The 57,671-nt window shown below is 69.2% G+C and carries 33 protein-coding genes (2 of these 33 only partly in view); 25 read left to right on the top strand and 8 right to left on the bottom strand.

Annotated features, from left to right (window positions below):
- The 14 genes from IEX88_RS11485 to IEX88_RS11420 all read left to right on the top strand — a co-directional run.
- Window positions 1-1,395, top strand: partial view of a GMC family oxidoreductase gene (locus IEX88_RS11485; RefSeq protein WP_188850735.1) — the 3' portion only. It extends 159 nt beyond the left edge of the window; the window shows 1,395 of its 1,554 coding nt (coding positions 160-1,554); its start codon lies beyond the left edge, outside the window; it ends in the stop codon at window positions 1,393-1,395.
- Window positions 1,396-1,751: 356 nt separating this feature from the next.
- The gene (locus IEX88_RS11480; RefSeq protein WP_188850734.1) at window positions 1,752-2,501 is read left to right on the top strand and encodes an SDR family NAD(P)-dependent oxidoreductase; all 750 of its coding nucleotides are present in this window, start codon (window positions 1,752-1,754) and stop codon (window positions 2,499-2,501) included.
- A 114-nt stretch (window positions 2,502-2,615) separates the two neighbouring features.
- Entirely contained in the window at window positions 2,616-3,464 is an 849-nt protein-coding gene (locus tag IEX88_RS11475; RefSeq protein ID WP_188850733.1) for a transketolase, read from the top strand.
- Complete coding sequence (locus IEX88_RS11470) at window positions 3,461-4,480, top strand: transketolase family protein (RefSeq protein ID WP_188850732.1); 1,020 nt, start codon at window positions 3,461-3,463, stop codon at window positions 4,478-4,480. The genes IEX88_RS11475 and IEX88_RS11470 overlap by 4 nt, the downstream gene beginning before the upstream one ends.
- 205 nt (window positions 4,481-4,685) lie before the next feature.
- A complete protein-coding gene (locus IEX88_RS11465; RefSeq protein WP_188850731.1) occupies window positions 4,686-5,657 on the top strand; it encodes a TRAP transporter substrate-binding protein in 972 nt (323 codons plus the stop codon).
- Window positions 5,654-6,220, top strand: a complete 567-nt coding sequence (locus IEX88_RS11460; RefSeq protein ID WP_244640057.1) for a TRAP transporter small permease — start codon at window positions 5,654-5,656, stop codon at window positions 6,218-6,220. The genes IEX88_RS11465 and IEX88_RS11460 overlap by 4 nt, the downstream gene beginning before the upstream one ends.
- On the top strand, window positions 6,217-7,479 hold the full coding sequence (locus IEX88_RS11455) for a TRAP transporter large permease (protein WP_188850730.1): 1,263 nt from the start codon (window positions 6,217-6,219) through the stop codon (window positions 7,477-7,479). Before IEX88_RS11460 ends, IEX88_RS11455 begins: the two co-directional genes overlap by 4 nt.
- Window positions 7,480-7,499: 20 nt before the next feature.
- Window positions 7,500-8,378 carry an NAD(P)-dependent oxidoreductase gene (locus IEX88_RS11450; RefSeq protein WP_188850729.1) on the top strand — a complete coding sequence of 293 codons (879 nt, stop codon included), beginning with the start codon at window positions 7,500-7,502 and terminating at the stop codon, window positions 8,376-8,378.
- Window positions 8,379-8,559: 181 nt separating this feature from the next.
- Window positions 8,560-9,216: a GntR family transcriptional regulator gene (locus tag IEX88_RS11445; RefSeq protein ID WP_244640086.1), complete on the top strand. Its 657-nt coding sequence runs from the start codon at window positions 8,560-8,562 to the stop codon at window positions 9,214-9,216.
- Window positions 9,213-10,412, top strand: a complete 1,200-nt coding sequence (locus tag IEX88_RS11440) for a CaiB/BaiF CoA transferase family protein (RefSeq protein ID WP_188850727.1) — start codon at window positions 9,213-9,215, stop codon at window positions 10,410-10,412. The genes IEX88_RS11445 and IEX88_RS11440 overlap by 4 nt, the downstream gene beginning before the upstream one ends.
- Before the next feature lie 37 nt (window positions 10,413-10,449).
- Window positions 10,450-11,613 carry an iron-containing alcohol dehydrogenase gene (locus IEX88_RS11435; RefSeq protein WP_244640056.1) on the top strand — a complete coding sequence of 388 codons (1,164 nt, stop codon included), beginning with the start codon at window positions 10,450-10,452 and terminating at the stop codon, window positions 11,611-11,613.
- The gene (locus tag IEX88_RS11430; RefSeq protein ID WP_188850726.1) at window positions 11,610-12,557 is read left to right on the top strand and encodes a hydroxymethylglutaryl-CoA lyase; all 948 of its coding nucleotides are present in this window, start codon (window positions 11,610-11,612) and stop codon (window positions 12,555-12,557) included. Before IEX88_RS11435 ends, IEX88_RS11430 begins: the two co-directional genes overlap by 4 nt.
- A complete protein-coding gene (locus IEX88_RS11425; protein WP_188850725.1) occupies window positions 12,557-14,038 on the top strand; it encodes an aldehyde dehydrogenase in 1,482 nt (493 codons plus the stop codon). Before IEX88_RS11430 ends, IEX88_RS11425 begins: the two co-directional genes overlap by 1 nt.
- A 123-nt stretch (window positions 14,039-14,161) precedes the next feature.
- On the top strand, window positions 14,162-15,025 hold the full coding sequence (locus IEX88_RS11420; protein ID WP_188850724.1) for a sugar phosphate isomerase/epimerase family protein: 864 nt from the start codon (window positions 14,162-14,164) through the stop codon (window positions 15,023-15,025).
- A gap of 82 nt (window positions 15,026-15,107) precedes the next feature.
- Here the strand turns inward: IEX88_RS11420 and gcvA are convergent, their stop codons facing one another.
- A complete protein-coding gene (gene gcvA, locus IEX88_RS11415; protein WP_188850723.1) occupies window positions 15,108-15,995 on the bottom strand; it encodes a transcriptional regulator GcvA in 888 nt (295 codons plus the stop codon).
- A gap of 223 nt (window positions 15,996-16,218) precedes the next feature.
- On the bottom strand, window positions 16,219-16,941 hold the full coding sequence (locus IEX88_RS11410) for a GntR family transcriptional regulator (RefSeq protein ID WP_188850722.1): 723 nt from the start codon (window positions 16,939-16,941) through the stop codon (window positions 16,219-16,221).
- Window positions 16,942-17,040: 99 nt separating this feature from the next.
- Here IEX88_RS11410 and IEX88_RS11405 point away from each other — a divergent pair, with 99 nt between their 5' ends.
- From IEX88_RS11405 to IEX88_RS11355, 11 genes are all read left to right on the top strand, one after another.
- Window positions 17,041-19,095 carry a hydantoinase/oxoprolinase family protein gene (locus tag IEX88_RS11405; protein WP_188850721.1) on the top strand — a complete coding sequence of 685 codons (2,055 nt, stop codon included), beginning with the start codon at window positions 17,041-17,043 and terminating at the stop codon, window positions 19,093-19,095.
- A complete protein-coding gene (locus IEX88_RS11400) occupies window positions 19,092-20,774 on the top strand; it encodes a hydantoinase B/oxoprolinase family protein (protein ID WP_188850720.1) in 1,683 nt (560 codons plus the stop codon). Before IEX88_RS11405 ends, IEX88_RS11400 begins: the two co-directional genes overlap by 4 nt.
- A 64-nt stretch (window positions 20,775-20,838) precedes the next feature.
- Entirely contained in the window at window positions 20,839-21,825 is a 987-nt protein-coding gene (locus tag IEX88_RS11395; protein WP_188850719.1) for a TRAP transporter substrate-binding protein, read from the top strand.
- 66 nt (window positions 21,826-21,891) lie between these two features.
- Complete coding sequence (locus IEX88_RS11390) at window positions 21,892-22,413, top strand: TRAP transporter small permease subunit (protein ID WP_188850718.1); 522 nt, start codon at window positions 21,892-21,894, stop codon at window positions 22,411-22,413.
- A 60-nt stretch (window positions 22,414-22,473) separates the two neighbouring features.
- Window positions 22,474-23,784: a TRAP transporter large permease gene (locus tag IEX88_RS11385; RefSeq protein WP_188850717.1), complete on the top strand. Its 1,311-nt coding sequence runs from the start codon at window positions 22,474-22,476 to the stop codon at window positions 23,782-23,784.
- A gap of 7 nt (window positions 23,785-23,791) precedes the next feature.
- The gene (locus IEX88_RS11380; protein WP_188850716.1) at window positions 23,792-24,313 is read left to right on the top strand and encodes a GAF domain-containing protein; all 522 of its coding nucleotides are present in this window, start codon (window positions 23,792-23,794) and stop codon (window positions 24,311-24,313) included.
- Window positions 24,314-24,364: 51 nt separating this feature from the next.
- Window positions 24,365-25,084, top strand: coding sequence for a haloacid dehalogenase type II (locus IEX88_RS11375; RefSeq protein WP_188850715.1), 720 nt, complete (start codon window positions 24,365-24,367; stop codon window positions 25,082-25,084).
- Window positions 25,085-25,315: 231 nt separating this feature from the next.
- The gene (locus IEX88_RS11370) at window positions 25,316-26,353 is read left to right on the top strand and encodes a DUF3089 domain-containing protein (RefSeq protein WP_188850714.1); all 1,038 of its coding nucleotides are present in this window, start codon (window positions 25,316-25,318) and stop codon (window positions 26,351-26,353) included.
- Window positions 26,354-26,652: 299 nt separating this feature from the next.
- A complete protein-coding gene (locus IEX88_RS11365; protein WP_188850713.1) occupies window positions 26,653-27,294 on the top strand; it encodes an AAA family ATPase in 642 nt (213 codons plus the stop codon).
- A gap of 32 nt (window positions 27,295-27,326) precedes the next feature.
- A complete protein-coding gene (locus IEX88_RS11360) occupies window positions 27,327-28,031 on the top strand; it encodes a YcjF family protein (RefSeq protein WP_188850712.1) in 705 nt (234 codons plus the stop codon).
- Window positions 28,032-28,211: 180 nt separating this feature from the next.
- Window positions 28,212-28,814, top strand: coding sequence for a YcjF family protein (locus tag IEX88_RS11355; RefSeq protein WP_188850711.1), 603 nt, complete (start codon window positions 28,212-28,214; stop codon window positions 28,812-28,814).
- A 246-nt stretch (window positions 28,815-29,060) separates the two neighbouring features.
- Here IEX88_RS11355 and IEX88_RS11350 read toward each other — a convergent pair whose 3' ends face one another.
- The 6 genes from IEX88_RS11350 to IEX88_RS11325 form a co-directional block, all read right to left on the bottom strand.
- On the bottom strand, window positions 29,061-29,267 hold the full coding sequence (locus tag IEX88_RS11350) for a hypothetical protein (RefSeq protein ID WP_210319263.1): 207 nt from the start codon (window positions 29,265-29,267) through the stop codon (window positions 29,061-29,063).
- On the bottom strand, window positions 29,264-30,706 hold the full coding sequence (locus IEX88_RS11345) for an ABC transporter substrate-binding protein (protein ID WP_188850710.1): 1,443 nt from the start codon (window positions 30,704-30,706) through the stop codon (window positions 29,264-29,266). The genes IEX88_RS11350 and IEX88_RS11345 overlap by 4 nt, the downstream gene beginning before the upstream one ends.
- A 47-nt stretch (window positions 30,707-30,753) precedes the next feature.
- A complete protein-coding gene (locus tag IEX88_RS11340) occupies window positions 30,754-31,620 on the bottom strand; it encodes a prohibitin family protein (RefSeq protein WP_188850709.1) in 867 nt (288 codons plus the stop codon).
- A gap of 144 nt (window positions 31,621-31,764) precedes the next feature.
- Complete coding sequence (locus tag IEX88_RS11335; RefSeq protein WP_188850708.1) at window positions 31,765-52,509, bottom strand: non-ribosomal peptide synthetase; 20,745 nt, start codon at window positions 52,507-52,509, stop codon at window positions 31,765-31,767.
- Window positions 52,506-53,837 carry a flavin-containing monooxygenase gene (locus IEX88_RS11330; RefSeq protein WP_188850707.1) on the bottom strand — a complete coding sequence of 444 codons (1,332 nt, stop codon included), beginning with the start codon at window positions 53,835-53,837 and terminating at the stop codon, window positions 52,506-52,508. Before IEX88_RS11330 ends, IEX88_RS11335 begins: the two co-directional genes overlap by 4 nt.
- Window positions 53,834-57,671: the end of an SDR family NAD(P)-dependent oxidoreductase gene (locus IEX88_RS11325; protein WP_188850706.1), read on the bottom strand. Its footprint extends 17,306 nt past the window's final position; 3,838 of the gene's 21,144 nt are visible here — the last part of the coding sequence; its start codon lies off the right edge, out of view; it ends in the stop codon at window positions 53,834-53,836. Before IEX88_RS11325 ends, IEX88_RS11330 begins: the two co-directional genes overlap by 4 nt.

Below are 57,671 nucleotides of genomic sequence, written 5' to 3'. Positions count from 1 at the left end.
TGGGTGCCCGCCGCCTGGCCGGCGCTCCAGGGTCGCAGCTACGACCGCGACTATCGCACCGAGCCGCAGCAAGGGACCGCGGGACGCATCCACCATTGGGCACGGGGAAAGGTCGTCGGCGGATCGAGCTGCCTGCATGCGATGGGCTACATGCGCGGCCATCCCGCGGATTACCAGGCCTGGGTGGACGCATCCGGCGATGCCCGATGGGGTTGGGATGCCCTTCTGCCTGCCTTCGAGGCCATCGAGGAGCCTCCGTCCGGCAGCGATGGCGGGCACGGCAAGGGCGGCCCGATGCCCGTCCATCTGCCGTCGGACGAAGTCAGTCCGGTCGCGCGGGCCTTCATCGAGGCCGGCGCCGCTCTGGGCCTGCCGCGCCTCGAGGGGCACAATGGCGGCCAGATGATCGGCGTCACACCCAATTCGCTGAACATCCGCAACGGGCGGCGGGTGACGGCGGCGGATGCCTGGCTGACGCCCGCCGTCCGCGCCCGCGACAACCTGACGATCCTGACCGGGTCGCAGGCGCGGCGGGTGATCCTCGATGGCCGCCAGGCTCGCAGCATCGAGGTGATCGGGCACAAGAGCGCCGTCGAGGTCTTTGCGGACCAGGTCATTCTCTGTGCGGGGGCGCTGGAAAGTCCGGCCCTGCTGATGCGCTCGGGCATCGGCCCGCGCGATGTGCTGGATGCCGCCGGCGTCGGCTGTCTGATCGAGATGCCGCAGATCGGTCGCAACCTTCAGGACCACTTGCTGGGTGCCGGCAATCTCTATGCCGCCCGCCGGCCGGTACCCCCGTCTCGCCTTCAGCATTCCGAGTCGATGGCCTATCTGCGCGCGGGCGACTTTACGGCGACCGGGCAGCCCGACATCGTCGTCGGCTGCGGCGTCGCTCCGATCGTGTCCGAGCGCTTCCAGGCGCCGGCCGCCGGCACCGCCTATTCGCTGCTGTTCGGGATCACGCATCCCACGAGCCGCGGCAGCCTGCGCATCAGCGGCCCCGAGCTCGGCGATCGCCTGATCATCGACCCCGCCTATCTGCAAACCGATCGCGACCGCGCGCTGTTTCGCCGGGCCCTTGAGGCGGCACGAACGATCGGCCATCACGACGGCCTCGCCGACTGGCGCGGCCACGAACTCCTGCCGGCCAAGCTGAACAGCACAGCTAAGATCGACAGCTTCATCGCTGAGGCGGTCATCACGCACCATCATCCCTGCGGCACCTGCCGAATGGGCAAGGACGCGGACGCCGTCGTCGACGGCGATCTGCGGCTGAAAGCGCTCGACAATCTTTTCGTCGTGGACGCATCGATCATGCCCAGTCTCACCGCGGGGCCGATCCACGCCGCCGTCCTCGTGATTGCAGAGACCTTCGCACGGACGATGAAGGCCTGATCGGATTTTGCCGAGGGCCGACCCGGGATCGGCAGATAGGCAGCGCGCCAGGGAGGGCGATTTCCGTCGGCCGGTGAACCGCCCCGGCGCCCATCCGGCTGCGCTCCTCTGCGGCTGCAGGCAATCCCCGGTTTTCGGGATTCCGGCCAAGGGCGAACGCTCTTTCCCAGGCCGTCCGGACCATCAGGCGACTGCGCCCGGCGCTTGACTATGATCTTGGAAGCCCCCGCCGGACCCCCTGATAGATGAGGTCAGCTCACCCATCGCCGCTTGGATTGCGTTTGTGCGTCGCGCGTCATCTTCGCTACGACTACCCCCAAGAACGATCCGGTAACATCCGGTATGGGAGGGACGACATGCTTCTTCAGGGCAAATTCGCCGTGATTTCAGGCGCCGCCAGTGCGCGGGGCATCGGGCTGGCCACTGCCCGGCGCTTTGCTGCCGAGGGCGCGCGCGTTGCCATTCTCGATATCGATGCGGCGGCGGCCGAGACGGCGGCGGCCTCGCTCGGCGAAGGCCATATCGGCCTCGGCTGCGACGTCACCGATTCCGGCGCCTGCCGCGACGCCGTCGCGGCCGTCCTTTCCGCCTTCGGCCGCATCGACATCCTCATCAACAATGCCGGCATCACCCAGAAGATCAAACTGCTCGACATCGGCATCGCCGACTGGTCGCGCATCATGGACGTCAACCTCACCGGCGTGCTGCTGCTCAGCCAGGCCGTGATCCCCGCGATGCAGGCGCAAGGCGGCGGCTCAATCGCCTGCATGTCCTCGGTCTCGGCGCAGCGCGGCGGCGGCATTTTCGGTGGCCCGCATTATTCCGCCGCCAAGGCCGGCGTGCTCGGCCTTGCCAAGGCGATGGCACGCGAGTTCGGCCCGGACAAGATCCGCGTCAACTGCGTCACCCCCGGTCTGATCGAGACCGACATCACCGGCGGCATGCTGACCGACGAGATGCGTCTCGACATCCGCAAGAACATTCCGCTCGACCGGCTGGGCAGCGCCGACGATGTGGCGGGGATCTATCTTTTCCTCGCCTCGGACCTGTCGGCCTACGTCACCGGCGCGACGATCGACGTCAATGGCGGCATGCTGATCCATTGAGCCGCGTCAGCCGGCGACGCCGGCTGGCCTCGCCCTGATCACGCCCGATCCCGGCGCGCCGGATCGCGGCGCACAGGGCGGTCGTCCCCATCGCCCCGTCTGGAGGAGAAGCCCATGGCACCGCCCTCGCCGCCCCTGACCAATGTCAGCCTGGCCGAACGCGCCTACCGCATCCGCCGCAACGCGGTGAGGATGGGCGAGGTCCAGGGCCAGGGCTATGTCGGCCAGGCGCTCGGCATCGCCGACGTTCTGGCCGTGGCCTATTTCCACGCCATGACCTTCCGCCCGGAAGACCCGGAATGGGAAGGGCGCGACCGCTTCCTGCTGTCCATCGGCCACTATGCCATCGCCCTCTATGCCGTTCTGATCGAGGCCGGCATCCTGCCCGAGGAGGAGCTCGAGTCCTACGGCAGCGACGACTCGCGGCTGCCGATGTCGGGCATGGCGGCCTATACGCCAGGCATGGAGATCACCGGCGGCTCGCTCGGCCAGGGCCTCGGCATCGCCGTCGGCATGTGCCTCGGGCTGAAGCGCAAGGGCTCCAAGGCCTTCGTCTACAACCTCCTGTCGGACGGCGAGCTCGACGAGGGCTCGACCTGGGAGGCGGCGCTGTCGGCGCCCCACCACGGCCTCGACAACCTCATCGCCATCGTCGACGTCAACAACCAGCAGGCCGACGGTCCGTCGACCAAGATGCTCGGCTTCGAGCCGCTCGCGGCCAAGTTCGAGGCTTTCGGCTGGTTCGTCCGGCGCGTCGACGGCAACGACCTCGAGGGCGTCGCCCGCGCCTTCGACGAGGCACGCGCGGCCCCCGGGCGCCAGCCACGCATCGTCATCTGCGACACCAAGATGGGCAAGGGCGTGCCCTTCCTCGAGGCGCGCGAAAGCGCGCATTTCATCCGCGTCGACGCCGACGAGTGGACGCTGGCGCTGGATGCGCTCGACGCCGGGAGGCAGAAATGACCGCAGGCACGAACGCTCCCGTGGCCGCCGCGCCGAAGAAGCGGCTGACGACCTCGGCGATGATCGCCTCGCTCGCCGCCGATGGCCAGCGCACCGTCTCCGCCCCCTTCGGCCACGCGCTGGTGAAGCTCGCGGAGGAGCGGCCCGACCTCGTCGGCCTCACCGCCGATCTCGCCAAATACACCGACCTGCACATCTTCGCGCAGGCTCATCCCGACCGCTTCTACCAGATGGGCATGGCCGAGCAGCTGCTGATGAGCGCTGCCGCAGGGCTGGCGCGCGAGGGCTTCATGCCCTTCGCCACCACCTATGCCGTCTTCGCCTCGCGCCGCGCCTACGACTTCATCTGCATGGCGATCGCCGAGGAGAAGCTGAACGTCAAGATTTGCTGCGCCCTGCCCGGCCTCACCACGGGCTATGGCCCGAGCCACCAGGCGACAGACGATCTGGCGATCTTCCGCGCGCTCCCGAACATGGCGATCATCGACCCCTGCGACGCCCGCGACGTCGAGACCGCGGTGCCGGTGATCGCCGCCCATCAGGGTCCGGTCTACATGCGCCTCCTGCGCGGCCACGTGCCGATGGTGCTCGACGAATACGGCTACAGCTTCGAGTTCGGCAAGGCCAAGATGCTGCGCGACGGGCGTGACGTCCTGTTCATCTCCACCGGCATCATGACCATGCGGGCGCTGGAAGCCGCCGCGGCGCTCGCCGCCGACAGCATCGACGCCGCCGTGCTGCACGTCGCCACGATCAAGCCGCTCGACGTCGAGACGATTAAGCGCGAGGCGGCCAGGACCGGCCGCATGGTGGTGGTGGCCGAAAACCATTCGATCGTCGGCGGCCTCGGCGAGGCGGTGGCGGGAACCTTGATGCGCGCCGGCATCACCCCGCCCGCCTTCCACCAGATCGCTTTGCCCGACGCCTTTCTCGACGCCGGCGCGCTGCCGACCCTGCACGACCGCTACAAGATCTCAACGTCGGAGATCGTGGCATCGGTCAAGGCCTGGAGTTGATTTGGCATCCCAGTTGGGATACCAATGTTGGGCTGAACACAACCCGTCCCGAAATCTGCCTTTCGGGGCATCCGCCGCATCGTCGGCGCGTCGAAACCAGGGTCTGTTCGCCAAAAAGAAGCACGGGGCCAAAGGCTCCGCCCCGAGCCGCCCCAAGAGCGGCCGTCCAATAATCTGCTGTCACCACACCCCCCGGGAGGAATGCATGAAGAAGTCCCTGCTCGCCATCGCTGCCGCGATCGCGCTCTACTCGACATCGGCGATGGCCCAGTACCAGCTCTCGCACAACGCGGCGCCCGGCAATCCGAAGTCGGACGCCTCGCTGCGCTTCTCCGAGCTCGTCGCCGAAAAGACCGCCGGCCGCGTGAAGATCGACGTCGGCGGCAGCGCGCAGTTCGGCGAGGACGCCGAGGCGCTGACCAACATGCGCCTGGGAACGCTGGCCTTCAGCGCCAACTCGCAGGGCACCACCTCGGCCGTCGTGCCCGAGATCGCCGTGCTCGGCCTGCCCTTCCTGTTCGAGAACCTGCCGCAGGCCTGGGAGGTCATGGACGGCCCGGTCGGCGAGAAGCTCGCCGCCGCTGCCGAAGCGCAGGGCCTCGTCATCCTCGCCTTCTGGGACAACGGCATCCGCCAGACCAGCAACAGCACGCGGCCGATCACCAAGCCCGCGGACCTCGCCGGCCTGAAGATCCGCACACCGCCCGATCCGATCACCATCGACATCTTCAACGCGCTCGGAGCCAACCCGACGCCGCTCGCCTTCTCCGAGCTCTACATCGCTCTGCAGCAGGGCGTCGTCGACGGCCAGGAAAACCCGCTGATCAACATCTACTCCTCCAAGCTGTACGAGGTGCAGAAGTACATTTCGCTGACCAACCACAAGTACGAAGCGACCCTGCTCGTCGCCAGCAAGATCATCTTCGATACCTTCACCCCCGAGGACCAGGCGGCGATCCGCGAGGCGGCGCTGGAAGCGGGCAAGTTCAACCGCGAACGCTCGCAGAGCGACGAAGCGAAGCTCCGCGCAACGCTGGAAGAGGCCGGCGTCGTCTTCAATGAGGTGGAATCGCAGGCCTTCGTCGATGCGACCAAGTCCGTCTACGACAAGTGGCGCGAGACCTATCCCGAGCTCGTCGACGAGATGGTCGCTGCGGCGGCTGCGGCGAAGAAATGAACCGCGCGGGGCAGATGCCCGGCGACGGCAGGGCGGCGCCAGTCGCCCTGCGCGTTGCCAACTTCATCGACCAGGGCATCGGCCTCGTCGCCTCGACGATCGGCGTGCTCTCGATCGTGGCGATCTTCCTCGCCCTGATGGCGGACGTCATCGTCCGCTATCTCACCACACGCGGCCTCGGCTGGCCGGCCGAGGTCCCGAACCTCCTGTTTCCCTGGCTCGTCATGGGCGGCATCGTCCTAGCGGCGCATCGTGGCGCCCACATTTCGGTCTCGCTCCTCCTCGACGCCCTGGGCCGCGCCGCCGCCCGCGTCCTCCTGGTGGCGATGCAGGTGCTCATCCTCGTCACCTTCGCCTATCTCGCCTTCGTCGCCATCGACGTGATCAAGGTGACCGGCCACCAGCTGTTTCCGCTGACCGGCATTCCGCAGTTCTACGCCTATTCGGCGATGATCTTCGGCTTCGTCGGCATCGTCCTGACCTGTGCGGTGTACCTCGTCCGGGTGCTCTATGCCGAGGATCCGCGCATCATCTTCGCCGAGGAACCGGAGCACACGCTATGACGGTCATGATGGTCTCGGTCTTCGCGCTGCTGCTCGTCTGCGCCTTTCCGGTCGGCTATGCCCTGGTCATCGCGGCGGGCTCCGCGGTGCTGTTCCTCGGTGGCGTTCCCGCCGTTATCGCCGTGGTCAAGCTGTTCCAGCCGACCCAGAGCTTTCCGCTCCTGGCCATTCCCTTTTTCATCCTCTCGGGCTCGCTGATGATGTCGGGCACGCTCGGCAAGCAGCTCGTCGCCTTCGCCGCGGCGCTGGTCGGCCGCTTCCACGGCGGCCTCGGGCAGGTCAGCGTCGTCGGCTCGACCGTCTTCGGCGGCGTCTCCGGCTCGGCCGTGGCGGAAGCCTCGGCGCTCGGCTCGATGCTGATCCCCTGGCAAAAGCGCGAGGGATACCCCGCCGCCTTCGCCGCCGCCGTCACCTCCTCCTCCTCGGTGATCGCCGGCCTCATACCCCCCTCAATTCCGCTGATCATCTACGCGACGGTCTCCAACGCCTCGATCGCCTCGCTGTTCATCGCCGCGGTGCTTCCCGGCCTGCTGCTCGCCGCCGGCATGATGGTCGTCTGCTATGTCAGCGGCCGCATGCGCAGCTTTCCGCGGCTCGAGGGCGGCGGCGGCGGCCTCAGGGCGCTCGGCGCGTCCCTCGTGACCGCGGCGCCGGCCTTGCTGATGCCGGTCTTCATCATCGCGCTCCTGCGGCTTGGCATCGCCACGCCCACCGAGGTCAGCGTCATCGCCGTGGCCTATGCCATCGTCGTCAGCACGCTTCTCTACCGGGATCTCACGCTTGCGCGACTACGCGACGCGCTGGTGACGACAGCGGTGACCACCGGTGTGGTCATGCTGGTGATCACCGCCTCCAGTCTCGTCGGCCATGTCCTCATCACCGAGCGGGTGCCGGCGATCGTCGCCAACTGGGCGATGACGGTACTGCAGGAGCCCTGGCTGATCATCCTAGCGATGAACCTGATCATGCTCTTCGTCGGCATGTTCCTCGACCTGCCCGCCGCCATCCTGCTGCTCGGCCCGACCTTCGTCGCTATCGGCCAGGCGATCGGCATCGACCCGATCCAGCTCGGCATCATGGTGGCGATCAACCTGTCGATCGGCCTGTTTACCCCGCCGATCGGCACCACGCTGTTCATCGGCGCGGCGATCGCCCGGGTGCCGATCCTCGCCGTTGTGCGCGAACTCTGGCCCTTCTATCTCGTGGCGCTGACGGTGCTCGGCCTGATCTCCTACGTCCCCGCGCTGACGCTCTATTGACCTCCTGCAAGGATACGCGCGTGACACAGATCGGCTTCGTCGGCCTCGGCTCCATGGGCCTGCCGATGGCGAAAAACCTCGTTGCGGCGGGCTTCGCCGTCACCGGCACTGACATCCGTACGGACGCCGGCGCGGCCCTCGAGGCCGCCGGCGGAAAGGCCGCGGCGACGGTCGCGGCGGCGGCGTCCGGCGCCGAGGTGCTGGTGCTGATGGTCGTCAACATCGACCAGGCCCGCAGCGTCCTCTTCGACGACGGGGCGCTGGCAGCGATGACACCGGGCGGCACGGTCTGCCTGATGTCCACCTGCCCGCCCGGCGCGGTCGAGGCGCTCGCCGCCAAGGTCGAGGCCGAAGGCCGGTCCTTCGTCGACTGCCCGGTCTCGGGCGGCGTCGCCGGGGCGATCGCGGCCAGCCTCAGCATCATGGCCGCCTGCCCGGCGCCCGTCCTAGAAAAGGTACGGCCGGTGCTCGCCGCCATGGGCGACAAGCTCTTCCATGTCGGCGAGACGCCGGGCCAGGGGGCCGTCGTCAAGTCGATCAACCAGCTGCTCTGCGGCGTGCATTTGGCCGCCGCGGCCGAGGCGCTGTCGCTCGGCATGAAGGTCGGCGTCGACATGGACGTCCTCCTGCAGATCGTCGGCGGTTCGGCGGCATCGAGCTGGATGCTGCGCGACCGCGGGCCGCGCATGCTGGAGGAGGCGCCCGGCATCACCAGCACGGTCGACATCTTCGTCAAGGATCTCGGCATCGTCATGGAGGCCGGCCGCGACGCCAAGGCCGCCCTGCCCTTGGCCGCCATGGCGCACCAGCTCTTCCTCTCGGCTTCGGGCGCGGGCGACGGCGCCGCCGACGACAGCCAGGTGATCTCAGCCTATCGGCGCATCAACGCCATCGGCTAGCGGCCTCCCGTCACCGCGGCGCCGGGCGAGACGCCGAGGAGACCCGTGAACGACGGGGTCTCAGCAACAGAGACCAGATCGGAAAATTGCGCGGCCACGTCGCGCCAGAGGCTTTTCTTCCGCCGATCATTTCGGTATACCGAGCGGGATACCACGCTTTCGGAGTGCTTTCTTGTCCCAGATGCACCGCCTCTACGAGACGATCCGCGGGGACATCCTGTCCCTTACCCTCAGCCCCGGCCACGCTTTCAGCGAGCGCCAGTTCGAGGCCCTCTATGGCGGCTCGCGCACCCCGATCCGCGCCGCCCTGTCGCGGCTCGAGGTCGACGGCCTCGTCCAGCGCGACGACCGCGGCTGGTCGGTGACGCCTTTGTCCTTCCAGGAGATCGAGGCGGCGTCGGAGTTTCGCGCCGCCGTGGAACGCGAAGCGGTGACGCTGGCCTGCCAGCGGGCGAGACCCGAGGAGATCGACGGCATCGCCGAGATGGTAGTGTCGGTGACCATGGACATGTCCCTCGACGAATGGCACCGCGCCGGCCGCGACTTTCACGTCGAGCTGGCGCGGCTGTCGGGCAACCTGTTTTTCGTGCGCGCCGTCGAGGACGTGATGACCCGCCTCGCCCGCGCCCGCTGGCTGGAAATTCGCAGCCTGGAAGGGCGCCAGCGCACCGTCACCGAGCACATGAACATCCTCGACATCGTCCGCCGCCGCGACGTGGCGACCGCGGTCGCCGCCGTCACCGAACACGCACAGAGCACCCAGTCCCGCCATGTCGAGGCGCTGATGGGCAATGCCCGCGGCGCCGCGGGGCTGGTCGTGGTCGGAGCGCGCAAGTGAGCGGCGCCGGTGCCCTCGACGGCCTGCGCGTCGTCGAGATGGGCTCGTTCATCGCCGGCCCCTTCTGCGGCCAGCTCCTCGCCGACCAAGGCGCCCATGTCGTCAAGATCGAACCGCCGGGGACCGGCGACTCGATGCGGCAATGGGGCGTCGTGCAGCGCGAGGGCAAGGCGCTGTGGTGGCCGGTCATCGCGCGCAACAAGCGCTCGCTGACGCTCGACCTCCGCCAGCCCGAGGGCACCGAGATCGCCCGCGCATTGCTCGCCGAAGCCGACGTGCTGATCGAGAACTTTCGGCCCGGCACGATCGAGCGCTGGGGCATGGCGCCGGACGTGCTGCAGGCCGCCAATCCGCGGCTGATCATCGCCCGAGTCTCGGGTTTCGGCCAGACCGGCCCTTATTCGACCCGCGTCGGCTTTGGCGCCATCGCCGAGGCCATGGCCGGCATGCGCTCGCTCGGCGGCTTTCCCGACCAGCCGCCGCCGCGCGCCGGCCTGTCGATCGGCGACAGCCTCGCCGGCATGTTCACCACCATCGGCGTGCTCTCGGCGCTCAACGCCCGCCATGCCAGCGGCCGCGGCCAGGTCATCGATGTCGGCATCACCGACGCCGTTCTCGGCGTCATGGAGAGCGTGTTTGCCGAACACAGCGCCACCGGCGCCGTCCGGCGGCGCACCGGCACGGGTCTTCCCGGAATCGCGCCGTCCAATCTCTATCCGACCGCCGACGGCCAATGGGTGCTCGTCGCCGGCAATGGCGACGCGATCTTTCGTCGCCTCGCCGAGCTCATGGGCCAGCCGGCGCTCGCCACCGATCCGCGCTACGCCACACATCGCGCCCGCGGCGAGCGCCAGGCCGAGCTCGACGCCCTCGTCGCGGCCTGGACGGCGACCCTGCCGCTGACCGCGCTGCTCGAAGGGCTGGACGCCGCCGGCGTTCCCGCCGGCCCCGTCGCCGGCATCGATGACGCAGCGGCCAACCCGCATTTCCAGGCGCGCGGCGCCCTGGTCGAGGTCGAGACCGAGGATTACGGGGCCCTGACCATGCAGGCCGTCGTGCCGCGGCTGTCGGAGACACCCGGCGCGGTGCGCTGGGTCGGCCCGCGGCTCGGCGAACACACCGAGGAAGTGCTGCGCGAGGCGCTCGGCCTCGACGCGGAAGCCGTCGAGGGCCTCAGGGCGCGCGGGATCGTCTGATGGCGACCGCGAGACAATCAAGCAAGGGATGTCGGTAATGGGAATGGCGAGCGCGTCGGTCTTCGGCGCCATCGAGCGCATCGTGCATGGCCGGGGCATGCTGGCGCAGCTGCCGGCCGAGATCGCCCGGCTGCGCGGAACGAAAATCCTCCTTGTCACCGACCCCGGCATCGTCAAAGCCGGGATCGCTCACCGGGTGACGGCACTCCTCGGTGATTTCCACGTCGAGATCTTCGCCGAGGTCGAGCCCGATCCCAGCATCGAGACCGTCATCGCCTGCGCCGCGCGCGCCCGCATCGCCGGCTGCGACCTCGTCGTCGGGCTCGGCGGCGGCAGCGCGCTCGACGTCGCCAAATGCGCCGCGGCCTTCGTCAACAATCCCGGCGACATCAGGGACTATCTCGGCATCGACAAGCTGCCGAACGCGGCCGTCGCCAAGATCATGATCCCGACCACGGCCGGCACCGGCAGCGAGGTCACCAATGTCGCCGTTCTCAGCCTCAAGGCGGAGAAGACAAAGAAGGGCATCGTCAGCCGGCATCTCCTCGCCGATGCCGCGATCCTCGATCCCGAGCTGACCCTCGGCCTGCCGCCGGCGGTGACGGCGGCGACCGGCATGGACGCGCTGACCCACGCGATCGAGGCCTATGTCTCGCGCTTCGCCCAGCCGCTGACCGATCGCTTCGCCCTCGACGCCATCGCCATGATCGCCGCGGCGCTGCCGACCGCGGTCCACAACGGCGCCGACATCGCCGCGCGCGAGACCATGCTGACCGCCAGCCTCTATGCCGGCCTTGCCTTCGGCAGCGCCGCCACCGGCATGGTGCACGGCCTCGCCATGCCGCTCGGCGGCCAGTTCGATGTTCCGCACGGCATCGCCAATTCGGTGCTGCTGCCGCATGTGATGCGCTGGAACCTCGTCGCCGCTTTGCCGCGCTACCGCGACATCGCCCGCGCCATGGGCGTGCGCGTCAATCACCTGTCCCTGCGCGAGGGCGCCGAAGGCGCCGTCGCCGCCGTCGAACAGCTCGCCAGGGATGTCGGCATTCCCGCCACGCTCGACGATCTCGGCGTGCCGCGCTCGGCCATCGAGGCGCTGGCCAAGGACGGCATGACCAATCTGCGCCAGGTCCGGCCGAACCCGCGCAACGTCACCTATGAGGGCCTGGTGTCGATCCTCGAAGGAGCTTTTCGTCCATGAGCCTCTCCCTGCCGAAGAGCGTGTCGATCATCGAGGTCGGCCCGCGCGACGGGCTGCAGAACGAAAAGCAGCACCTGCCGACCGACGCCAAGATCGAGCTGGTCCGGCGCCTCGCCGCCGCCGGCCTGAAGGAGATCGAGGTCACCTCCTTCACGCATCCCCGGTGGATCCCGAACCTCGCCGATGCCGAGGACGTCGTGCGCGGCACGGCCGACCTGCCGATCACCGCCTTCGCGCTGATCCCCAACCGGCGCGGCCTCGACCGGGCACTGTCCTGCGGCACCGCGGGCGCGACCTTCGTGCTCTCGGCGAGCGACGCGCACAACCAGGCCAATCTCAACCGGCCGACCGCCGCCTCGCTCGTCGAACTGCTCCAGCTCGACGGTGACGCGCGGCAGGCGGGCATAACCACCCGCATCTCGATCTCCGTCGCCTTCGGCTGCCCCTTCTCCGGCCCGGTGGCGCCCGAGCACCTGGCCGGCATCGTCGGCCGCTTCGCCGAGGCCGGCGCCACCCGCATCGGCCTCTGCGACACGATCGGCATCGCCCATCCCGCGCAGGTGCATGCCGTCTCGGCGATGCTGCGCCAGCGCTTTCCCGATATCGACTTCGAGCTTCATCTTCACGACACGCGCGGCCAGGCGTTGGCCAACACGCTCGCAGGGCTGCAGGCCGGGATCACCGCCTTCGATTCCGCCGTCGGCGGTCTCGGCGGCTGTCCCTATGCGCCCGGCGCCACCGGCAATGTCGCGACCGAGGACGTCGTCGCCATGCTGACCGCCATGGGGATCCAGACTGGGATCGACGAAACAGCGCTCCTCGAAGCAGCCGCGCATCTCGCGGCCTGGCGCGACCGGCCGCTCGACAGCGCCACCTGGCGCCGCGCCGCCGCGGCAGCGGTATCGTGCACAGCGGGCGCCGCGGCGCCGGAAGGACAAGTGTGATGCACACCTACCAGCTCTTTATCGACGGAGAGTATTGCGACCCCGCCGGCGGCGAATGGTTCGACACGGTGAACCCCTATACCGGCAAGGCCTGGGCGAGGATCCCGCGCGGCGGCAAGGCGGATGTCGACCGCGCCGTCGCCGCCGCCAGCCGGGCGCTGACCGAGGGCCCCTGGGCGACGATGACGGCCACCGCGCGCGGCAAGCTGATGCGCCGGCTCGGCGATCTCGTCGCGGCCAATGCCGAGAGCCTCGCGGCGACCGAGGTCCGCGACAACGGCAAGCTTCTCGCCGAGATGGCCGGCCAGGTCCGCTACCATCCGGAATGGTGGTACTATTTCGGCGGCCTCGCCGACAAGATCGAGGGCGCGGTCGTGCCGATCGACAAGCCCGACCTCCTCACCTTCACGACGCACGAGCCGGTCGGCGTCGTCGCCGCGCTGACGGCCTGGAACTCGCCGCTGCTGTTCATCGCCTGGAAGTGCGCGCCCGCCATCGCGGCGGGCTGCACGGTGGTGATCAAGCCCTCGGAATTCACCTCCGCCAGCACGCTCAACTTCATGGCGCTGACGAAGGAGGCCGGCTTTCCCGACGGCGTGTTCAACGTCGTCACCGGCTTCGGTGCCGAGACGGGCGCCGCGCTCGTCGAGCATCCCGGCGTCGCCAAGGTCACCTTCACCGGCTCCGACACCACCGGCAGGGCCGTCTACCAGGCCGCCGCGCGCGGGCTGAAGCGCGTCTCGCTGGAACTCGGCGGCAAGTCGCCGAACATCGTCTTCGAGGATGCCGATCTCGACGCGGCGGTCGCCGGCGTCGTTTCCGGCATCTTTGCCGCGACGGGGCAGACGTGCATCGCCGGATCGCGCCTTCTGGTGCAGAACTCCATCCGCGACGCCTTTGTCGACAAGCTCGTCGCCATGGGCCGGACGGCCAAGATCGGCGACCCCATGCAGGCCGACGTCAACATCGGACCGGTGACGACCCCGCCGCAGTTCCAGAAGATCATGGACTATATCGACATCGCCAAGGGCGAAGGCGCGCGCTGCGTCCTCGGCGGCCGGCGGGCGGAGGGCGTGGGCCTGGAGTCCGGGCAGTTCGTCCAGCCGACGATCTTCGTCGACGTCACCAACGACATGCGGATCGCCCAAGAAGAGGTGTTCGGCCCGGTCCTCTCGGTCATCGGCTTCGACACCGAGGCCGACGCGGTGCGCATCGGCAACGATGTGATCTATGGCCTGGCCGCCGGCGTCTGGACCAAGGACATCGGCCGCGGCCTCAGGATGACGAAGGCGCTGAAGGCCGGCATGGTCTGGGTCAACACCTACCGGGCCGTCAGCTATATGATGCCTTTCGGCGGCATTAAGGATTCCGGCATCGGGCGCGAAAGCGGCATGTCCTCCGTCAAGGAGTTCCTGGAGACCAAGAGCGTCTGGATCTCCACCTCGGACGCCGTTCCCGCCAATCCCTTCATCCAGCGTTGAGCACACGGGTCCGTCGCCCGGCGGCGGACCCGTGAACTCAGCTCATGCAAGTTGCAGCGCTTCGCGTTTGCACGTCCTCGCGGGCGGGCCGACAAAGACGCATCCGCCAGCCAGAGGTGAGCCTTGCCAGACCGCACCCTATCCGACCGCCCCGACCGCACCGTCTCCGTCTCGACCGCGCCCTATGACGGCCATCCCTTCGAAGCCGTGTTGGAGAGCCTCGCCGCCTGCGGGGCTGATCATGTCGAGCCGGCCTACATCGTCGGCTATACCGAGCCCTTCGACGAAAGCGCCTTTACCGCGGCAGAGACGGAGCGCCACCGCCAGCTGATCGCGGCGAGCGGGCTCGGCTGCCGCGCCGTGTCCTCGCATATCGACCTCGGCAACCCCGACGCGGTCGAGGTGTTTTCCGGTCGCATGCGCTTTGCCCGCGGCATCGGTGCGGACATCATCCTGACCAATGCCGCCGTGGTCGCCAAGGCGGCGCCGCTCGAGCGGAATCTCGAGGCGCTTCTACGCTTCGCGGAAGAGCTCGGCCTCGTCATCGCCCTCGAAAATCCCGGCGACGGCCGCGACAACCTGATGAACACCGCCGCCGAAGGGCTCGCCCTCGTTTCCCGCTTCGACACGCCGCATCTGCGCCTCAACTACGATGCGGCGAACACCTGCTCGCACCGGCCGGACGTGGACCCTGCCGAGGATGCGGTCCTGTCCCTCCCCGGCTGCGGCCATATGCACCTCAAGGACGTCCGCCGCACCGACCAAGGCTGGTTCTTCGCCCCCATCGGCGACGGCGACATCGACTTCGGCAAGATTTTCGCGGGCCTGCGGGCCCATCCGGGCCTGCCGGTCAGCCTGGAGCTGCCGCTGCGCCTCCATCGCGGCCCCGACGCGCAGCCGATCCGCCGCCCCGAGCCTCTGCCGATCGGCGAGATCGAGGCGGCGATCACCCGCTCGCTCCAGGTCATCGGTGCCGCCTTGGCATAGACGCCCTGCCCGGCCGGCCCGCCGCGCCGAGCAGCCTGCGGCGGCGCTCTTGCGCCCGACCGGCCACCGCCGGACAAAACCGTCAGCCGGCGGCGAGCTCGGCAAAGATCCATTTGCGGAAGGCGGCGATCTTGCCGAGGCGGGCGCGCGAGCGCAGGTGGACGAGGCTGTGGCAGCGCATCTTGTGGCCGGTCTCGCCGAAGGGCAGCACGAGCCGTCCGCTGGCCAGCTCCCGCCCGACGAGAAGCCGGCTTTCCAGGCAGACGCCGAGCCCGTCCATCGCCGCGCTGATCGCCAGGAACGACCGGTCGAAACGCGAACCGTGATCGAGATCGAGCCGGACCCCGTGATCCCTGGCGAAATCGCGCCAGCGGTAGAGATTGACCTCGGAATGGATCAGCGGATGGCGCACGAGATCGGCGGGCGTCCTGAGCGCATTCGGCCCCTCGACGAGGGAGGGAGCGCAGAGAGCGACGATCGTCTCCTCCGGCAGCGGCTCGATGGAGATTCCCGCCATGGCCACGGGCGCACCGTAGCGCAGGTCGAAATCGACCGTGCCGTGGCCGAGATCCGCCACCTCGCCGGAGGCGTTCAGCCGCACGTCGAGTTCGGGATGCAGCGCAGTGAAGCGCGTGATGCGCGGCATCAGCCATTGCGCGGCGATGCTCGGCACCGAGTGGATGGTCAGGATGTCGCTCTTGCCGAGCCGGGTCAGGTCGCGCGTCGCGGCCTCGATCTGGCCAAAAGCCTCGCCGATTTCCGCCGCGTAGCTCTTGCCGGTATCGGTGAGCACGATGGCGCGGCTGATGCGGTGGAAGAGCTGCGCCCCGATTTCCTTTTCCAGGGCCCGCACCTGGTGGCTGATTGCCGAGGGCGTCACCTTCAGCTCCTCCGAGGCGCGCATGAAGGAGCCGAGCCGCGCGGCGGCCTCGAAGGCCTGGATCGAGCGCAGAGAGGGGATGTTGCGCATGCGGAGGCTTCCTGGCGGCCCCCGGCAACCGGCGCCGGCGGGCATTCTGGGGTTTGTCCTGGTCGAGTCGATGCCAGCGCCGGGCATCGCATTTTTTCAGTGGCTGGCCTGTCGGAGCCCAGCCTACCGGCAAAGAGGCGGGCCAATCCATGCCCCTTTACCGGTAGCGACAACAAAAGCCGAGGCGCGGTGCGGTCTCACCCTCGCTCGATGTCTGTGAGTCTCATCCGCTGTGCCGGGAGGCGGCGGAGATGCGTTGCGTGACATCGCTGGACAGGATCGCCGTGGCGACCCGCTTGCGGAACAGTTCGACATGGGCGCCGGCGAGCTGTTCGGCCGCATCGGCATCACGCTCGCGGATGGCGGCAAACATGTCGCGATGATCATGGATGGTCGATTCCAGATGGGTCGCCAATCGCTGATCCAGGCCGCTGTGTTCGGAGAAGCTGACATAGCCGATGCGCATGCCTTCGACGAGGCTGCGCTGGTACGAGTGAGATAGGAAGCTCGAGCGCGCCGCGTCGGCGATGGCGGCATGGAAGGCGAAGTTGACTTCGTTGATCACCTCGCTGTCGACGAGCGCGGCGCCCGCCTCGAAGGCCAGCATATGGGCTTCGAGGCGATCGATATCGGCCTGCTCCCGCCGCAGCGCCGCCAGCCGGGTGACGCTGCGCTGCAGGATGTCCAGCCCCTCGAAGAAGGCCCGGAGGTCCTGCAGGTCGAGCGAGGCCACGCGGGCGCCGCGCCCCCGCACCGACGTCACCAGACCCTCGGCGGTCAGGCGGATCAGTGCTTCCCGGACCGGCGTCCGGGAGACGTCGTAGCGCGACGAGACGAGGCTTTCGTCGAGTTCTGCCCCGGGTTTCAGGTCGAGCCGCAGGATCTGTCGTCGCAGGCTTCGATAGACCCGCTCGCTGCCGGCCGACGTCACTGGCTCCTCGCTCATGCCTGCCCCCCATCTCATCGTCTCGTCCCCATCATGCCGGGTTGACACCCCGTATACAAGCTGCATACCTTGCCTGAACAACAAAGGGGCAGGCATAAAATGCAGGCAGCTAGCTGGTCCATCGGCGTGGACGTCGGTGGCACGTTCACCGACTTCTATGCTTTCGACCGCCATTCCGGGTCGGTGGCCCTGCACAAGACCTCCAGCACTCCCGCCAACCCGGCGGAAGCAATCCTGACCGGTCTCGCTGAACTCGCCGCCAAGACCGGCTTCGAGATTGCCGACGTCGGTGCCCTCGCGCACGGAACGACCGTCGCGACCAATGCCCTGATCCAGCGCCGCGGGGCGCGGGTCGCGATGGTGACGACGGAAAATTTCCGCGACCTCGTCGAGATCGGCCGCCAGATCCGGCCAAAACTCTACGACCTGAAGGCCGATCACCCCATGCCGCTGGCGCCGCGCGACATGCGCTTCGGCGTTCGCGAGCGGATCGGTGCCGACGGCAAGGTCGTCGTGCCGCTCGACCGCGACAGCGCCGACGCGGTGATCGAGGCGCTCAAAGCCTGCGGCGCCGACGCGGTCGCCGTCACCTTCCTGTTTTCCTATCTGAACCCGTCGCACGAGCAGGCCATGAAGGCCCTCATCGCCGAAGCCCTGCCCGACATCGCGATCTCGGTCTCCTCCGACGTCCAGCCGGAGTTCCGCGAATACGAGCGCAGCTCGACCACCCTGTTGAACGCCTATCTGCAGCCCTCCTTCTCCCGCTACATGTCGACCCTCAAGGAGTCCCTGGAGCGCTCCTCGCCCGAGGCCCGCGTCGGGATCAACCAGTCGAACGGCGGGCTGATGTCGGTCGACAAGGCGCGCGACTTCCCCATCCGCACGGCGATGTCCGGCCCGGCCGCCGGCACGATGGGCGCCATCCATACCGCCCGGCTGTCCGGGCGCGCCGACATCATCACCTTCGACATGGGCGGCACCAGCGCCGACGTGGCGCTGATCCGCAATCTCGAGAGCAAGCTGGCCTTCGACCGCGACGTCGCCGGCTTCCCCGTCCGGATGCCGATGATCGACATCAACACCGTCGGCGCCGGCGGCGGCTCCATCGGCTGGTTCGACCGCGACGGCCTGGTCAAGGTCGGCCCGGTCAGCGCCGGCGCCGTGCCGGGCCCGGCCTGCTACGGGCGCGGCGGCACCGAGCCGACGGTGACGGACGCCAATGCCGTTCTCGGCCGCCTCTCCGGGCATGGCCTGCTCGGCGGATCGATGTCCCTCGACGTCGAAGCCTCCCGCCAAGCGGTGGGAAAGATCGCCGACCGGCTGGGCTTCACGCTGGAGCGGGCGGCGATCGGCATGCTCGACATCGTCTCAGCAAACATGGTCCGCGCGATCCGGGCGATCTCCGTGGAGCGCGGGCACGACCCGCGCGACTTCGTCCTGATGCCCTTCGGTGGCGCGGGTCCCCTGCATGCCGAGGGATGCGCGCAGGCGCTCGGCATCGCCGAGATCGTCATTCCCTATTCACCCGGCATTCTGTGCGCCCAGGGCCTCCTGGTCGCGGACCGGTCGGAAAGTTTTGTGCGCAGCCAGCGTCTGGCCCTCACCAAGGCCAACGCAGCCGCGCTCTCCGGCCTCGTCGCGTCGATGATGGAAGAGGCCGAGGCCTGGTGGAAGGCGGAAGCCGTCGAGCAGCCGGCCCGCGGCCGAAAACTCGCCGTCGACATGCGCTATGCCAGCCAGAACTACGAACTCCAGGTCCCCTTCGACGACCTTCCGAGCATCGAGGAAATGCGCCAACTGTTCTTCCAGGCGCATGAGCAGGCCTACGGCTTCCACAGCGAGACGGACCCGGTCGACGTCGTCGCCGTCCGCCTCACGGCCCTCGGCCGCCTTCCCTCGCCGGCCATACCGCCGGTGCCGGCCGATGCGACGTCGGCGCCGGAACCGCGCGACATCCGGCCGGTATGGTTCGATGCCGTGGCGGCCGTCGAGACGCCCGTCTACGACCGCGCCACCTTCGCGCCGGGAACGGTGCTGCAGGGACCGGCCGTCATCGACCAGTTCGACGCGACCTGTCTCCTGTTTCCCGGCGATGTCGCCATTGTCGATGACGCGATGAACATCGTCATCACCCGCAAGGGGAGCGCTCGATGAGCCCGCGGATCGACCCGATCACCATCGAAATCGTCGCCAGTGCCTTTCGCTCGGTGGTCGACGAGACCTTCATCGCCCTGATGAAGAGCGCCTATTCGACCAACATCAAGGAACGGCACGACCATTCGACGGCGATCTGTGACAGGACCGGCCGCCTGATCGTCCAGGCGGACATGTCCCTGCCGATCCACATCGCTTCGATGACCGGTCTGATGACGACGATCCTCTCAAAATATCGCCCTGAGGACATCGAGGAAGGCGACGTCTTCGTCGCCAACGATCCCCATGTCGCCGGCGGCACCCATCTTCCCGACATCAACTACGCCGCCCCGCTCTTCCTGGAGGGCGAGCTGATGGGCTTCATCTGCAATATCGCCCACCACGCCGACATCGGCGGCATGGTGCCAGGCTCGATGGCGGGCGGCATGTCGGAGATCTATCAGGAGGGGCTGCGCATCCCCCTCGTCAAGCTGTTCCGCCGGGGCGAGATGCAGCAGGATCTGATGGACATCTTCCTCCTCAACGCCCGCATTCCGGAGGAACGGCGCGGCGACCATTTTGCCCAGATCGCCGCCTGTCGGCTCGGCGTGCGCCGCGTCGCCGAGATCGGCGAGCGCTATCCGCTCGCGCTGATCCGCGACGTCTTCGACGAACTGGTCGAGCGGACGCGGTTGCGCATGCGGCAGGCCATCGCGGCCGTGCCGGACGGCACCTATTCGTTCGAGGACGTGATGGACGACGACGGTCTCGGCACAACAGACATTCCGATCCGCTTGACGATCACGGTCGCCGGCGACCGCGCGGTCTTCGATTGGCGCGGCTCCTCGCCCCAGGTGCGCGGCAACATCAATGTCCCGATCAATGCCACCCAGGCGGCGGTCGCCTTCAGCCTGCGCGCCTTGCTGGACCCCGAGATCGCCAACAACCAGGGCATCCTCGACTGCTGCGAACTGGTGACCGACGCCGGCTCGATCGTCGATTGCCGCGCGCCGGCGCCGGTCGCGGCGAGAGCCCACACCTCGCAGCGCCTCATCGACATCATCATCGGCGCCTTCTCCCGGGCCATTCCCGAGCGGGCGGTCGGGGCCTCGAACGGGGCGAACACCACCGCGGTGTTTTCCGGCGTCGATCCCCGCAGCGGCCGCGACTACCTCTATTTCGAGACGCTGGGCGGCGGTTTCGGCGGGCGCAACGACCGCGACGGCAAGGACGGCGTCCAGGTGCACATCACCAACACCTCGAACCTGCCGATCGAGGCGATCGAGACGGAATATCCCCTGCGAGTGGTGAGCTACGGCTTCATCGAGGATTCGGGCGGCGCCGGCCGGCATCGCGGCGGCGGCGGCCTTCGGCGCGTCATCCAGCCGATCGACCATGACTGCTCCTTCAACGGCGCCGGCGAACGCTTCGCCAATGCGCCCTGGGGGCTGTTCGGCGGCGAGGCCGGCCGTCCCGGGCGGTTTGCCCTCGGCGCCGCCGGGATGACCGAGCGGCTGCTCGACATCAAGCCGGCGGGTGTCGCCGTCAAGAGCGACGAGTGGATCATCGTCGAGACACCCGGCAGCGGCGGCTACGGTCCTCCCGCCGAGCGCAGCCCGGAAGATGTCGAGGCCGACCGGGTCTCGCAGAAGTTCTCGGCCGCTTTTCTGGACACCCACTATCCCAAGTCGGTTGCGTGAATCGCACGGTCCGCCGACAGTCTGACGTTCTTACGATCCACCCCAACCCAGGAGATGCCTCGACATGAAGAAAATGATCGCCGCGCTGGCCTTCGCGCTGAGCGTCTGCACCGGACTGCAGAGCGCCTCCGCCCAGACGAAATGGGATCTGGCCAACGAGTATCCGCCGAATTCCGTCCACGCCCAGACCGTCGACACCTTCGTCGCCGCCCTGGAAAAGGCCTCGAACGGCGAGATCGACGTGACGGCGCATCATGGCGCTTCGCTCGGCTACAAGTCTGTCGACCAGTTCGATGCCGTCGGCGACGGTGCCATCCAGCTCGCCTCGTCCTTCGTCGGTGGCTGGGCCGGCATCGACCCCGTCTTCCTCGTCTCCTCCCTGCCCTTCCTCGCCCCGACGACCGAGGATACCCGCGCGCTCTACGAGGCGAGCCGCCCCTACTATGAAAAGGTGCTGGACGACGCCAACCAGGTGTTCCTGCTGGCCACGCCCTGGCCGCCGAGCGGCCTCTGGGGCGACAAGCCGCTCGACTCGATGGAGGCGATCAAGGGCGTGCGCATCCGCACCTACGATGCCAACGGCACCGTCACGCTGCGCGAGGCCGGCGCTTCGCCGATCCAGCTCTCTTGGGCCGACACCGTTCCGCAGCTGACCACCAACGGCATCGACGGCGTCCTCACCTCCGCCGACGGCGGCGCTGCGGCCCAGCTGTGGGAGCATCAGACGCATTTCACCGAGGTGAACTATGCCAGCCCGCTGCAGATCATCCACATCAACAAGGACATCTTCGAGGCCCTGACAGACGCTGAGAAGGAAGCCGTGCGCGCCGCCGCCAAGGAAGCCGAGGACTTCGGCTGGGGATTGTTGAAGAACCGCGTCCAGGAGAACTATGCGCAGATGAAGGAACACGGCATGACGGTGGTCACCGGCGTGTCGCCCGACTATCTCGCGGCCCTCGGCAAGGCGGCCGAACCGTCGATCGCCGAGTGGAAGTCGAAGTTCCCCGAGAACGAGGCCCTTCTCTCGGCCTATGAAGAAAAGCGGAAATAGCCTCGCCGATCGCGTCGGGAGTGGTGGCCTTCACCGTTCCCGACGCCCAACGATGGAAAACCCCTGATGATCGCCTTTCAGCGCACGGTCTACGCCATCTCCAAAGCCTCCGCGGCGCTGGCGTGCATCGCGCTGGTCGCGATGGTCTGCCACATTCTCTACGAGATCGTCCTGCGGACCGTCTTCGCCTCGTCGACCTTCGTCCTCGACGAGTTCGTCGGCTATGGCGTGGCGGCCACCACCTTCCTGTCGCTGGGCTACGCCCTGGAAAACGGCAATCTCATCCGGGTCAACATCCTGCTGTCGCGCACGAGCGGCATCGCCCGCCGCGCCCTGGAATCCCTCTGCGCCCTGCTGGCGCTCGGCGCCACCCTGGTCTTCATCTGGTTCTTCTGGCTTCGCGTTTCCCGCGACTGGGCGCGCGGCACGACCTCGAGTTCGATTGCCGAAGTGCCCACGTGGATCCCGCAGGGCGCCGTTCTCCTCGGGCTTTGCGTCTTCGCGCTGCAGCTCTTCGCCTACCTGCTGCGCCAGTTTACCGACACCCCGCCGCCGGTCGATTCATCCCACACGGCCCAGGAAATCTGATGCGCGCCGCACGACGCCACACGGCACGGCGCAGCATTCGGCGGCAGAGAAGGTAGGCACATGGAAGCATTGTTTTCAGCGGGCGTCGTGCTCGCGCTCATCTTTGCGTTTCTCGGTCTCGGCCTCTGGGTCTTCGCCGGCATTCTCCTGGTCGCCGGCCTGTCGCTCTACCTGCTGCTCGGGATGGATCTCAGCCGCATCGGGACGATCGGCGTCAGCATCGCCTATCGCTACGGCTCGGCCTGGGAACTGGCGGCCATTCCGATGTTCATCTGGATGGGCGAGATCATCTTCCGGACCGACATCTCGAACCGTCTCTTCCGCGGCCTCGCCCCCTTCGCCAACCGCATCCCCGGCCGCCTGCTGCACACCAACATCCTCGGCTGCACCCTGTTCGCCGCGATCAGCGGCTCCTCCGCCGCTACCGCCGCGACGGTCGGCAAGATCACGCTCGCCGAACTCGATGCCCGCGGCTACGACCGCTCGCTGGCGCTCGGCTCGCTCGCCGGCGCGGGCAGCCTCGGCCTCCTCATCCCGCCCTCGATCGTCATGATCGTCTACGGCATCCTCGCCGAGGTCTCGATCAGCCGCCTGTTCGCGGCGGGCATCCTTCCCGGCCTGATGATCGCCAGCCTCTACTCCGGATACATTGCCGTGCGCGCCCTCCTCGATCCCTCGATTGCGCCGGGCGGCGGCGAGCGCTACACGGCCGGCGACTACGCACGCGCCATGCTCGACCTCTCGCCCATCCTGATCCTCATGGTGGTCGTCCTCGGCTCGATCTACACCGGCATCGCCACGCCATCGGAAGCCGCGGCGGTCGGCGTCGCGGCGGCCATCCTCATTGCCGCGGTGACACGCCAGATGTCCGTGGCGCTGTTCGTCGAGACCCTCCTCGGCGCCGTGCGGACGAGCTGCATGGTCTGCATCATCCTGATCGCCGCCGCCTTCCTGTCCACGGCGATGGGCTTCCTCCACATCCCCGCCAACGTCGCCTCGGCGATCGGCGCGCTCGACCTGTCGCCTTTCGCTCTCCTGTTCGTGCTGTCGCTCTTCTACATCGTGCTCGGCCTCTTCCTGGACGGCGTCTCGATCGTGGTGATGAGCCTGCCGATCACCTTCCCCCTGGCGATCGCCGCGGGCTTCGACCCGATCTGGTTCGGCGTCTATCTCGTCATCATGGTCGAGATGGGCCAGATCACCCCGCCGGTTGGGTTCAACCTCTTCGTCATCCAGGGGCTGACGGGAACGCCGATCGGCAAGGTCGCGCAGTATTCCCTGCCGTTCTTCTTCCTGATGGCGCTGGGCGTCGTCTTGCTCGCTCTGTTCCCCCAGATCGTTCTCGTCCTTCCCAACCTTCTGTACGGATGATCCTCGCTTGACCCGCACCACTTCCACCGGCCGCTTCGACCTGCTCGCCGCGGGTCTGGCGCTCGACCGCGCCCAGGCGCTTTCCGGTCAGCCCGACGCCCTGTTCAAGGCCTTCGACGACATCTGCCGACAGGCGGTCGGGCACCAGCTCTTCACCCTCCTCGCCTGGGCACCCGAAACCAACGACGTGCAGCGCGTCTATTCCAGCCGCCCGGACTCCTATCCGCCGGGCCGGCGCAAGGCGATGGGCGTGACGGCCTGGGGGGAGCGCGTGCTGAAGGGCGGCCGAACCTGGATCGGCCGCACCGCCGACGACATCCGCTGGGCTTTTCCCGACCACGAGCTGATCCTCTCGCTCGGCTGCGAGGCCTGCATCAACGCACCCGTGCGCTGGAACGGCGCCGTGCTCGGCGCCGTCTCGGCCCTCGGCCCGGCAGAAGCCTATGACGAGAACGATCTGGAAGGCCTGGACCGACTGGCCGCCCGCCTCGCCCCCGGCTTTCTGACCCTGGCCGCCTCGCCGCGATAAAGGGCGATGGGCGCAGACCCGGCGCCGACCGCCACACTTCAGGAGAACATGATGCAACTCTCGAACTTCAAGGCGCTGACCTTCGACTGCTACGGCACGCTGATCGACTGGGAGAGCGGCATGATCGCCGGCCTCGCCCCCCTCATCGACCGCTGTCGCGACACCCCTTCGCGCGACCTCGTTCTGCAGACCCATGCGCGCCACGAATCCACCCAACAGGCGCAGACGCCGGCCATGCCCTACGCCCGGCTCCTGGCGACGGTCTACCGCCGGATCGCCGAGGAATGGGGCCTTGCCGTCGGTTGGGACGAGTGCGTCGCCTATGGCAACAGCGTCGGCGACTGGCCGGCCTTCCCGGACTCGGTCGAGGCGCTGGCCTACCTCAAGCAGCACTTCAAGCTGGTGATCCTGTCCAATGTCGACGCGGCGAGCTTCGCCGGCTCCAACCGGCGGCTCGGCATCGGCTTCGACGCCGTCTACACGGCCGAGGACATCGGCTCCTACAAGCCGGACCCGCGCAACTTCACCTACATGCTGTCGCGGCTGGAGACTCTCGGGATCGGCAAGGCCGACATCCTGCACACCGCCGAAAGCATGTTCCACGACCACAAGCCGGCCAAGGCGTTCGATCTGGCTTCCGCCTGGATCTACCGGCGCCACGACAAGCAGGGATTCGGCGCCACCATGCACCCCGGGGACATGCCGGCCTACGACTTCCGCTTCAATTCCATGACTGACATGGTCGAGGCCCACCGCCGCGAAATCGGCTGATCGGTCCTTCGCCGTAAGCGCCGGGTCCGTCGACCCGGTCGCGCGGCAACCGCCATCGGATCGGCACGACGTCGCCCGGCGACGCCGCGCCGCGAAAGACAGAAGCCGCCCCGCCTGTCGGCACTGGACATCGGCGCGCGGCCCGCTACGCTCGGCCGGCGTTCCCGCGCCGCTCAGGCCTGGGCCGGCAGACATTCTGCAATCCCCGCAGCATCTGATCTTGAGGCGGCCATGCAGCATCCCAGCGTTCACGGCTCGAGCCGCCGACGGACATCGGCTCTGGCGGGCATCCTGCTGGCCGGCCTGCTGGTCCTGGTGGGGTGTCCGGCCCAGGATGCCGACAGCGCCGACCTGCCGCCCCCCGAACAGGCCGTCATTCCCCCGGCGCCCGACTATGCCGAGCCCACCAGCTGGCTCGCCCGGCCCGAGGATCCCGATCGCTTCGCGGTCGACGTCATCTGGGTCTACCCGACCGTGCTCTTCGACAAGAGCGGCTGGCTGATGGACATCACCCGCCCGGATCTCGTCGCCGGGGCGGAGCTGTCCGTGTCGACCGAAGCGCGGGTATTTTCCGGCCAGGCGAACGTCTACGCCCCGCTCTATCGCCAGATGAACCTGTCCGGCTTCGGCCTGACCGAGACGCAGCGCGACAAACTGGTGGCCTATGGCGAGGACGACGTCCGCCGCGCCCTGCAATACTATTTCGAGCACGACAACAAGGGCCGCCCCTTCATCCTGGCCGCGCACAGCCAGGGCTCCCTGGCGCTGACCGAGCTGGTCCTGCACCACTGGGGCAAGATCGGCGTGGAGCGCCAGCTCGTCGCCGGCTATCTCCTGGGCTGGTCGATCACGACAGGGGACCTGGCGAGCAATCCGGCGGTCACCCTCTGCTTCGCGCCGCATCAGACCGGCTGCTTCGTCACCTACAACTCCGTCGCGCCGGGCAGGCAGGCGGAGGCGCCGACGATCCTTCCCGGTGCCCAGCTCGTCAATCCGCTGACCTGGACGCGCGGCACCGCACCGGCGCCGGCGAGCCTCAATCTCGGCTCGACCTTCTTCGATCTCGGCGGCACGTCCAAAACCCTGCCGGGCTTTGCGTCGGCCGAGATCGTCGATGGCGGCCTGGCGGTGGTGGCCGAAGATCCGAGCCTGCTGAAGCAAGATTTCTTCCCGCCCGGCGTCTATCACAGCTTCGACTATTCGCTCTTCTTCGAGAATCTGAGGGCCAATGTCGCCCAGCGGATCCAGGCCCATCTCGACCGCCCCTGAAGGGCGAGCGGCGTCCCGTCCACCTCGAACCCCGGAGCGAAATGGCCCTGTTGGTGGAACCGCCCCGCCCGCTCCTCGTCGACGCCTGAACGTCCTGGAATTGGCAAGCCCTTCCCTGCGCATCATCCCCTCGGCACTGGAACGAAGACGGGCCCGGACCGGACAGTCTGGTGCGAGCCTGTCCTTCACGCGCGCCGGGGCGAATTTCCGGTGGACGGCGGCGGCCCGTCCCGCCATTTTGGGCCGCAAGCCATGATGGCGGGGACTGGCGGGGTACGCACCGGATGAGCGGAGTGGTGGTGACCGTGGCATCGCTGAAGGGCGGGAGTGGCAAGACCACCCTCGCCTGCTGCCTCGCGGTCCATTGGCATCTGCAGGGCCGCGCCCCGCTGCTCATCGACGCCGACCCCCAGCGCTCCGCGATGCGTCTGGCCGAAAGGCCACGGGCCCTCGGCGGCGTCGCCCTAAGGGAGCAGGCGGATGCCGATGTCTGGAAGACAGTCGAGGACAGCCGCAGCCGCTATGGCGTGATCCTCGTCGATACGCCTGGTTTCGACAGCGAGATCACGGTCTCGGCGCTCGCGGCCGCCGATCTCGTGCTCATTCCGGTCAAGGCGTCGCCCCTGGACGTCGATCGGATGATGGATACGGTCCGGATTCTGATGAGCGGCGTGCGCGGCTGGACGCCGACCTTTCGCTGCGTGCTGACCCAGACCATGCGGGGCAGCGTCATCGCCCGTCACGTGCGCGAAGAGCTGGAAGCCAGCGGCTTTCCGCTGCTGGCGAGCGAGATGCCGAACCGGGTGGCCTTTCCGGAAGCCGGCCTGTTCGGCGCGACGCCCAGCCTGATGATGCCGGAGGGCCTCGCCAGCCGCGATATCGCGGCGATCGCCGCCGAGGTCGAGGCCTTGTTTCCCGCGACGCGGGCGCTGTGCGCGTGAGCCGGCGGCTGCCCCGAACCTCCGACAGCACCTTGGACGACCTGCGACGGGCGGCAGCCGGTGCGGCGCATGTCGAAATCCCGGACGGCCCGGCCTCGATTCCCGCGACCACCCTTGTCGCTGCTCCCGCACGCCAGCCCCGCCGCACCGCGACCGACGCTTCGTCGCTGCCCTCCTCAAGCGCCGCAGGCGGCCCCAAGCGCGCGGCCGCCGGCGCAAAGCCCCGGGCCGCGGCGGAAGTCGCGGCCGGCCCGTCGCATCGGGCGGCGCCACCGCCGGCAACCGTCCGGCGGCCGAAATCGGCGGCCCGCGACGCGGCGGGCCAGCGGATCATCGAACGCCATGCCAACATGGCGGTCCTGGCCGGACTCGTGCCGGTGCCGCTGGTCGACATGGCGGCCATCGCGGCGGTCGTCGATCGCATGCTGCGCAAGCTGGCGCGGGTCTATGGCAGGCGGTTGCAGCGTGATCGCAGCGCGCGGCTCGCCACCTCGATGCTGGCCGGCGTGGCGGCGCCTGGCATCGCCCGCTGGACGGCCACCAACCTCCTCGGCCTGATCCCCGGCACGCAGCTGATCGGCATGGCCCTCGGCTCGCTCTCGGCGACCGTCGTCGTCCGCAGCATCGGCGAGGCCTTCCACCGTCGCCTGAAGGCCGAGAGGGCCGAGCGAGATCCGCGTCCAGCGGTGGGGCCGGACGCGTCGGTCGAGACTGCGCGCCCGTCCCCGTCGTCCTGATCGAGCGCGAAAAGTCCTTTGCTGCGTCGGGCGGCGACACGATTTGCCGGCTGCCATCCCTTTCCATTTACCATTCGAGCGAGTAGCTTCCGTTTCGGAAGACATGTCGTTGTGGTGTGCGCGAACCTTACTGCGGGCCGGCGTCTTCGCGGACCCGGAAGACACTCGGGGAGACGAAGAATGGCAAGGGCAGCGACGACGGGCACCGCCCCGGAGACCGTGACGCCGGCGACGGCGGCCGGCACTGGTGGAGCCACCATCGATCTGGACGACGACGATCTCGACGTCGACGGCGATCTGGCGACCGACAACATCATCAAGGACCATATGATGGCGTCGATCGCCGCCAGCATCGTGCCGGTGGCGTTCTTCGATATCGCCGCGGTGGTGGTCATCCAGCTGCGCATGATCAAAAAGCTGTCGGATCACTACGACAAGCCCTTCTCCGAGAGCCAGGGACGCAAGGTGATCATCGCGCTCGCCGGGGGCGTGCTCGGCTACGGCGCCGGCTATGTCGTGGCCGCCAGCGCGACCAAACTGATCCCGGGCATCGGCTGGATGATCGGCATGGTGTCGCTGCCGGTCGTCGCCGGGGCTTCCACCTACGCTGTGGGACAGTCCATCATCGAGCACTACGAGGAAGGGGGCACCCTCCTCGACTTCAGCGCCAAGAAGCGGCGGGCCTTTTACGACGAGCAGTTCGAGAACGGCAAGAAATTCGCCCGGCGCATGCGCGAAAGGGCCAAGGCCGAGGTCAAGGAACTCGACGAGGAACTCGCCTGAGCCGACGGACGCTGCGGGCCCGACAGCCCGCGGCAACGCGCATACCGTGACAGATGCAGGAGCCGCCTTCGTTCGATCGAGGGCGGCTTTCTTGCGTTGGCGCCCGGGCGCGCGTTGGGCATGAACCGGCGGCCACGCCAACCTACGCCCCTCCGCCGGAACGAAAGCCAACGCGCCGGCAGGAGCCGCTGACGATCCTTGCCCCAGACGGACAAGATCAGCCGTTCAGGATCAGTAGGCTTTGCCTTACGCCTTCGGCCGGCGACGCGAGTCCGGCACCTGCTTCCAACGGTCCGCAGCCAGGAGGACGATGACCCCGACCAGCGGGCTGAACAGGAAGGCGACGAGAAAATTGCCGGCAAAGCCAAACCGCGTATCGCGGCCGAGCATGCCGACGATCCAGCTGGCGATGGCCCAAATGAGAAATCCCCACGGTGTTGCGATCATGGTCATGGATCAATCCTCTCCGGCCGCAAAGGCCCCGTTCCTGAAGGGTTGTTCGAAGGCATTGTCTCCGCGGGGAGCGCGCCGCCGGGGCTCGCCGGCGTCGGGCTCGCGGGGCTCGGGCTCACCGGGACGAGGCTCGTCCCGGCGGGAGTCGCCTCGGCTGGGAGGGGCCCGGCCTCGCCGTCCATGTCGTCGTCGATGACGGAGACCTGGGCGAGTGTCGAGGGGATTTGATATTGCGCGACGGTATGGAATCCGGTGCCATCGTGCCGGACGACGTAGACCCCGGTGTCGGTCACCAGCCCATTGCGATCGAACAGGAGCGGGCCGGTGACCCCGACGAAGGGCGAATCCTTGTACCGCGCCACCTTCAGCGTATCGGCGAGGACCGTCGGATCGATCGTCCCCGCGCGCCGGCTCACGTCCCCAAGAAGCGTGATCGCGTCATAGCCGAGCGCGGCGTCGAGGTCGGGCAGCTGGCCAAAAATCTGGCGGAAATCCGCGGCGAACACCCGCGCGCCTTCCGACTGACCTTCCGCATCATAGAGCGACACGCCGACCACGTCCTTCATGCCCTTCATGCCGACGGCGGATTCCATCGCCGATGAGAAGATGTACTCCATGCCCAAAATCGGCATGGCCAGGCCGAGGACCCGGGCGCGCTTGATGAAATCGGCCGTTCCGGCCAGCGACGACGAGGCAATGAAGATCGCGTCGAAATCCGCGGTGCGAAAGGTCTTGTTGTCGAGAATGAACATCAAGAGATCGTCCGTCGAACGGGGACCACCATTCGACAGGAAGCCGCGAAAGACGAGATCGGCGCCGGCGCCCGCGACGGCCGCGGTGAAGAAGTTCACGCTCTCCTTGCCGTAGTCCGACTTGTCGGACAGAACGATGAAGCGATGCAGGCCCTGATCCAGCGCATATTTGGCGATCATCTGGGCGTTCGTCGAATTGTCCGGCTGCAGGGCGAACACCGTGTCGAAGCCATGATTGGTCAGCGACTGGGCAGTCGCGTGCGAGGCGAGGTACAGGATGTTGTTGAGGTTGTAGATCGAGCTGGCGGCAATGGCGGTATCGGACCATTCGTGGCCGACGACGGCCAGGAGATTGCGCGTCCGGGCGATGTAGTCGGACAGGTCGAGCGTCTTCGCCACGACGGCCTCGAGCGCCGTGCCGTCGGTCGAGCCGGCCTCCATGACGAGGTCGAGGTCGAGCTGGCGGCCGAGCACTCCGCCATCCCTGGCGTTGATCCGGTCGACGGCCATCTGGGCCCCGCGGATGAAGCTGCTGTCGCCGCTTTCGGCCGCGTAGACGGCCACGACCTTGAGGTTGTCGTTGCGCGGGATCAGCAGCGCCGTGATGCCCGCGAGTTCCAGAACCGCGACGATGACGAGCGCGGCGAGAACGACGAGGGCGAGAAGGGCCCTCCACCGTCTCCGCAAGACGTTTAATTGATCCGGCAGCGGGGAAGCGATGTCGGCCATCGCGTCTATCGATCGCTGCCGAGGATCAGCGGGAGCCCGTCCCGACCTGACCCGATCACCACCGTCTTCGAATTGGGCGACGTCGCCAGGTCCCGCGTCGCCTGGATGCCCTGCCAGCGCAGCAGATCCTCGGTCAGGCTCTGCTTGATCACGGTCTGGTAGCGGCTGATGCCTTCGGCTTCGATGGCCTTGCGCTCGGCCTCCTTGCGCTCGATGCCCAGCCTGTACTCGTAGGATTTCTCCTCCTCAGACAGCGTCAGCTTGCGTTCCACCGCCAGCCGCACCGCCGGCGGCAGCTCGACGCTGCGCACCAGCACGTCGTCGACGATGACGTACCGGTCCTCGACGCTGGTCAGGCTGCTGACGACGATCGATTCCAGGAAGCCGCGCTTGCTCGTATAGACCTGTTCCGGCGTGTATTGCCCGACGGCGCGGCGCAGCACGGCTTCGGTTTCCGGGAAGACGATCTTGTCGAGATATTCCGGGCCGACGGTGACGTGCAGGAGCGGCAGCAGCCGCACGTCCGGCTGATAGCGGACGGCGATTTCCAGGTCGACGGGAAGACCGCCCTGGGTCAGCATCGTGTAGCCGCGCTCCTTTGTCTGCAGGCGCACATTGTAGATGTACATCTCGTCCCAGGGGAAGATGAGATGCAGTCCCTCGCCGTAGATCCGGCTCATCTCGGTGCCCGACAGCCAGCGATAGAGGACGCCTGCCTCGCCGGACTCGACCGTGATCACGATGCGGTGCCACAAAAGCGCGAAACCGACGCCGAGGGCCACGAGGATGATCAGGAGGTAGATCTGCCACCGCCGGCTGCGATCGGGGCGCAGCACCTGTTCGTAGTCGTCGAACTCGTCGTCAGATGTCATTCGGCGGACTCACTCTCGCGGAACAGGCGCTTGGCCGCACTATAGGTGGCACGACGATCCCGCACCAGCGCACAACCGCTCGGATCGCGTGCCGCCGGGGGCGAGCGCGGGCCGACGGCGGCAGCACGAAAACGATCTCGGCGGTCACGGCCCGCTTGCCTCTTCCAGCCCCGCGCGCAGGATCGGCATCCACGCATCCAGCGCCGGCTGGCGAAGAATGCCGTCGTGATCGCTGGCGACGCGATGGACCGCCAGTCCGCCGGTGGCGAGGCGCCGCCACCCCTCGGCGAAGTCGCTGTCGGACGAGGCGCCGACCGCCCTCACCAGGGTGACGGGCGCCGGACAGGGCCCCGACTCATAGGCCGAGAATGCCGCGTGATGGGCGGCGAAGACCGAAAAGAGCCGTCGGATCTGATCGGGCCCGGCGTTCGGCAGCACGGATGTGGCCCGCGGCAGGGAGCGGACCGCCTCGACGATGTCCTGTTCCGCCGGGGCCGCGACCGTCGCCCCGAAGAGGTCGCGGAAGAAGGCCCGGCGTTGCCGCGCAGCAGCGTCTTCGCCCTCCGACGGGGGATCCAGGCCATCCGGTACGGCGGCCTCATCGGGCAGGTAGCTGTCGATCAGGCCGAGAAAGGCGACCGTCGCCCCTTCCCGGACAAGCTGCCGCGCCATCTCGAAGGCGACGACGCCGCCAAAGGACCAGCCGCCGAGACTGTAGGGCCCCTCCGGCTGCACCCGTCGCACGTGCCGGCAATAGCGTGCCGCGAGCGCTTCGACGCTCGGGGCGCTAGACGCCTCGCCCGGCTCCAGGCCCGCGGCCTGGAGGCCATAGACCGGCCGCGTCGCCTTCAGCGTCTCGAGCAGGGCGTCGTAGCAGGTCAGGGTTCCCATGATCGCATGGACCAGGAAGAGCGGACGCGCCGCCTCCCCCGCCGGCGACGCGTCCGGCCGCCACAGCGGCACCAGACGGGTGTCATCACCGGCGTGCGCGTCACCGACCCGGTCCCCCGCGTCCCGGCCAGCGCGACACCCGCGATGGCGCAGCAGCCGGGCCTGGGAGGCGATCGTCGTCGCCCGTCCGAGATCGGCCACGGAGAGCGCAGCGCCGAAGCCCTCCTGGATGCGGCCGAGCAGGCGAACCGCGAGCAGGCTGTTGCCGCCGACATCAGCGAAATCGTCGTCCATGCCAATCGCTTCCGGCGACAGGGCGAGACCAAGCGTCTCGCGCCAGATCTCCAGGAGCCGTGCTTCCATCCCATCATGCAATCCATCGCCGACCCCGGGGACGGCATCCGCCGCGACGGTTACGCGGGCCTTGGCGTCCCCGCAGGCCTTCAGAGCGCGACGGTCGATCTTGCCGCTGCTGGTCGTCGGCAGGCGGTCGAGGCGCACCCATCGCGCCGGGACCATGGCCGCGGGCAGCTTCGCCGCCAGCGATCGCTGCAGCGAGACCCGATCGTAGCTGGCGCGGTCGAAGGCGACATAGGCGGTCAGCGCCGGATCGCCGGCGCCGGATGTTTCGGCCAGCACGGCCGCTTCCTCGACGCCGCAGGCCAGGATGGCGGCCTCGATCTCGCCCAGCTCGATGCGGTGGCCGCGGATCTTCACCTGCGCATCGGCGCGGCCATGAAACTCGACCACGCCGCCGCTTTTCGGCCGGAACGAAGCGCGGTCGCCCGTGGCGTAGAGCCGGACGGTCCTGTCGCCCAGCCGGTGCAGGCGAAATTTTTCCGCCGTGAGATCGGGCCGGCGATGATAGCCGATGGCGAGGCGCTCCCCGCCGATATGCAGTTCGCCGACCACGCCATCGGGCACCAAATGGCCGTCGCCGTCCAGGATGTAGATCTCGGTACCCGGCAGCGGTCGCCCGACCGGCGTGCTCCCCTCCCGGCCGTCGAGGCGCACGGTATGGACGAGCGCGGTGACCGTCGCTTCCGTCGGGCCGTACGCGTTGACGAGCCGAACCGTGGCGAGCCCGCTCCGGCCCCAGGCTCCCACGACCTCCGGCGCCAGCGCCTCGCCGCCGACAAGGACGAGGCGCAAGGCGAGCCCGCCGAGATCGGCTCTGGCGCGCTCCCAGGAAAGCAGTAGTTCGTGGAGATACACCGGCGGCAGGTCGGCCACGGTGACCTTGGTCTCGGCCAGGAAGGCGAGGCAGGCGCCCGGCGTCAGCAGCGACCCCGGCCGCAGCACCAGCCGCGCGCCCACAACCAGCGTCGGCAGGATCTGCTCGATTGCCGTATCCACCGCGCAGGGCGCAAATTGCAGCACCGCGTCGCTCGGGACGAGGCGGTATTCCGGCACGATCGCCCGGCAATGGTCGGCGATCGCGGCGTGGGACACGACCACACCCTTCGGCACCCCGGTCGAGCCCGAGGTATAGATGATGTAGGCCGGGCTCGCCGGGTCGATCGCGACGACCGGAGGTTTGGCAAAGCGGTCGCGCCAGGCCGGCCGCTCCCGGTCGAGGTCGACGATCGACGCGCCCCCGCAGCCCCGCAACCGTTCCGCCAGCGCTCCTCGGCTCACCACGACCGAAACGCCGGCATCCCCCAGCATGAACCGCAGCCGCTCGTCCGGATGGGCCGGATCGAGCGGCACCCAGACGGCGCCGACGCTCATCACGCCGAGCAGGGCCGCGATGGCATCGGGCTCGTGCCCCAGGAGGACGCCGACGGCATCGCCCGATGCCACCTTGCGCCGTCGCAGCGCGCCGGCGACGAGGCGGACCCGGACCATCAGGTCCCCGTAGCTGAGGCTTTCGGATCCGCAGACCACCGCGGGGGCGGAGGGTCTCTGGCGGGCGCGGGCGAAGATCTGCTCGTGCACGGGCAAGGTGAAATCCGGCAGGCGTCCGCTTCGGCTCCAGTGGTGCAGCGCCCGCTCCACCTCGGGCGGCGTCAGCATCACCAGGCCGGACAGCGGCGTCGTCTCGTCGGCCGAGGTGGCCTCCAGCAACTGGCGAAAGTGCGCCAGCAGGCGGTCGATGCGGGCGGCAGAAGAACGACTCCCGTCATAGGTCGCCACGATCAGCGCGCCCGCCGCATCGTCCTGGACCTCGAAGCCAAGAGCGGCGTCGCCACCCTGCCGGATCTGCCGGAGATGGGACACCTCCCCCCGGGCGAAGGGCGCGAGATCGGCAGGCGCAAAGCCGAAATTCTGATAGGCGAAGGTCACCTGATAGGGCGGCTCGCCGGTCGCCGTCCCGCCGCGTTCGCGCGCGATGGCGGCAAAGGGGAAGTCGCCATTGTCGAGCCCCTCGCTCAACGCGGCCTGCACGCTGTCGGCGAAGTCGCCGAAGGAACGGCCGGGATCGACCGTGAGCCGCAGCGCGATCATGTTGGCGCAATAGCCGACGGTTTCGGCAAATCGCCGCTGCGGACGCCGGAGCGTCGGCACGCCGATGACGATGTCCCTCTCGCCGGTATGGCGATAGAGGAGCGCCGCGAAAGCGCCGAGATAGAGCGACATGGCCCCGCATCCACGCCGCGCCGCCACCGTGCGCAGCGCCGCGGTCAAGGCCGCCGACAGGCGAAGTTCCCGCGACGGGACGGCGACGGAATTGGATTCAAAGGCGGGATTCTCGGACGGCAGGTTCAGCTGCGGCAGGGGTCCGGCAAGTTTCTCCAGCCAGTAGGCCTTCTGCGCCTGTCCCCGCTGGGAGCCCGCGAATTCCTCTTCCCAGGCGACGAACGCCGCGTGGTCCGCGGCGTCGCGGTCGGTCTGCGGAAGCGGCGCCCCCGTGGCGAAGTGATCGTAGGCCGCCCAGAAACGGCGCGTGATGACGGCCGAGGATACGCCGTCGGTGACGAGGTGATGGACGACGAGGAGAAGGATGCTTTCGCCCGCCGCCAGCGTGCCGCCGGACAGATGCTCGGCCCGCAGGACGCCCTCGCCGAGATCGAACGGCACGAGCGCGCGCTGGCGCAGGAAAGCGTCGGTGTCGGCGTCCTTGGGCAGGGCGAGCGACCGGATCGCCGGCGGGATCGGCCGGGCGGAAAGGACCATCCGATCGCCGTCGACAATCCGCGTGCCGAGCAGCCTGTGCTCCGCCAGCAGCCAGCCGAGCGCCTTGTCCAGCACGTTCCCGTCGACGGACCGGCACCGGAAGGCCAGAGGGACGTTGTAATCCCCGCGCTCGGTGAAAAGCTTCTGCAGGACCCAGAGGCCCTTCTGGTTCTCCCCGAGCGGAACGGTGTCGTCGTCGGCCGCGACCGTTGGATGGGAGACGGCAGGCCTTGCCGCCACCGCAGCGCCCGGACCGTCGGCGTCGAGGTGATCGGCCAGCGCCTGGGGCGTCCGAAGCGCCTCGAGCGTTCCCTGGTCGAGGATCACGCCGCAGCGCTCCTCCACCGCATAGATCAGTCGCATGCGGATCATCGAGTCGATGCCGAGGGCGGAAAAACCGGATTGCGGATCGACGTCGCTGGGCGCGCAGCCGAGCTCCGCCGCGAGGGTTCGCTGGATGAGCTGCAGCGCCGTCTCGCGGCCGCGCGGCAGGTCCGGATCCGCCTGCGCCAGGCTCTCTGACGCCGCTGCCGTCTCGGCTGCCCGTGGGCTGGGCGGGTCGGCCCTGGCGGGAGACAGCCAGTGCCGTTCGCGGGCGAAGGGATAGCCGGGAAGGACCAGCATTCCAGGGTCAGGCTCGTCGCCCGCGACGACGCCAGCCAGCGCTACCGCAGACTCGCGATGGTCCGCCTCGTCCAGCTTTGCGACCAATTCCTCCTGGTCGGACGCGACGAAGTCGATGCCAAAGGCGAAGGACTCTCGGCCGTTCCGCAGCGTGTTCGACAGGGCCGCCATGCACAGGCCCGGCGTCGCCCGGAGGTGGTCGGCAAGGAGCCGGCGAAGCGCGGCGAGCTGAACCGGGGTTGTCGCCGAGAGCGGGAAGAGGCGGCGCGCGCGCACCGCCTTCGGCGGGGCTTCGGCCGTCGGCGGCTCTTCCAGGATCAGGTGCACGTTCGACCCGCCCGCCCCGAAGGCGCTGACGGTCGCCCGAAGCTTCCCCGTCGCGCCGTCCGCGATCGGCGCCTCCCAGGCGGCCAGCATCGTCTGCGGCTTAAAGGGCGTTCCGCTGAAGGCACTCGTGGCTTCCGGCGACGCGAGGCTAGGGCACGGAAACAGGCTCCGCTGCTCGAACTGCAGCAGAACCTTGGTCAGTTGAGCCAGGCCCGAGGCCGCTTCCGCATGGCCGATATTCGTCTTGACCGATCCGATGGCGATCGGGGGCGAGCCGGGCGGCAAGCCGGAGAAGAAGGACGACAGCGCGCGCAGCTCGATGGCGTCGCCGAGCTTCGAGCCATTGGCCGCTGCCTCGACATAGCCGATGCTGGCGGGATCGATCCCCGCGGCTGAAAAGCCGTCGCCGAGGAGGCGCAGCTGCGCGTCGACGCTCGGGACGGCGTAGCCGGCCGAGTGGCCGGAATGGCTGGCGAGACTGCCCTTGATCACGGCGAGCACGCGGTCGCCATCGCGAAGGGCATCGCGCAGCGGCTTCAGGAGCACCGCGCCGACGCCTTCGGCCGGCAAGTAGCCGTCGCCGTCCGAAAAGGCCCGGCTTCCCGCATGGCTGCCGACGAGGCCGGCCCGGCTCAGCGCCTCGTATTTGGCCGGATGGATGGACAGGTTGACGCCGCCCGCGACCGCCAGCCGGCACTCGCCGGTGCGCAGGCTCTGGCACCCTTGATGCACCGCCTGCAGGCCGGAGGAGCACATGCTGTCGACCGCGACGCTCGGCCCCTGCAGGTCGAAGAAGAAGGAGACCCGGTTGGCGATGCCGGAATAGGAGGACAGTGCGAGCAGCGCACGGCTCTCGGCATCCGCGGCGAGGCCTGGATACTGCTGGTACATGGCGCCAACGAAGACGCCGACCCGCGATGCGTAGCGTTCCGCAAGATGCGCACGGGTGTGCCCCGCGCGCTCGAACAGGTGCCAGGCGGTCTCCAGAAACAGGCGCTCCTGCGGATCGGCGAGGTCCGCGGCGCGGGGGCTGTAGCCGAAGAAGCCGGCGTCGAAGCGGTCGACGTCGGACAAGAAGCCGCCCCACCGGCAGATGCTGGCGCCGGGCTCGCCCTTCCGCTCGGAAAAGCGCGCCACGAGATCGGCGCGGTCGGGCGGGATCTCGGTGACGCAGTCCCGCCCCTCCCGTAGCACCTCGGCGAAAGCCTCGATCGTGTCCGCCCCGGGATAGCGGCCGGCGACGGCGATCACGGCGATATCCCGGCCTGCGTCCAGCGCGGCAGGCCCGTTTGATGCGGCAGCGGCCGATGATGGGCCGGGTTGCGATGCCGTCGGAACGGGAACCGCCGGCCCGTCGCAGACGGCGGCACCCTGCCGGGCCAGCACTTCGTCGGCCAGCCGGTCGATGGTCGGAAACTCGAAGAGCAAGGTCGACGGCAAGGCGCCGAACGCGGCGGACAGGGCCGCCGTGATGTCCAGAGCGGAGACGGAATCGACCCCGAAGCGATCGATCGTCGCGTCTGGCGCCAGGCGATCGACCGGGATGCCCAGGATGGACGAAAAACAGGCGCGGATAGTCGCCACGATCGCCGCGCGACCCTCGTCCGCCCGCATCGTTTCGCCATGCGGAACCAAGCTGGCTGTCGCAGCGGCGGCGGGCGCCGCGCGGCGATCGCCCGCGTCGGGCTCCGCGGGCCTCATCATGCGGCGCAGCCGGTCGTGGTCACCGCCGAGCACCAGCACCTGAGGCGCTGAGACCGATGTCAGGATGGCCGCAAGGGCCGCGAGCGCGGCCGCGGTGTCGAGGGGTGCCACACCGGTATCGCGCTCAAGGGCGGCGATGGTGGCGCCCGCCATGTGCATGCCGCCGTCGCGCCAATAGGGCCAGTCGATCGCGACGGTGCGGCCGCGGCGACTACCCTCGGCGACGCGGGCATTCCGATCGAGCGCGAAGCGGTCGAGGAAAGCATTGGCCGCCGCATAGTCGGACTGGCCGGGATTGCCGACGGCGCCGGCGGCGGAGGCGAACAGCGCCATGAAGTCGAGCGCCCGGTCGCCGAGAACCTCGTCGAGGATCCGAATGCCGGCGACCTTGGGAGCGAGCACGGCGTGAAGGGTTGCCTCGTCCTTCGTCAGGAGCCGTCCGTCGCAGGCGAGCCCCGCGCCGTGGAAAAGCCCATCGAGGCCACCATCTTCAGCGTCGATCTCGCGGACCAGGGCAGCGACGGCCGCCCGGTCGGTGACGTCGACGCGGCGATGGCGGACCGTCGCCCCCGCCTCTTCCATCCGCACGATCCGCTGGCGGGCGAGCGGGTCGAGCGCCGACCGTCCGGTCAGCCAGAGCGAGGGACGGCCGCCCGCAGCGGCGATGGACTCCGCCACCAGCAGGCCGATGCCGCCGGCACCGCCGGTCAGGAGATAGCGTCCCCCGTCCCTCCAGGGAGACGCAACGGCACCGTCCCCTGCTTCGATTTCCTGCCAGGACCTGACGAGACGCCGCCCCCCGCTATAGCGGATATCCCGGTCCGATCCGGACTGGGCCGCATCGGCCGCCAGAAGGGCGGGGAGATCGCCAAGCCCGGCATCCACCGCGATGATCTGGCAGGACACCGCCCGATGCTCCATTGCCGCACAGCGCAGCATGCCGCCGAGGCCTTCCAGACAGGCGTCCGCGCCCGTTGCAGGGACCACGACCTGCACGATCGCGGCGGCCGGCCCCTGCCGGATCAGGCCCTGCAGGCAGTCCATCAGCCGAGCGGCATAGAAGCCGTATCGCTCGTCGAGTGTCCCAACCGGCGCCTCCAGCACGACCAGGTCGACGGCCGCATCGCTCGCACCGCTCAGCCGCTTGGCCTCAGCGGCAAGCCCGCACAGAACGATCAACCGGGTCGCGCTCGTCGGCGCGCCGACCTGCCGAGCCGCGGATTCCAGCCAGGCCGGTGCAAACAGAAGCGGAAAGGCGGGCGCCGTGTCGGCAGGGGCTGGGCGGCGCGCTTCGCCGAGGTCGGGAAGCCAGCACCGATCCCTCGCAAAGGGATAGGTCGGCAGGCTGATCGCCCGCGGCCTCGGTCCGTTCCGACGCGCCGTCCAGTCGACCACCGCGCCCTGCACCCATCCGGACGCGACATCGCCAAGGCCGTCGCCGACGATGGCGGGGGGCCGCGGGCGAACCGCGCAGGCGCGATAGACGCCAGGCCCCGCCGCCCGTCCCGCCAGAAACAGATCCAGCCTCGCCATGAGTTCATTCCGGTCGGCAGCGACGATCGCCAGCCGCTCCTCGAAAGCCTCCCGCCCCTCCTGCAAGACGAAGGCGAGAGACGGCAGATCCGGGTCCTTCAGGTCTTCCAGCGCCGAGCGGAAATTCGCGAGCAGCGCCATCAGCCGTTCGGGATCGCGGGCGGAGAAGGGATAGATGTCGGGTCCAGCATGCACTGGCCGTTCCTCGGCCGGCCGATACTCGCTAACGATAAAATGAGCGTTGGAGCCGCCGGCCCCGAAGGAGGACAGACCGGCCATCCGCGGCAGGGTCACGCCCTCCCGCTCGCGCCGTTCCCAGGGCTGCAGCCGCTGCTGCACACGGAAGGATGCCGCGTCCCAGGCGATATGGGGATTGCCGACCGCGGCGTGCAGCGATGGCACCAACTGCCCGTGCTTCAGCTGCAGCAGCACCTTCGTCAGCCCGGCCATGCCGGCCGCGCTTTCCGCGTGGCCGATATTGGACTTCACCGAGCCGATGGCGCAGGACGGTCCCGCCTCGCCACCGCGGCCATAGGCCCTGGCGAGGGCAGCGATCTCGATCGGGTCGCCGAGGCTGGTGCCGGTCCCGTGTGCCTCGACATAGCTTATCGCGTCGGGCGAGACCCCCGCCTTTTCCATCGCCCTGCCGACCACCGCAGCCTGGGCGGACGGGTTGGGCACAGTGTAGCCATTGGTCTTGCCGCCATGATTGAGGGCCGAGCCGAGGATGACGGCATGGATCCGGTCGCCATCCGCCTCGGCCTGCCGCAGGGGCTTCAGCAGCACGGCGCCGACGCCTTCGGCCGGGACATAGCCGTCGCCGCCTTCGCCAAAGCTCTCGCAGCGCCCCTTGCTGGACAGGAAGCGGCCCTGCGACAGCGCGATGTATTTGTTGGGGTGCAGCGTCAGGTTGACGCCGCCGGCGAGCGCCACCCGGCAGCTCCCCGAACGAAGCGCGTCGCAGGCGAGATGAACGGCCGTCAGCGACGACGAGCACATGCTGTCGACGGCTAGGCTCGGCCCGTGGAAATCGCAGAAATAGGAAACCCGGTTGGCGATCGACGCCGCGCTCCCGGTCATCGCCAGGGGCTGGCCCTGCGCCGTCCGCTCGGGACCGTAGAGCTGGTACTCCTCGTACATGACGCCGACGAAGACCCCGACGTCCCCGCCGGGCATGTCGCCGCTCCCGGGCGCGACGTTCGCGCGGGTATAGCCGGCGTCCTCCAGCGTCTCCCACGCGCATTGCAGGAAAAGCCGCTCCTGCGGATCGATGAACGCCGCCTCGCGCGGGGCGATGTTGAAGAACAGCGGGTCGAAACGGTTGTGTCCCTCGACGAACCCGCCCCAGCGGCTCGTGGTCTTGCCGGGCTGACGCACCGGATCGAAGTAGCGGCCATGGTCCCATCGGTCACCAGGGACCTCGGTGATGCTGTCGCGGCCGGCCGCGAGATTTTCCCAGAACGCCGGCAGGGTGTTCGCGCCGGGATAGCGACCGGCGACGCCGATGATGGCGATCGGCTCGTCGGCGCCCGCAGCAAGGGGCTCCGTCCGGACGGCCGAACCAGTCGCGGCGGCTTGCGCCGTAAGCGGCCGCGCCGCCGCCGGCGTGGCAGACGGGCCGAGAACAGCGGCCAGTCTCTCGCCGTGCCGCTCCTGGAAATGGCCGACGAGCGCCGACAGCGTCTGGTATTCGAAGAACAGCGTTCGCGACAACGGGCCGAAATCCATCTCCAGCCGGTCGGTCAGGCGGGTGATCATGACGGAATCGATGCCGTAGTCCTCGAGCGGCGCCGAGAGCGAGACCGCGGCAGGATCGACACCGGACTCGTGCGCCACCAGCCCGACGAAATAGCGTTCCGCCGCGCTTCTGGCCGCTTCCTCGCCGGTTGCCGGCGCTGCATCCAGGCGTTCGGCCGACTCGGCGGGAGGCCGGCCCGCCAGCCGGCGCAGGGAGAACCCCTCGATGCGGACGAGGACGGTGCCGGCGTCGTCAGCGAGGTCGATGTCCAGCTTGCGGATCCCCTCGCCCGACGGGACGGTCCGGATATGCGCCCACATCGCGCCCGTCGTCGGCCCGAAGACCATCAGCCGGGCGATGCCGAAGGGCAGAGCGAGTTCGGAGACGCCCTCGTGCGCGAAGGCGACCATGGCGGCGTGGAAGGCGGCGTCGAGCATGGCGGGATGCAGGCGAAAGCCGGCACGGTCGGCCTCTGCCGCCCGCGGCAGACGCAGCCGCGCCAGAACCTCGCCGACGCCCGATGTCAGGTCCGCCACCGCTCGGAACGTCGGGCCGTAGTCGATGCCGAGGGCGGCGTAGGAGGCGTAGAGCCAGTCCGGATCGTGAATGACGCGGCACCGACCTTGCACGGCCTCAATATCCATGCGCGGCGGGTGGCCCGGCAGGGTCGCAGCGATGATTCCGGTGACGAAGGCTTCTTGCGCATCATCGGTCGCGACCAGGCGGAAGGGCCGACCGTCGCTGCCGGCATCGCCGATGTCGACACGCACCGATCGTTCGCCGAGGTTCAGCCGGAGCGGCCGGCGCCAGACGACGTCGGCGAGCGTCACGCCCTCGGCGACGGTATCGTTTCGATCATCCCCGTCGGCAACGGCACGCCCGGCGGCGGCGGCGCGGCAGGCGAGTTCCAGACTCATCGAGCCCGGCAGGATTTTTTCGCCGCGCACGACGTGGTCGCGAAGGTAGAAGGCGTCCGCCTGCAGGAGGAAGACGGCCGGTTCGCGGCCGCCCGCCGGCAGGGCCGGTGTCGCCGACGGCTCCGCGTCCTGGTGCCTCGCGGGGGTGACGCCGTCGAGCCGGTAGACGTCGCGCGCGAAGGGATAGGTCGGCAGCCGCAGGCGACGATGCGGCCCCGGGTCGAGGGCGCTCCAATCCACGGTGCCGCCCCCGACCCAGTGCTGGGCGACGGCACGGGGGTCCAAGCCATCGGCCATCGCATCCGTCCGGGCGGCAGCGCGCCCGGAAAACACCTCGGCGCCCCCCTCGCCCGCCACGAACCCGCCAAGCCGGTCGCGCAATTCCGCGATCGTCGAAGCGACGATGGCGAGCCGCTGCGGCAGGGCGGCGCGGCCGATCTGCAGCGTGTAGGCGAGATCGCCGAGATGCGCGTCGCCGAGCTCTCCCTTGTCCAGCGCCGCCAGGAGATGGCAGGCGCTCTCCTGCAGGCGGTCGCCATCGCGCGCGGACAAGACGACGATCGCCGGCCTGTCGGGCACCACCGTCACCGGATCGACGCCTGCCGGCGCGCGATATTCCTCCAGCACGACATGCGCATTGACGCCGCCGAAGCCGAAACTGCTGATGCCCGCCCGCAGGGGGAGCGCATGCCCCGCCCCGTCCCGCACGGGAGCCCAGGTCTTCGCGCTGCGGACGATCTCGAACGGGCTCCCCGTCAGGTCGATCAGCGGGTTGATCGCTTCGCAGTGGAGGCTCGGGGCCAGCTGCCGGTGCTCGATCTGCTTCAGCACCTTGATGACGCCGGCGATGCCGGCGGCGAGCTCGAGATGGCCGATAGCGGTCTTCACCGAGCCGAGCCCGCAGACCGCCGGGACGATCGCGTCCGAGGTCTCGGGCAGCGTGCGGAAGGCCGATTTCAGCGCGTTGATCTCGACCGGATCGCCGAGCGGCGTGCCGGTGCCGTGCGCCTCGATGTAGCCGATCGTGCGCGGGTCGATTCCCGCCTTGCGATAGACATCGCGCAGGAGGTCGGCCTGCGCCGCGGTGTTCGGCGCCGTCAGCGATTGGGCGCGTCCGCCATGGTTGATGCCGCTGGCGCGGACGACGGCGAGGATCGGGTCGCCGTCGCGCTCGGCGTCCGACTGCCGCCGCACGAGGATCATGCCGACGCCCTCGCCGCGCCCGTAGCCGTCGGCGGCGGCCGAGAAGGTCTTGCAGCGCCCGTCCGGCGCCAGCATGCCGGCCTTGGCGAAGGTGATGTGCGCCGCCGGCGTGACGATGCTGTTGACGCCGCCGACGAGCGCCATGTCGCAGTCGCCCGCGCGGATCGCCTGGACGGCGCGGTGGAGGGCGACGAGCGAGCTCGAACAGGCAGTCTCGACGGGCTCGCTCGGGCCATGCAGGTCGAGGAAATAGCTGATCCGGTTCGGCCCGATCGAGGCGACCGAGCCGGTGGCAAGGTAACCCTCGCCTTCCAGATCCGCCCCCTGACCCTCCTGGTACCCGCTGGAGGCGGTGCCGACGAAGACGCCGACCTTGTGCCCGGCGAGGCTGCGCGGCGAATGGCCGGCATCCTCGATCGCCTTCCAGGCATGCATCAGCATCAGGCGCTGCTGCGGATCCATCAGCCGGGCTTCGCGCGGCGAGATGCCGAAGAACAAGGGGTCGAAGGCGAACACCCCGTCGATGAAGCCGCCCCGGTGGATATTCGTCTTTCCCGGCTCGCGCTTCGGGTCGCCGTCGATCGCCTGCCAGGACCAGCGGTCGGCGGGAACAGGGCCGATGCAGTCGCGCCCGGCGATCAGGTTGGACCAGAACGCGTCCGCATCCCCGGCCATGGGGAAGCAGCAGCTTTGCCCGGTGATGACGATCGGATCGTCCGCCGGCGCGACGGGCGCCTGGAGTTCCGAACGGAAGGCATCCCGGCGATCGGCGCCGGCGCCGACGGCGCGGCCGCCTTCGGCCTTCCGCTCCGAGCGGTCCGCCAGGTCTGCCGTCCGTGGCGCATCGTGGCCCGGCCGATCCGGCTTCAGATCCGCGGCGACATGGCCGGCGAGCCGGGCGAGCGTGGCGAATTCGAAGAAATCCGGCGTGGCCAGCGACAGGCCGAGCTCGGCGTTGATGCGCGCGGCGAAGGCCGTCATCGTCACGGAATCGAAGCCGTAGTCGCCGAGTTCCGTTTCGGGATCGAGGGCCGAGGCGTCCACTTCCAGCGTCCGGGCGGCAATCCCGGTCAGGAGACGGAGCGCGCGCGCTGCCGGGTCTTCGTCGCTCTCCAGGAGCACGGCACCAGTGCCGCCGGGCTGCGAAGGGGCTTGGCCAGCGTCGTCCGCCGCAGCGAGCCGCGTCCGACCGGCCGGACGGGCGACGACAAAGTCCTCGAATCGCACCGCGACAGTGCCGTCGTCGTCACAGACGTCGATGCTCGGGCCGGCATCGGCCCCGCGCAGAACGGCCCACATGCCGGGGGCCGTCGTGCCGTACACGGCGATGCGCCGGACCGAAGACGGGAGGGCCAGCCCGTCCCCCACCGGCCGGTCGAATCCCAGCATCGCCTGCAGCGCCCCGTCGAGAAGCGACGGGTCGAGACCGAAACCGCCATCCGCCTCGGCGGGCACCTCCAGCCGCGCGACGACGACACCCGGTCCCTGCCACAGCCGGCGGATGGCGCGCTGGGCCGGGCCGTAGCTCAGCCCCATCGCGTCGAAGCGGCTGTAGATCGCCGCGACGTCCATCTCACGCGAGGCTGCGGCCTTCGCCCGGTCGAGGTCGATCCGCGGCGCGTCTCCCGGCGGCAACCGCCGCAACTTTCCCTCGGCATGAAGCCGCCGCCCGCCGGCATCGCGCTCGGCGAAGACGAGATAGCGCGAGATGTCCGGGGTCTCGCCTTCCAGGACCACGGACAGGCGCACCGGTCCGGAGCCGACCGAGACCGGTTCGATCCAGCGGTGTCCGAGGAGTTCGAATCCCTCCGCCGAGCCGCCCGAGCCGCCGACCGCGACGCGCAGCATTTCCAGGCTCATCACGCCCGGCAGGACTTTGGCCCCCTGCACGCGATGATCGCGCAGGAAGCTCTCCGAGCCGTCGAAACTGATGGCGGCGGCGGCAACCGCCCCCTCGGCGCCGACCTTCCGGGCTTCCCCGCCGCCGGCCGCCCGTGCCACCGTCGGCGTCACCCAGTAACGCGTCTTCGCGAAGGGATAGCCCGGCAGGGAGATCCGCCGGGCGCCGCGGTTCCGGGAGACCGAGGCCCAGTCGATATTGAAGCCATCGGCCCAGAGGGCGAGAAGATCATCGGGCCGCCCCCGGTCGACCAGACCGGCAGCGGCCAGGCGCAGGGCATCGTCGGATTCGAGCAGCGCCATCGTGCGGCGCCCGGCCTTCGCCCGGCCGATATGGAGACCTTCACGAGCGCCCGCGCCGAGACAGGCGGAAAGCCGGTCGGACAGCTCGGCCAGGCTCGACGCCACGAAACCGAGACGAAACTCCATCGCGTCGCGCGCGATCTGCAGTGTGTGGGCGAGGTCGGTCAGCGAGACACGCCGCCCTGGCTCCGCGAGAAAGGCCAGGAGCCGCTCGGCCATTTCCCGCAACTGCGGCTCTGAGCGCGCCGAGAGGACGACGAGGCTCGGCCCCGCAGCGCGCGCGTCCCCTGCCGGCGGCGGTGCCGGCGGCAGGTATTCCTCGAGCACCAGATGCGCGTTCGAACCGCCGAAGCCGAAACTGCTGACCCCGGCGCGGCGCGGCAGTTCCTCGCCCGCCGCGTCCACGGGCGCGGACCAGTCCGTTAGCTGCCGGGCGACATGGAACGGGCCGGCGCCGAGCTTCAGATAGGGGTTGAGCACGTCGCAGTGGAGGGTCGGGGCGATCGTCCCGTGCCGGAACTGCAGCAGCACCTTGATCAGGCCCGCGATTCCCGCTGCCAGTTCCAGATGGCCGATGTTCGATTTCACCGAGCCGATGGCGCAGCTCTGTGCGGGCGCCCGTCCGAATTGCGCTTCTGCATCACGCGTCAGATCGGCGAAGGCCGAGGTCAGGGCCTCGACCTCGATCGGGTCGCCGAGCGGCGTGCCGGTCCCGTGCGCCTCGATATAGCCGACGGTGCGCGGGTCGAACCCGGCGGCGGCATAGGCGGTCCGCAGCAGATCGGCCTGGGCGCGGGGATTGGGCGCGGTCAGCGAGGCGGCCCGGCCGCCGTGGTTCTCGGCGCTGCCGCGGATGACGGCGAGGATCCGGTCGCCATCCGCCTCGGCCGCAGCCAGCGGCTTCAGGAAGACGAGGCCGACGCCCTCGCCGCGGGCATAGCCATCGGCCGCGGCGGAGAAGGGCTTGCAGCGCCCGCCCGGCGACAGCATGCCGGCCTTGGAGAAGCCGACGAAGGCTTCCGGCAGGAGCAGCGCATTGATGGCACCGGCGATGGCCGCCGTGCAGTGGCCGGAGCGGATCGCCTCGACGGCCCGGTGCACGGCGACGAGCGCGCTGGAGCAGGCGGTTTCGACGGCGACACTCGGGCCGTGAAAATCGTAGAAATAGCTGATCCGGTTCGGCCCGAGCGACGGCGCGAGGCCCGTCATCGAATAGCCCTCGATGGCGACCTCCGCCTGCGAGAGCAGCCGGCTGTAGCCGGTATCCGCCGTGCCGACGAACACCCCGGTGCGCGAGCCCGCCAGCGCCGATGGCGCATAGCCGGCGTCCTCCATCACGCGAAAAGCCTCGGTGAGGAGCAGGCGCTGCTGCGGATCCATCATCCGCGCCTCGGGCGCGGAAATGCCGAAGAAGGGCGCGTCGAAGGCGGCCATGCCGTCGATGAACCCGCCCCATCGGACGTTGCCGCGGCCGGGCTCGGACAGGGGATCGCCGAAATAGTCGCGCCAGTCCCAGCGCTCCGCCGGCACCTCGCCGATGCAGTCCCGGCCTTCCGCCAGAACCTCCCAGAAGTCATCGACGTCGGGGGCGCCGGGAAACTGGCCGCTCATGCCGATGATGGCGATGGCCCCGGGAGCACCAGCGCTGGCGCGATCAGGCTTTCTCGATACGGCCGCGTCGTTCGCGGCCACCACCGATGCGGTCGCCTCAGCCTGGCCGCCACTCTGAGGCTCGGCGGCGGGCGCCACCGCTGGCGCGACAGCCGCCACGATGCCGAGGGCCTTCGCCATGGCCTCTCCCGCCTCTCCGGCGAGATGCCGGCCGATCCCCTCCAGCGTCGGATGCTCGAAGAACAGAGTCGGCGTCAGTTCCAGTCCAAAGCGCTCGTTCAAGCGATTGGCAAACTGTGTGAAGCCGATGGAATCAAAGCCGTATTCGGTCAGTTCGACATCCGTCTCGAGATCGCTCGCCGTCACCTTCAGCTGCACGCTGGCTTCCGTGAGAAGTGCGTCGAGGATCGGCCGGTAAAGCGTTCGCGCGTCAGGAAAAATGCCGTTCTGGGCGGGCGCGCCTCGATCGCCGGTTTCAGCAAGCTCACCGGCCTCCCCGGTCTCGACGGGGTCCAGTCGGTCAGGCGACACGGCGACGAAGCGGCGGATCTTCTCCGCGTCGCCCCAGGCTACCAGCAGCCGCGCGGAGGCTCCGGCCAGGCCGGCGGAAATCATGGCGAGGCCGGTAGCACTGTCCATCGGCACAAGGCCCGTCACCCGCCGCATGAGCTGCGCCTCGGCCGGATCGAGGCGCATGCCGCCCTCCTGCCAGAGCGGCCAGGCGATCGACAGCGTCCGGCCGTGGCGCTCGCCGCGCTGCCGGCGCGCCTCCCGCGACGCGGCGAAGCCGTCGAGAAAGCCGTTTGCCGCGGCATAGGCGGCCTGGCCGACATTGCCGGTGACGGCGGCGATCGAGGAGAAGAGGAGGAAGAAGTCGAGCGGCGCGTCGCCGAGCGCGTCGTCGAGGGTGATCACGCCCCGCACCTTCGGCGCCAGCACATCTCGCAGCTGCGCCGGCGTCTGACGGAGAAAGTTCTCGTCGCGAAGGACGCCCGCGGCATGGATGACGCCGTCGAAACCGCCATGATCCCGCCGGATCCCCTCGACCAGCGCCGCGACCGAGGCCGCGTCCGCGACGTCGGCGACAAGGTGATGCAGGCCGTGGCCTTCCCGCAGCCGCATCGCGAGTTCGGCGGACGGTTCGTGCCGGCTGGCGAGGATCACCCTCGCTTGCGGTGCGGTGCGCAGGATCTCCGACGCCAGGATCAGGCCGAGCTTGCCGGCGCCGCCGGTGACGAGATAGACGCCGCCGTCGCGCCAAGGGGGCGGCGCATCCTCAGCCGCCGACTTTTCCTCCCAGCCTTCCATGGCAAGCCCCGGGCCCTCGGCCCGCAGCAGCGCGCCCGCGGGGGCCCGCTCGGCCCGTTGCAGTGCGGCGGCCAACGCAGATGGGTCGCTGCCGGCGATGGCGACGACCTGGCCGTGCACCCGCCGGTGCTCCCGACCAAGGCTTCGCATCATCCCCGCCAGACCCGCGAGGTGCGGCGGGCTCGCTTCGCCGACGCAAACCATCTGCACCAGGATCGGCCCCGTGCCCGGCTCGCCGAGGAGCGCCTGGACGGCCTCGACGACGTGCAGCGCCATCCGCTCGAACGTCTCCCCCGGTGGCGACGACGCGGGATCGTCGACCACGATCGCCTCGCGGTCCGGGATGGCGCCTCTCCAAGCGCCCTCGTTGCCGCGGACGCCCGCCAGGAGCACGACGCGACGCTCGAACGCTGGAGACGTCGAACCGGGGACGAGCGGACGCCAGCAGGGCTCGAAGCAGAGGAGAACGTCGCCGGCAGCGTCTCCGGCCGGAGCCGAAGCCGCGACGACCAGCCGGCGCGTGACAAAACCCCTGATGGCCACGCGGGTGCTGCCATCGTCGGCGAGGAGATCGATATCCATCGCCCGCACGCCCGGCCGGGTCTCGTCCACGGCGCGGACAAGCGCCCACATGTGCGGCTCGCAGGGCCCGAACATCTCGACCGCGTCGATCGAGAACGGCAGGGCGGTGGCGCCATCCCCCGGTTCGGCGAGGCCGATGGCCGACTGGAGGGCGCCGTCGAGAAGACTGGGATGAAGCACGAAGCCGGACATGCCCGCGTGCAGCGCCGCCGGCAGTTCGAGCTCGGCGAGAACCTGCGTGCGGCCTTCGGCATCCCTGCCGATCGCCAGGTCGCGGATGACGCGGTGGCCTTCGCCATAGCCGAGGTCGAGAGCGTCAAAGGCGGCATAGATTTCGGCTGCCGGACGGGGGCGGGCGGAAGCCTGCCGAAGAACCTGCAGGTCCACCTGTGGGGGGCGAATGCCTGACGCCGCGATGCGCATCTGCGCATGCACGCTGCGCTCGCCGCTCTCGGAGATGCTGACGATCTCCGCCCGCGCGCCCTCGGAAAGGCGCACGATCTCGCAGATCACCGTGACCGGGCGCTCCACCCTCAGCGGCGTCATCCAGACGACCTGGCGGAGCGTCGGCGCGGAAAAGCCGGCCTGTTCGGCCGCGGCCCGCGCCAGCTCGAGATAGGCGACGCCGGGAAGAACAGGCGTTCCGGCCACGCGGTGATCGGCGAGAAACGTCTCCTCGCCGGTCAACCGAAGTTCGAAGCGGTCACCGCCCAGCGGCTGGGGCATCAGCGTCGCCGGCGCGGGTCGTGGGATCGGAAGCTCGGGCAGCGGCAGCCAGTAGCGCTGGCGCTGGAAGGCGTAGCTCGGCAGGGCGATCCGGCGAGGGCGCCGGCCCGGATACAGGGCCGACCAGTCGACCGCGCCGCCGGCCGTCCAGTGGGCGGCGATGGTGGCAGGAGGCTCCGCCCGGGGATCGAGGGCCGCGACTTGCTGGCCGGCGGGCGCGGTTCCGATGGCCGCGGCGCCCGGCGCCTGCGCCAGGAAGGCATCCATGGCCCGGATGAGCGCCGGCCTCTCCGCCGCCACGAAGCACAGCCGCCAGCGCATGGCATCGCGCCCGACCTGCAGCGTCGCCGCCATGTCGGCGAGATCGGCCGTCGCCGCCGCCTCCCGGAGGCGCGCGACCACCGCCCGCAGCGCCGCCTCGCTCTTCGCCGAGACCGGAAAGAGAAACGGACCTTCCCGCGGTACCGGCGGCGCCTCGGCGGGCCTGCGGTATTCCTCGATCACCATGTGGACGTTCGTGCCGCCGGCGCCGAAGGAGCTGAGCCCCGCCCGCAGCGGCTGCTCCCGGCCCTCGATGACCGCCCGCTTCCAGGGCCGCGCCTCGGTGACGAGGAAGAAGGGCGAGCCGGCGAGCTCCAGGAGCGGGTTCGGCGCCGCGCAATGCAGCGTCGGGTAGAGCGTCTCGCTGCGCATCGCCAGCAACACCTTGATCAGCCCGGCCATGCCGGCCGCGGTCTCCGCGTGACCGATATTGGACTTGACCGAGCCGAGGCCGATCGTCGGCTCGGCAGCCGGCACGAGGTCCCTGTCGCGATAGAGCTCGGCAAAGGCACGCTTCAGGCCGTCGATCTCGATCGGGTCGCCGAGCGGCGTGCCGGTGCCGTGGCACTCGACCATGCCGATGCTGCGGGGGTCGACGCCGGCCTGGCGATGCGCCTCGACGATGAGCCGCGCCTGCGACTTCGGATTGGGCGCCGTCAGCGAGGTCGCGCCGCCGCCATGATGGGCGACCGAGCCGCGGATGACGCCGAGGATCGGGTCGCCGTCGCGTTCCGCCAGGTCCAGCCGCTTCAACAGCACGGCGCCGACGCCGTCGGCGCGCGCATAGCCGTTGGCATCGCGGGAGAAGCTCTTGCAGCGTCCGTCCGGGGTGATCATCCCGACCTTGGAGAACATGATGTGCTGGGTCGGCGACAGCATCAGGTTGGAGCCGCCAGCGATCGCCATCTCGCAGCCCTCGTGCCGGATGCTCATCACCGCGCGGTGGATGGCGACGAGCGAGCTCGAGCAAGCGGTATCAACGACTTCGCTGGGTCCGTGAATGTCGAGAAGGAAGGACAGCCGGTTCGGGCAGAAGGCGTGGCCGAGCCCGGTCAGCTGCTGCGCCTCCATGATCCCGGCCCGGTTCGCCATGTCGGTATAGTCGAGAAGGTTGATGCCGAGGAACATGCCGACCTTGCGGCCCGACAGCGCGCCGGGCGCGTAGCCGCCCTTTTCGACGAGGCTCCAGACGCATTCCATGAACAGCCGGTGCTGCGGGTCGATCAGCTCGGCCTCGCGCGGCGAGATGTTGAAGAAGCCGGCATCGAACATGTCCGCATCCGGCACGAAGCCGCCGAACCGCACGTCGGTGAAGGCCCCCTTCTTCGGATCGCCATGCACGGCGCGCCAGTCCCAGCGCTCCGGCGGGATCTCCTCGATGCAATCGTCACCGGCCCGCAGATGCGCCTCGAAGGCGTCGAGGTCGGGGCTCCGGGGAAATTTCCCTTCCATCGACAGGATCGCGATCGGCACATCCTTGCCGGAGCCCCCAAGCGCGAACGCTGGCGCCGAAACCGCCGCAAGGGCGGCCACGACGGGCAGCCCTCTCCCGCTGCCGGCGGCCTTCCGCTGCCGGGCAATCCAGGCCTCAGACGTTCTCCGGCCCGACGCGGGCAATATTGGTGACGAAGGAGGTGATGGATCCGAGGCAGGGGTTGCCTCGGACCCCGCAGGCGGCCTGTCAGCCGAGCGGGCGGCGATCGTCTTGCCGTAGCGCTCGAAGAGGATGGCGCCGAGATCGTCGAGATGCTTGGCCTCGAAGAACACCGTCGGCGCGACGGAAATCCCGAAATGCCGGGAGATCTGCGCCATGATCTCGGTGATCGCGATCGAATCGATCCCGAGATTGGCAAGGTTTTCGCGTGGGCTCAGTTCCGCCGGCGGCATGCGCAGGGCCGCGGCGGCCAGCTGCCAAACATCGTGGGCAAGTTGGGCGGCGGGGTTCTCCGGCGGCGCACCCGGCGGCGGTTCGGCGGCGCCGGCGGCCGCTTTCGCAGCGAGGCGCGCGCGGGCCCGCCCGATCAGTTCCGCGTCGAGCCTCTCGGCCATCCGGGCCCGCAGCGTGTCGCGACCGCCGAAACTCATTCGGCCGCCTCCGCCTTGGCGGAAGCGCCCTCCGCGAGCATGTCGCGGTAGCGGCGCATGTGGCCGAGCAGCTTCCAGAGGTCTGCTTCCCACTGGTGGCGGTAGGACTGGATGAAGTAGCTCTGGCCGAGATCGGGCGTGTCGGTGCGCTTGGCCGCCAGAAACCGCTCCAGCCCGCTGGTGCGGCCGAACAGGGCGCGGGCGTAGTTGAGGACGAAGAGCCCCTGCGTCTTCAGGCCGTCGCCGAGCCCGCCGGCCGCATTGATGAAGCCCATGAACAGGATTGTGTCGAGGTTGCGCGGCGTGGAGTGGAGGAAGAGGTCGGGAATCCCGCCCTTCCACTCCAGCAGTGCCGGGTCGAGGAACGGAAAGTCCCGCCGGTATCCCGTCGCATACAGCACGAGGTCGAAGTCCGCCTCGCTGCCGTCGGCAAAGCGCGCCGTCTTGCCGCGAAAGCTCTCGACGTCGCCCTTCGGCGCCACGTCGCCGTGGCCGATATGGTAGAGCAGCAGCGAGTTCATCACGGGATGGGCGCCGTCGAGCGGGTAGTCCGGCCGGGGCAGCCCATAGTCGGCGCCGTCATAGCCGGCAAGGCGGAACACTTCCTCGATATAGGCGAGCGTCTCCTCCTTGCTGGAGAACTTGCTGCCGAGCTCCATCATCCACTGCGGCGTCGGTTTGCCCCCGATGAATTTCGGCTGGTAATAATAGCCGCGCCGGGTGCTGTGATGCACGGTCTCCGCGGTGCGGATGGCATCGACCGCGATGTCGCAGCCGGAATTGCCCCCGCCGACGACGAGGACGCGCTTTCCACGCAGCTGGTCGGCCGTTTTGTAGTCGGCGGCATGCAGCACCTCGCCCTCGAAGTTTCCGGCGTAGGCGGGCTCGGGAAAGCGCGGCACCCGCTGCAGCCCGTTGCAGACGATCACCAGCCGATAATGCGCGTCATGGCCGGCCGCGCTCTTCAGGCGCCAGCCCTCGCCTTCCGGCACCAGGGTCTTGATGGCGGCGTTGAAGCGGGTCCGCGGATAGAGGCCGGCCTCCCGGGCGCAGGCGCGCAGATAGGCGAGCATCTGCCGGTGGTCGGGATAGGGCGGATAGCTCTCCGGCATCGGGAAGTCGGGCAGCTGCGTATTGAATTTCGGCGAGATGAGGTGGAGCGACCGGTAGGTTCGGCCGCAGGCCGCCTCGCCGTTCCACACCCCGCCGAAATCGCCTTCGGCCTCGAAGAGGTCCACGTCGATCCCGCCGGCCAGGAGCTCGCGAGCGACGCCGATGCCGGTCGGACCGCCGCCGATGATCGCCACACGCGCCGGACTGCCGTTCATTGAGCAACCTCCTCATCCAGATGGATGTCCCAGCTGCTCTCCAGCGATACCAGCTTTACGCCGTCGAGCCGCAGGCATTCTTCGCCCTCGGCGTCGAATAGTTGGACTTGGCAGGCACCCGCGTCGTCACCGTCCGCGCTGTGGATGCGGACGACGGCCGTGTCTGCGAGCGGCGCGAACCCCGTCATCGCCTCGATGCTGAAGGGAAACATCAGGTCCGACCGATCCGGACGCGCGCCCGCACCGGCACGCGCCCGGAAGGTGAGAAGGCGCCAGACGGCATCCAGGAAGAAGGGGTTGAACCAGTGCCCCGCGGACTCTGCCCCGCGCGGCAGTTGGAGATCGGCGATGAGCGTCCCCCCGTCGCGTCGAACGGAGCCGATGCCGGCCATTTCCGGCGACGGCGGGCCGGAGGCGATGGCGCAACCGTCGGCAAAGAGCCTGTAGGCGGCACCCGCATCGGACCCGCGCTCCCGTTCGCCCGGCGGCAGGATGGTCCGCGCCGGCAGGCCTGGCTCATCCGGCGCGGCCGAGCCGAAATGGCAGGCCCCCTCGCCATCGGCCTCGACCCGGTAGAGCAGGCCCTCGGCGTCCGACAGGACGACGACCGTCATGTCGCGCGGATGCCCGTTGATCGCGACGGGGCCGCCCCACAGAAGGTGCTGCAGGCGCCGGACGGGCGTGCCCGAAAGCCGTTCCAGCGTGGCGCGGGCGATTTCCGGCAGGAACAGGCCGAGCGACAGCCGCTCTTCGCCGCTCATATGCGTCGTCAGGTAGGCCTCGGTGCCGTCGAGACGAATGACGCGGCGGCCGAGCTCGCCCTCCGCCGGAGCCTTGCCGAGAAGCGCGGAGGCGTCGGGCGAGGCGATCGGCAGACCCGCCGGCCGCGGCGGTGCCTGGGGGGTATCGACCCAGTGGCGCGTCGCAGCAAAAGGATAGGCCGGAATATGGATGCGCCTGGCGCCGGCGATGGCCGGCCATGCGAGGTTCATGCCGCCGGCCCACAGTTTCGCGGCCCTGCCGAGCTGCTCCGGATCGGGAGACGCCAGCCAGCGGGCGACGAGCGCCTTCGCCTCCTCGTCGGCGCCGAAGATCGTCGCCATGCCGCCATCCGCCGCAGACAGATGCACGCCGGCGATCGGCCGGCCCGCGGCGACCGAGGCGAGCGCCCGCAGCAGTTCGTCGCGTCCGCTGCAGACGACGGCAAGCCGCTCCGAATGAACCGCGCGACCTGTCTGCAAGGTACAGGCGAGACTGCCGAGGTCGAGGCCGGGCCGTGATGCCACGAAGCGCTCCAGCGCGCCGGCATAGGCGATCAGCCGGTCCCGGTCGCGGGCGGACAAAACAAAGATCCAGGGTCCCGTACTCGGCGACACGGCGTTCGGCGCGTCCGAACTCTGTTCGAGAACCACATGCGCATTGGTGCCGCTGAAGCCGAAGGCGCTGACGCCCGCCCGCCGCGGCGCGCCGACCGGCGCGGGCCACTCGCTCAAGGTCCGGCTGACGAAGAAGGGCGTCTTCTCGAACGCGATGTGGCCGTTCGGGGTGTCGATGTTGATCGAGGGCGGAATCTGCCGGTTCTCCAGCGCCAGCATGGCCTTCAACAGCCCGGCGATCCCGGCGCTGGCGAGGAGATGGCCGACATTGCTCTTCACCGACCCGAGCGCACAGGCGTCGCCGGCTGGCAGGTCGAAGGCTCCGGTCAGCCCCTCCACCTCGATCGGATCGCCGAGCGGCGTCCCGGTGCCATGGCATTCGACGAGGCCGATGGTGGCGGGGTCGATGCCGAAACGGGCATGGACGGCGCGGATCAGCGCCGTCTGGGCCTTCGGATTGGGCGCCGTGATGCCGTTCGTGCGGCCGTCCTGGTTGACGCCCCAGCCGCGGATCACCGCATGGATGGGATCGCCGTCGCGCTGCGCATCGGCCAGCCGCTTGAGCAGCACCGCCCCGACGCCTTCGCCTGGAACGAAGCCGTTGGCCCTTTCGTCGAAGGTGAAGCAGCGGCCGTCGGCCGAGAGCATGCTGACCTTGGCCGTGTCGACGAACATCTTGGGCCCGACGAGAACGCAGGCGCCCCCCGTAATCGCCAGGTCACAGACGCCGGCGACGAGGCTTTCGCAGGCCTCGGCCAGCGCGACGAGCGAGCTGGAGCAGGCGGTGTCGATCGACAGGCAGGGGCCGCGCAGGTCGAGGAGATAGGCGATGCGGGAAGCGAGGATCGAGCCGGCGCTGCCGAGCAGGCTGTAACTGTTGCGCTCTTCGATCAGGTCCTCGTAGCCGCTCGGCCCGGATGAGACGTAGATGCCGCAGCGCGAGCCGGCGAGCCGGGCCGGGTCGATCGCGGCATCCTCGATCGCGTGCCAGGCCGTCTGCAGGAACAGGCGCTGCTGCGGGTCCATCAGCTCGGCCTCGCGCGGCGTGATGCCGAAGAAGCGCGCGTCGAACGCGTCGACGGCGTCGAGCGCGCCCATCCACTTGCAATAGGTCTTTCCCGGCGCCTGCGGATCGGGGTCGTAGAAGCGGGCGATGTCCCAGCGCGAGGCCGGAATTTCGCCGATGCAGTCCACCCCGTCGCGGATATTGCGCCAGAAGGCGTCGAGGTCCGCTGCCTTGGGGAACATGCCGGAGGCGCCGATGATGGCGATGCCATCCGAGCGGGCGTCAGCGTCGGCGCGGGCGACGACCGGCGGAGCGGCCGGCCGCGGCTCGGGATCGGTCGCGGCCAGGGCGGCAGAATGCGGCAAGGCGGCCGGCGGCACCGGCGCGCCCGCGCCGTGCCCCCTCGCCGGCGCCTCTGCCACCCGCCCCGGCGGCGGCAGGAGCGTGGCGACATGATCCACCAGCGCCCCGACGGAAGGGTGGGCATAGACCGCCGTCGCCGGCAGGGCGATGGAATAGCGGGCGTTGAGGAGGCGGATCCAGGTGACGGCGAGGATCGAGTCGAGGCCCAGATCGAGGAAGCCGGAGCGGTCCTCGATCTCCTGGGGATCGATCATCAGCTCGCCGGCCAGCGAGGCGACGATGTCCTCCCGCAAGGCGTCGGTCGGCCGGCGCATTGCAGGCGTTTCCGCGGCATTGGCGGCCCGCTCGGCCAGGGGAGCGACCGGCGCCGACGCATTTGGCCCACGCCCGTCAGGTCGATGGTCGCCCACCAGCCGCGCGACTTCGCCTGCCAGCAAACCAACGGTCGGATGCGCATAGACCGCCGTCGCCGGCAGCGCGATGCCGAAGCGCTCGTTCAGCCGGCGGATCCACGTCACCGCCAGGATGGAATCGAGGCCGAGATCGATGAAACTGGCGTTTGCCCCGATCTCGGCGACGTCGATCATCAGCTCCTCGGCCAGCGAGGACATGACCGCGCCGACGATGCCCGCATCGTCTCCCGATGGCGGAGCTCGGTTGGGCGCGATCGCCGGCTCCGCCGCACCGAATTTTTCCGCGATGCGCGCGCGCACGTCCTCATTGCCGATGAAGGTCTCGGCGTGCATCGCCAGCTCCTGCTGCAGAACGGTTTCGAGGGCATCGCGCAAGGGCTGGGCCGCCGTCCGCTTCCTCGCCAAGAGGCTGTCGCGGGAGAGACGCGCCAGTTCGTGCGCCCGCGCCAGCGCCAGGGAGAGGACGTCGCAGGCCGGGACGACCGTCGCCTGCTTCGACCGCTGCGACAGTTCACGGCCCCGGTATTCCCGCGCGGTGAACAGGATCTCGCGGCCAAGGTCGTCGCCGAGGCGGTGCGGCAGCACCAGGGTCACGCCGGCTCCCGGCGTAAAGCCGTACCAGAGATAGTTGCTGTGATAGACCGCCTCCTCGGCGTGGATCGCCCAGTCGCAGGTA

Origin of the sequence: Aureimonas glaciei, from assembly GCF_014643375.1 — a bacterium.
GTDB classification, from domain to species: domain Bacteria; phylum Pseudomonadota; class Alphaproteobacteria; order Rhizobiales; family Rhizobiaceae; genus Plantimonas; species Plantimonas glaciei.
The sequence above is the reverse complement of the archived record's forward strand: the minus strand, read 5'-3'. Positions and strand labels throughout refer to the sequence as shown.

Excerpts from the sequence above, each read along its gene's own strand:
- IEX88_RS11480 (WP_188850734.1), top strand. The coding sequence starts at position 1,752 with ATGCTTCTTCAGGGCAAATTCGCCGTGATTTCAGGCGCCGCCAGTGCG.
- IEX88_RS11340 (WP_188850709.1), bottom strand. The coding sequence starts at position 31,620 with ATGACATCTGACGACGAGTTCGACGACTACGAACAGGTGCTGCGCCCC.
- IEX88_RS11410 (WP_188850722.1), bottom strand. The coding sequence starts at position 16,941 with ATGAGCGAGGAGCCAGTGACGTCGGCCGGCAGCGAGCGGGTCTATCGA.
- IEX88_RS11455 (WP_188850730.1), top strand. The coding sequence starts at position 6,217 with ATGACGGTCATGATGGTCTCGGTCTTCGCGCTGCTGCTCGTCTGCGCC.
- IEX88_RS11475 (WP_188850733.1), top strand. The coding sequence starts at position 2,616 with ATGGCACCGCCCTCGCCGCCCCTGACCAATGTCAGCCTGGCCGAACGC.
- IEX88_RS11430 (WP_188850726.1), top strand. The coding sequence starts at position 11,610 with ATGAGCCTCTCCCTGCCGAAGAGCGTGTCGATCATCGAGGTCGGCCCG.
- IEX88_RS11335 (WP_188850708.1), bottom strand. The coding sequence starts at position 52,509 with ATGAGTTTCGGCGGTCGCGACACGCTGCGGGCCCGGATGGCCGAGAGG.
- IEX88_RS11425 (WP_188850725.1), top strand. The coding sequence starts at position 12,557 with ATGCACACCTACCAGCTCTTTATCGACGGAGAGTATTGCGACCCCGCC.
- IEX88_RS11375 (WP_188850715.1), top strand. The coding sequence starts at position 24,365 with ATGCAACTCTCGAACTTCAAGGCGCTGACCTTCGACTGCTACGGCACG.
- gcvA (WP_188850723.1), bottom strand. The coding sequence starts at position 15,995 with ATGCGCAACATCCCCTCTCTGCGCTCGATCCAGGCCTTCGAGGCCGCC.
- IEX88_RS11470 (WP_188850732.1), top strand. The coding sequence starts at position 3,461 with ATGACCGCAGGCACGAACGCTCCCGTGGCCGCCGCGCCGAAGAAGCGG.
- IEX88_RS11405 (WP_188850721.1), top strand. The coding sequence starts at position 17,041 with ATGCAGGCAGCTAGCTGGTCCATCGGCGTGGACGTCGGTGGCACGTTC.
- IEX88_RS11355 (WP_188850711.1), top strand. The coding sequence starts at position 28,212 with ATGGCAAGGGCAGCGACGACGGGCACCGCCCCGGAGACCGTGACGCCG.
- IEX88_RS11390 (WP_188850718.1), top strand. The coding sequence starts at position 21,892 with ATGATCGCCTTTCAGCGCACGGTCTACGCCATCTCCAAAGCCTCCGCG.
- IEX88_RS11330 (WP_188850707.1), bottom strand. The coding sequence starts at position 53,837 with ATGAACGGCAGTCCGGCGCGTGTGGCGATCATCGGCGGCGGTCCGACC.
- IEX88_RS11400 (WP_188850720.1), top strand. The coding sequence starts at position 19,092 with ATGAGCCCGCGGATCGACCCGATCACCATCGAAATCGTCGCCAGTGCC.
- IEX88_RS11395 (WP_188850719.1), top strand. The coding sequence starts at position 20,839 with ATGAAGAAAATGATCGCCGCGCTGGCCTTCGCGCTGAGCGTCTGCACC.
- IEX88_RS11370 (WP_188850714.1), top strand. The coding sequence starts at position 25,316 with ATGCAGCATCCCAGCGTTCACGGCTCGAGCCGCCGACGGACATCGGCT.
- IEX88_RS11460 (WP_244640057.1), top strand. The coding sequence starts at position 5,654 with ATGAACCGCGCGGGGCAGATGCCCGGCGACGGCAGGGCGGCGCCAGTC.
- IEX88_RS11435 (WP_244640056.1), top strand. The coding sequence starts at position 10,450 with ATGGGAATGGCGAGCGCGTCGGTCTTCGGCGCCATCGAGCGCATCGTG.
- IEX88_RS11350 (WP_210319263.1), bottom strand. The coding sequence starts at position 29,267 with ATGACCATGATCGCAACACCGTGGGGATTTCTCATTTGGGCCATCGCC.
- IEX88_RS11385 (WP_188850717.1), top strand. The coding sequence starts at position 22,474 with ATGGAAGCATTGTTTTCAGCGGGCGTCGTGCTCGCGCTCATCTTTGCG.
- IEX88_RS11445 (WP_244640086.1), top strand. The coding sequence starts at position 8,560 with ATGCACCGCCTCTACGAGACGATCCGCGGGGACATCCTGTCCCTTACC.
- IEX88_RS11465 (WP_188850731.1), top strand. The coding sequence starts at position 4,686 with ATGAAGAAGTCCCTGCTCGCCATCGCTGCCGCGATCGCGCTCTACTCG.